The sequence below is a fragment of the Clostridium transplantifaecale genome, assembly GCF_900626075.1.
Taxonomy (GTDB): Bacteria; Bacillota; Clostridia; order Lachnospirales; family Lachnospiraceae; genus Otoolea; species Otoolea transplantifaecalis.
The window spans coordinates 173,015-230,685 of record NZ_UYZY01000008.1 but is presented as its reverse complement, the minus strand read 5'-3'; the positions used below and the strand labels follow the sequence as shown (position 1 = coordinate 230,685).

Here is a 57,671-nt window from a genome sequence, read left to right as displayed (position 1 = left end):
GAATTTAAAGATGTCTTTTCATTCAGTATATATGGCAGGGGTGGGGGTGTCAAATAGAATTGTTGCGGGGAAGGAGGCCGGTTTTTGATGAATGCACTGCTGGAAGTAAGAGAACTTAAAAAGTATTTTAAAACACCGAAGGGGATGCTGCGTGCAGTGTAACAGTGTAATTTGCAGTGCAAATTACAGAAACAGCTTCTTGACAGATGCCGATAAAAAGGATAAAATAAATATTATCATTTATTATTTTGAAAAATAACTAGTAATATTTTTTAAATTTCCAAATAACAATACTATGCTAATCAAGCAGCAATGAAAGGAGTCAATTACCATGTTTGGAATCGAAGAAATCCAGGCGGCAAGGGAGCGTCTTGCTCCCTATATTTACCAGACGCCGGTGATTCATCTGCAGAATCTGGATGAAACATTGGGATGTCAGGTGTATATCAAGCCGGAGTGCATGCAGCGCACGAACTCATTTAAAATCAGGGGCGCCCTGAATAAGATGCTGACGCTGCCGAAGGAGGAGCTGAAAAACGGAGTGGTAGCCGCATCCTCGGGAAACCACGGCAAAGGGGTGGCGTTTGCGGCAAAACTTCTGGGAGTGAAGGCAACCATCGTCATACCGGACAATGCACCGCAGGTGAAGGTTGACGGAATCAGGAATCTGGGAGCCGAGGTGGTCCAGTGCAAACTGAGCGAACGCCATGTCATCGCCGGACAGCTCAGTGAAAAGTACGGTTATACGATCATCCATCCCTATGATGATTATCAGATTATTGCAGGCCAGGGAACCCTGGGACTCGAGATTGCCGAGCAGCTTCCCGACGCCGATTTTGTGGTTGTACCAATCGGAGGCGGAGGCCTGATTGGAGGCGTGAGCACTGCGGTTAAGTCAGAGATTCCGGGAGCCAGGGTAATCGGCGCAGAGCCTGCCGCCCTCCGCAGATATGCGAAAAGCGTGGAGGCAGGTGAGCGGGTAAACCTGGAGGAGCAGAGATCGGTTGCCGATGCGCTGCTGACCCAGAAACCGGGCGAGAAAAATTATCCGATTGTCACTGCTAATGTAGAAGGTTTTGTGGGAGTAAAAGATGAATTCATGTTAAAGGCAATGAAGCTTCTTCTCATGGAAGGGAAAATTCTGGCCGAGCCGTCCTCTTGTATTGGGATTGGCGCGGCGCTCCAGGGTGAACTGAAAAAGTGGAATGTGAAAGAGTCGGACAGGGTCTGCTTTGTTGTTTCAGGCGGCAATGTAGGACTGGATCAGATAAAGAAGCTTGAATCAATCTGCTAAATACTTATAATTAAGGAGGTAATATCAAAATGAAACAGGTATTTAATGAGAACAGCCCATCGGGACACTATACACCGGGAATGATCAGCAACGGAACGCTATACATATCGGGTCAGACATCCGCCGATCCGGCGACGGGGCTGCCGGCAGAAGGCGGTATTGAGGCAGAGACGAGGATGGCGCTCGGAAAGATGGAGAGCGTGCTGAACGCAGCCGGGTGTACAAAAGAAGACGTGGTAATGTGCCGTATTTATGTCAGTTCCATGGATTACTGGGGTGACGTAAACAAGGTTTACAGCGAATTTTTCGGAGCGCACAAACCGGCCAGAATTGTGCTTCCGGTTGGAAGACTGAACAAAGGCTGCCTCCTGGAGCTGGAGGCTACCGCAGAAGTGAAAGCGGAGTAGACCGGTGCGGCTTGAAGAAATTGCCGGGACGGTAAAACTGTCCAAAAAAGAACAGCTTGTTTTTGATTATCTCCTGGCCCACAGGAATGAGGCAGCCGTCATGACTTCCATGGAGCTGGCCGCTGCGTCGGGAGTAGGGGACACCTCGGTAATCCGTCTGGCTAAAACACTGGGGTTTGAAAACTTCAGGAGCTTCCGCCGTTTCCTTCAGGAAGACGCCCTGACGGTAAAACAGGCCATCAGCCGTTCCAGACTTCCCTATGAGAAGATTAAGAACGCTGACCGTCTTACGCCGGAGGAAATTCCCGACGCGGTCAGGAGGCAGCACGCCAGCCGCGCTGCCTGCGATCAGGTGGAAAACGGGAATGAAAAGTATTTAAAAATCGCCGGGATGCTTTTAAAAGCCGAAAAAAAATATATTGCCGGATTCAGAAATACGGCCGGCCTTGCCGATTACTTTACAACGGTGCTGTCCCATATCCTGAAGGATGTCAGAAACGTCAATCGCAGGGATGGGTTTGAAGATGAGGCAATGGATATGGGGGAGAAAGACGTCCTGATCCTGTTCAGCCTCCCGCGTTATTCGGGCCATGCCCTGACGGTAGCGGAGATGGCGCACAGAGCGGGCTGTCCTGTGATTGTATTTACGGACAGTGTGACGTCCCCGGTGGCGGAGAACGCCGAAGTTACGGTCGTAAACCAGGTGGATTCATTCAGCTTCGCCAACTCGATATCCTCACTGGCGCTGTCGATGGAAATCATCGTGACACTGACGGGGAAGATGAGTGGGAAAGAAGGCAGAAAGCGGCTGGAAAAACTGGATGAATATATGACAAAGACAGGATTGTATTAAAAATCCGTAACGGAAAAAACATAACAAAAAGGACTGCATGCGGGGGCAGTCCTTTTTGTTATAGTAGAGGGATTTTCTGTTTATGGGGGCATTAGAGCTTTTTGCATGATATGGCCGGGGTGTTATTAATGCCAATATCCCGGCCTCAGAATATGCCGATTTTTATTTTGCCTTTTCAATGTTTGTAACAATACAGTCGGTATCATGGTCGGCCGGGTCTCCGCCTTCATAGGAGACAGTGATTTTATCACCTTCCTTAAAACCGGCCAGGGCACTTTCATCATCAATGCTGAATGCATAGGATTCTTTGTCTTCATCGGAAATGATAAGGAACATAAACCCTTTATTTTCTTCCAGCGTGCCGGTCATCTGTCCGCTTTCTTTGGAATCGGATGAGATGATTGTATCATCTGCATCATTTTCCTCAACCGCTTCTGTTTCTTCATTAGCCGTAGATGCTGCTGTTTCGGCAGACGTAGTTACCGGCGGCTTAGAAATTTCGTTTTTTTTACCCCCACATGCGGTTGCGGTTGCCATAACAGCAACGGCCAGTAGGGATAAGATAATTAATTTACTTTTCTTCATAGGTAATTTCCTCCTCTTGTGTTATTCAGAGATTAGACGGGCGGGGAGGGGGAAAAGTTTCAGGGAAAAAAATTAATTGAGATGTGAGGACGCCTCTGAAAGACGGCGGACGGGGTGGTGGGAGGATGTGTATGAGTCTTCAGTCCCGGTTTGTAGGTTGTGGTGAGGGGGAATCCAGGAGAAAAAATTCCTGCGGGGACTCGCTTTCGCTTGTGGAATGCGCAGCGGATGCTAGCTTCGTGAGAAACCTGCCACCGCACGCTTTTGCACTAAGCTCGATAGGACCTCGCTAAGTGCTCAATGTGTCAGCAAGCACCGGCGGATTCCAAGGTCTCCCTTCGGAAAGTTTTCTCCTTCCTTCCCCGGGCAGGTTGTCGGCGGGACTGAAGACTCAGCGAAGGGTATTGCCCCGTCCGCCGGCTTCAGGGGCTGATTGTCTCTTTCGTCAAGTGGGGGAGAGATATTGTCGCGGCCACTATATAGCCGTGATTCTTTTACATTTTAACGGCATCGTGGGCTGCATAAAAAGAAGAGCAGAATAAACACTCTAAGATTATAAGACTATAAGTATATAAGTTTACATAGTGTCATAGTGAACAGGAGGCAGGTTTCAAGCATCCTGAGAAACGTAGTGGCAGCGACAAGCGCCTCCCCCATTGAAGGAATAGGACAAATCAGCCGCCGCAGGCCGGGGCCGGGCAGACGTCTGGGCTGAGTCTTTCGTCCTGGCCATAACCTTCCTGCGGGGAAGCAGGGAGAAAAAGATTCCGGAGGGAACCTGGAGTTCATTGGTACTTACCGAGGTTTTTTCGAGGTTAGTACCATTATGTACTCCAACGAGCGCGAGCGTTTCCTGCAGGAACTTTTTCTGCCCGGATTCCCCGCCCGCGACACCCTGACGCCCGGGACGAAAGACTCATCGATCCCCCTCACCACCCCGGCCCCTGGCCTGACGGCGGCGTCCCCATTTCTCAATCAAATCCCCATTTGAAAAGAGCGCAGATTAGTGATAAAATAAATTATATTTTGCACATGAAAAAACTGGAAATAACATGGATTCTTATAAAAACTCACGGAGGTATTCAAATGTTAAACATTAAGTACGACATCGTAGGCTCATTTTTAAGACCCGCGCAGATTAAGACGGCGAGAAAACAGTTTTCAGAAGGAGAAATAACGCTGGCGGAGCTGCGGAAGATTGAGGATGCGGCTATTTCTGAGCTGGTCGAAAAAGAGGTTTCCCATGGTCTTAAGTTTGTGACCGACGGTGAGTACCGACGCAGATGGTGGCACCTGGACTGGCTCAAGGAGTTTGACGGTTTTACGACAAAGCATCTGGATAAGGAACGCAACGGCGTGGTAAACCATATTGAGCTGGGATATATCAGCGGAAAAATTTCCTATAACCCCGAACGTACCCATGCGGAAATCGAGGCCTTTGATTTTCTTCTCAAAGAGGCTGGGAAGTACCCGGGTATTACTGCCAAGAAGTGCATTTCAGGACCGAATATGATTCTGGTGGACAACTATCTGCAGATGGGAATCAAGGAAGTTCCGTATTATGGAAGCGATATCGAAGCGCTGATCGAGGATATTGCCCTTGCATATCAGGGTGCGATTCAGGATTTGTATGCACATGGATGCAGATACCTCCAGATTGATGATACATCCTGGACTTATATGATTGATGAGGATTTCTTAAAGAAGGTGAATTCCCTGGGATATGAGAAAGACGAAGTTTTGGAATGGTTTAAGCGCGTGTCCATAAAAGCTCTTGAAAACAGACCGGCCGATATGGTAATTGCCACACATTTCTGTAAGGGTAATTTCAAGGGGAACCCGCTTTTTTCCGGTTTCTATGATTCCGTGGCTCCGATTATCAGCCAGATTCCTTATGATGGCTTCTTTGTAGAGTATGACGACGAACGGTCCGGTTCTTTTGAGCCGTGGACGGTTTTAAAGGAGACGGACGCCACATTTGTGGCCGGCCTGATTTCTACCAAAAACCCGGTTTTGGAGAGCCATGACGATATTAAGAGAAGATATATGGAGGCAAAAGCCATTGTAGGTGACAACATTGCCCTGTCTCCGCAGTGTGGGTTTGCATCTGTGGAAGAGGGAAACTGTATCGACGAGGAAACCCAGTGGAAAAAGATTGATTTGCTTGTATCATGTAAAGATTTCTTATAGGCGGCATAGATTAAAAAACAAAAGGCGAAAAGCAAAAGGTACCCTGGGGGCAAAACACAGCAGGATTGACTGTGAATTACCGCCGGGGTACCTCTTTTAATGCTCTTTTAATTCTGCAGGTTCTTATATGCTTCTTCTAAAACTGCGATATCGCCGCTTTTCACAGCAGGCAGGAGCAGTTTTATCTGCTCATAGGGCAAATCCCACCATCTGAGTTCTTCCAGTTTTAATATTGTATCCTGGTCATAACGTTTTCTGATTGGCTTTGCCGGCAGCCCTCCTACAATCGTATAGGGCTCGACATCTTTTGTAACAACGGCCCTCGTTCCGATAATCGCTCCGTCGCCGATGTGGACGCCGGACATGATTACGGCTTCGTATCCAATCCAGACGTCATTGCCGATTACAATATCACCCTTGTTGTCCCAGGATGTCCGCACCTCTGAAATGGGAGTATCCCATTCTTCAAAGAACAGAGGAAACGGATAGGTTGAAAGGGAAGCCATCGTATGATTGGCGCTCGTAAATATGAATTTGGCTCCGCAGGCAATGGAACAAAACTTTCCGATTATCAGGCGATCCTGATTAATGGGATAGTGATAGAGTACGTTATTTTTTTCAAAATCAACCGGATCATTTACAAAATCATTGTACATTGTATATGCGCCGACCGATATGCCGGGTTCATTGACAACAGCGTTTAAATAAACGGTTTGCCTGTCACCTGAGCGTGGATATATTTTCTTTGCCGGAATAGACATCATTCATCCTCCTGAATCTGATTATTGTGTTTATGGGTGCTATTCCGGCAGTTGCAATGCATCGTTTCACCTGTGTATCACCAACCTTTTCTATAGGATTCAGTTCATATTACTCTGGTATTATTCTGGTAATATTATACCATATTCACTTCGTGAATACGGTGTCTCCGACGGAATTCAGCGCCCTGAATTTCTGCGGTGGACGCAGAAATCAGCATGCACAGGTATAATGTCCACTTTGTGGACATTATACCATGTTCACTTCGTGAACACGTGTCTCCGACGGAATTCAGCGCCCGGTTTTCTGCGGCGGACGCAGAAACCGGCATGCGCAGGTATAATGTCCACTTTGTGAATATTATACCATATTTCATTCCTTTTGGATATTTGTATATTTTTGGAAATATTTTTATACGGTACACAGCCTGATTTTTGCTTTCTCTATTTCTCTTCTTTTTCTGCCCTGATATGTTCCTCTAACATCGCGCACAGCTTTGGAATCTGGGATTCAAATTCTACGGCGTACCAGCGGGCATTCTCAGCGGTGCTGGTGGCTTCAATACACGTAACTACAAAATCAGCCGCCAGGGAGAGGGCGCTTCCAAGGCTCAGGCCGCGCATCAGTCCTCCGAGAACCGTGGAGGAATATAAATCTCCTGTGCCGTGATAGCTCTGCGGGCAGTGGCGGGTGAAATAGGAGAAGGAGCTGCCGTCCTGATCAAGGTATACGACGCCTAATTTACCCTCCTCGAAGCTGACTCCGGTCAGGACCGCGGTTTTGCAGCCCAGCGCCAGCAGCTTCTCCAGTAGTTCACGGATATAAGCTTCGTCATAAGAGGTCCTATAAGGCATGCCGGTAAGCAGGCAGGCCTCTGTTATGTTCGGCATAATTACGTCGGCTTTTGCACAGACCTTTGCCATCTCCGCCGGAAATCCGCTGTCAAAAGCCGGATAGAGCAGGCCGTTGTCGGCCATGGCCGGATCGACCAGTACGAGGTTGCCGGGTGTGGTAAAACGGTCCAAAAAGCCACATACCTGGGCACACTGTTCGGCTGAGGCAAGATAGCCCGTGTAGATGGCGTCAAATGTAATCTTCTCCTGTTCCCACGCATCTGCGATAGGAGTGATTTGATCCGACAAATCCTTACATGTAAACGTATGGAACATTGTATGGGTAGATAAAACCGCAGTTGGCAGTATTCCGCATTCCACACCCATGGCCGATATAACCGGCAGGGCCACCGTGATGGAACAGCGTCCGACACAGGATATATCCTGAAGAGTTACGATTCTTTTCATTGGCTGACCTCCTGATTTTTTCTTTGATGTTCTTAAACGCACTATAACAAAAACTGGACTGATTTAGAATAACCAGAATTGTAAAAAATAATCAGGTCAGTTTTAGAACAGTCTATTTCACAAATATTAAAAACAAAGCCGAGAAGGATAAATTGATAAAAAGTTGGATAAATCGTCACCTAATTATACGGTAAAATGAAAAAAAATATAAAATTTTGAGATAAAACACGGAAAAACGCCCCGCGGGGTGACGGAAAAAACACGGCCGAGTGGTAATATAATATCACAACAAAGGAACACAGGCCTGTAAATGACTAATTTTCGGAGAAATGCGCATTTCCGGAAAATATGAGGGTAAGGGATAAGGAGGATATTTCATATGGAAAAGACGGCCACAACGGGGAAATCAACAAATGGTGCTCTGATTAAATTTTTGGTATTCAGCATTTTCGGAGTGATTTTTTTCTTCATTAATGTGGACATTGGTGGGGTTAGCAAGGTTCCTCTAATTCATCTGATTGATAATGCAAAAGCCGTGCTGGGGCTGCCGGCAGGATACGTTATTGTAATGATAATTTCGCTGCTTGTTCTGGGATGCAGCATTTGGGGAAGATTTCCCAGGGTTCCGGCGCTTATCGGAGAATATTTTTCTAATATCGGAGTGTTCAACTCGATATGCTACGTGTTGGCGGCAATATTCGGAGTGATGGTAGTTTTTGGAATTGGACCTGCCTGCATCCTGGATCCGGTTGTCGGAGCCAGTTCTTTGAAGATTGCCAGAGATGTTTTTTTTGCAATTGTGGTTTCCGGCTTCTTTGTGACTGCACTTCTGGAATATGGACTTTTAGAATTTCTGGGAACTATTCTGGAACCGATTATGAGAGTGGTATTTAAGCTGCCGGGCAAAGCGTCGGTAGATGCGCTCACGTCTTTTGTCTGCTCACCAGCAGTAGGAGTAATGGTCACAAGTAATCTGTATAAAGGTAATGTCTATACGGCGAAAGAGTCTGTTTCCATTACAACGGGGTTTAGTTTCGTCAGCCTGGGGGCATACGCCTTTTTAAGCGGCCTGGCCGGTTGTGAGGATTATTATTCGGTTATCATTCTCTGCAGTCTGCTGTTGGCGTTTGTCGTTGCCGCAATCATGGTACGGATTCCGCCGATTTCTAAAAAAGGCGATACATTCTACGATGGGACAACTCAGACGGCAGAACAGAGAAAGCCTCAGAAGTTCAGTGGGGAGATTTTTGTCCAGGCTTACCATACGGCTCTGGAAAAGGCAGGTTCTACAAAACCGCAGGCTTTTGTAACTGCACTGACGTCATCCGTTATTTTCGGTTGCAAAGTAGTATCTTATGTGATATCACTGTCCATCATCTGTCTGGTATTGGCCAATTATACGCCGGTTATTACATGGTTCGGGATTCCGATCCGACCGATTCTTGAACTGCTCCGCATTCCGGATGCACAGGTGATAGCTCCGTCCGCTATTGCGGCATTTGTGGCAATGTCACTACCGTCCACACTAATCAGCGGCGCGGGTGTGTCTGTCATGGCGGGATTTTATATCGTAGTCCTTTCTACCTGCCAGGTAATCTTCTTTACAGAAAGCGCCAATGCGATGCTGGATTCCGCGATACCCGTTAACTTTGGAGACCTAGTGGTGATTTTCCTGGAGAGAACGGTTCTTTTGATACCGCTGGTTGCGATAGTGACGCATCTGGTATTTGGAATGTAGGAAAATAGGCGGAGATAACTGTAAAAGAACGGATGAAGCGGTGAGAAAGAGAAAAGGTGAAAAAGCCAAGAAGTACAGGTGAGGTCCACAAAATCCGCTCTTATTATATAGAAACAGGAGTAAAGCAAAATGACAAATAGGGAAATAGAAGAATATATGAAAATTAGGCTGGATGATGAACTGCCGGAGCCGGAGATTCTGGATCCAAAGGTCCGCAGAGCTCCGAAGAGAGAGTCCAGACTTTCGCAAACCGACAAGAAACTGGCTGTAAAAAATGCCTTGCGGTATATCCCGGAGAAATATCATGTAGAACTGGCAAAGGAGTTTTATGAGGAACTGGAGACGAGAGGCAGAATATATGGCTACCGTTTCCGCCCCCATGGCCTGATAAAAGCAAGACCGATTAAAGAGTATAAAGGAAAATGTCTGGCAGGGAAGGCCATTCAGGTAATGATTGAGAATAATCTCGATTTTGACGTGGCGCTGTATCCCTACGAGCTTGTTACATATGGTGAGACTGGACAGGTGTGCCAGAACTGGATGCAGTACCGCCTCATTAAAAGATATCTGGAAGAGATGGAGGAGGATCAGACCCTGATTGTAAGCTCAGGTCATCCGCTGGGACTCTTTCCAACGTCGAAAAGCGCTCCCCGGGTGATTCTGACCAACGCACTGATGGTTGGGAAATATAATGACAACGACAACTGGAACAGGGCGGCGGCCATCGGTGTTTCCAACTACGGCCAGTTTACGGCAGGCGGCTGGTTCTACATCGGTTCCCAGGGGATTGTTCACGGAACCTTTTCCACACTCCTGTCGGTGGCGAGGGAAATTCTCCACCACAGCAGCGAGGCGATGCTGGAAGGCAGCCTGTTTGTTTCGTCCGGTTTGGGAGGAATGAGCGGGGCTCAGGGAAAAGCTGTGGAAATGTGCAACGGAGTTGGAATTATAGCCGAGGTAGATGAATCTAAAATCGAACTGAGACAGCGGCTGGGCTGGGTCAGCTTAAGAGCGGAGAGCTGTAGTGAAGCTTTCGGACTGGCAAGGGAATGGATCGGGAAAAAGAAACCGGTCTCCATTGCCTATCACGGCAATGTGGTAGATTTACTGGAGTATGCCGTGGAGCAAAAAGTCCATATAGATTTTATGACGGACCAGACTTCATGCCATGTTGCATTTGACGGCGGTTATTGCCCTCAGGGACTGACATTTGCGGAGCGCAGTAAAATGCTTTCGGAGAATCCGGATGAGTTTGTGAGACAGGTCAAAAAGACGATAAGAAAACATCATGATCTGATTGAGATACTGCGGGCCAGAGGAACTTTTTTCTTCGATTACGGTAACAGCCTGACAACCACAATGTATGAGATTGGAATAACGGAGGTATGTAACAACGGTGAGAATTCACTTGACGGTTTTATCTACCCGTCGTTTGTGGAGGCATTTCTGGGACCGAATCTCTTTGATTTGGGATATGGTCCGTTCCGCTGGGTATGTCTTTCGGGGCAGCCGGAGGATTTACATAAAACGGATCAGGCGGCCATGAATTGTATTGACAAAGACCGGCGATACCAGGATTATGACAATTATGTCTGGATCCGCGATGCAGAGAAGAATAATCTTGTAATCGGTTCTCAGGCCAGAATCCTTTATCAGGATGCGGACACCAGAATGAAGATTGCCCTCAGATTTAACGAGATGGTCAGGGAGGGAGAGATAGGCCCCGTGATGATTGGACGCGACCATATGGATACCGGGGGAGCCGATGCCCCTTCCAGGGAAACTTCCAATATAAAGGACGGAAGTAACATTACGGCCGATATGTCCTCCCTAGTCTATGCAGGCGATGCGGCTCTGGGAATGACGATGATATCCATGCATAACGGCGGAGGGACCGGAATCGGTAACTCCCAAAGCTGTGGGTATGGCCTGCTTCTGGATGGCAGCCGGGAGACGGACAAGATTATCAGAGAGGCGGTAAATTACGATGTCATGTGCGGCGTTGCAAGGAGAGCATGGGCGAGAAATAAGAATTCCATGGAGACCGTCCGCATCCACAGCCGGGAAAAAGAAATCATCACGCTGCCTTATCTCTGTGACGAGAATTTAATTGACAGGATTGTAAAATAAAAGCCGACAGGAGGAAAAAATGAGCCGGAATCAGAAACCCTTAGAGGGAATTACCGTTGTGGAGCTGGCACTGTTTGTTGCCGCCCCCAGCGCGGCCAGAATGCTGGCGGACTGGGGGGCTACGGTCATAAAAATCGAGTCTCCGAAAGGAGATCCCATGCGGTTTATGGGAAAACTTGTATCTATGCCCATAGACGATGAGAAAGAAAACCCCGCCTATGATCAGCAAAATGCCGGTAAAAAGGGCATTGTCCTGAACCTGAAATCGGAAAAAGGGCGGGAGGCAATGCACAGACTTCTTAAAAAGGCAGATGTGTTTATCACGAATAACCGCCAGGATGCACTGGAGCGGCTGGGACTCTCCTATGAACAGCTTTCGGGAGAATATCCGGCATTGGTTTACGGGCAGGTATCTGGATATGGTGAGACGGGTCCGGATAAGGATAAGCCGGGATATGATTTTACAGCTTACTATGCCAGAGGAGGAATCAGCGGAACACTGTATGAGAAAGGAACTTCCCCGCTGCTTACGGTTGCAGGATTTGGAGATACACAGGTAGGGCTCTGCCTGGCTTCGGGAGTTTGCGCTGCGCTTGTAAAGGCGAAAATGACGGGACAGGGGGAAAAGGTAAGCGTCAGCATTTATCAGACCGCCGTTTTCTGTATGGGGCATCTGATTGCCTCTGCTCAGTATGGTAAAAACCCTTATCCCAGAAGCCGCATGGATATTGCCAATCCGCTTCAAAATGCTTATGAGACAAAAGACGGAAGATGGTTGCAGGGCGCGGTGAACGATTTTGATAACCGTATCAGGGAAGTGCTTCACCTGATAGGCAGGGATGATTTGGCGCAAAATGAGGAATTCTGCCACTTTGAGAGAATCAGCACCCACTCCAAAGACTTGATTGCAGAACTTGATAAGACATTTAAGGAAAAAGATATTGATGACTGGCTTGATATTTTCAGGGAAGCAGATCTGCCTTTTGATAAGGAGGTCCTCTGGGAAGAAATTCTCACCGATCCCCAGGCCTGGGCGGATAATATACTCTGTCATGTGGATGGCTATCCGGAGCGGGAAGGAATGGGGACGGAGAGAACGTTAGTCCGGACCCCCGTCAAGTTCCGTGAAGCCGGACTGCCGGAATACAGAAAAGGGCCCAGAATAGGAGAACATACAGAAGAGGTACTTAAGGAACTTGGTTATTCCAGGGAAGAGATTGATAGTATGGAGAGTAAAAATGAGTGCAAAACAGCGTTTAAATGAATTGCTGGATCAGCATTATGCCGAGGCGTGGAAGGCGAAGGAAGAAGGCCATCCGGTGGGGTGGGCGTCTTCTAATTTTCCGCAGGAATTTCTGGAGGCGATGGGACTCACTGTCTGCTATCCGGAGAATCATTCCACATCCCTGTCGGCAAAGCATGAGTCCATGAAAATGATTGAAAAAACGGAAAAGCTGGGGTACAGCAACGACATCTGCGGTTATGCCCGTGTAAATCTGGGTTATCTGGAGAATGGGATTTGTGAGAGCCTGAATATGCCGCTGCCCGATTTTGTGGTATGTACCAATAACATTTGTACGGAAATGATCAAATGGTTTGAAAATATAGCGGCAAAACGTGGGATTCCGATGATTGTATATGACATCCCCTACAATACTGAGTACGAAGTCAGCCAGTCGCGTCTGGATTACATGAAAGAACAGATTCCCATGCTGATCCACAGCCTGGAGCAAATCTCGGGAAAAAGCTGGGATGAAAAACGGTTTGAGGAGGTAATGGCGATCTCGAATCAATGCGGCCGCCAGTGGAGAAGAGCTTCCAGATATTTCGAAGCAAAACCGAGTCCGATGAACGGATTCGAAATGTTTAATTATATGGCTCTGATGGTTTGCGCCAGGGGCAGAAAAGAGACGGTAGAAGCAATTAAGATGCTGGCCGATGAACTGGAAGAGCGGTATGAAAAGGGGGAAACCACCTTTAAGGGCGAGCCGAGACACCGGATTATGATGGAAGGGATTGCCTGCTGGCCATACCTGCAGCATAATTACCAGACATTGAAAGGACAGGGCTGCAACCTCTGCGGCACTGTTTATACGGAGACATGGGGCAGGGTTTACAACAACCTGGATGAGATGCTTAAATCATACAGTGTCGTCCTCGACAACACAAATCTTGAACGCTCCTGCGACAGAAGGGTGGAGCTGGCAAAAAGGGCACAATGTGACGGCGTGGTTATGCACCTGAACAGAAGCTGCAAAGCCTGGGACGGCATTCTCTTTGAAATGGAGAGGAGGATCCGACAGGAAACTGGACTTCCGACCATAATGTACGACGGAGATCAGTCAGATCCAAGGTGTTATGCAATGCAGCAGTATGAGACGCGCGTGGAAGGACTGCGGGAAATTATGGATGAGAAGAGTCCAAAAGAGGGGAGGCATACGGATGAATGAACTCGAGCTGCTGGTATCAGGGCTTCTAAAGGCTGCCGAAAACCCGATTGAAACTATAAAAAGAGAGGTGGAGATAACCGGCAGGGAGGCGGCAGGCTGCTTCCTGGGATTCGGGCCGGAGGAGTTAATCGATGCCGCCGGTTTCCTGCCGGTTGGTATCTGGGGAGAAGAGCGTGAGATAGAAAAGGCAAAGCAGTATTACCCGGCTTTTTTCTGCGCGCCCATTCAGAGAGTGCTTGAGCAGGGCATGCGAGGAGAATACGATGGGCTCCTGAAAGCGATGGTGATGCCGGTTTACTGTGATGCCCTCCGCTCAGCCGGACAAAATTTTAAGACGGCTGTGCCGTATATACCAGTTATTTCCGTGGTTTTTCCGGCAAACAGAAAACTTGACTCCGGGAAACGCTTTTTAGCCGGTGAATACCGGAATGCCGGGAGACAGCTTTCGGAAATAGGGGAGGAAAAGATTACAGAAGAAAAGCTGAAAGAATCCATAGCGGTATACAACCGGTACAGACAAGCGATGAGGGTATTCGCGGAGGAGGCATCGCTTCACCCGGAACTTATGACTCCGTACCGGAGACATATGATCATCAAGGCCGCCTGTTTTATGGATAAGCGAAGATATACTGAAAAAATCATACACCTGACGGATCTGATGCGGCAGAGGGAGAAAAAGGCCTGGGAAGGGAAGAACGTCATTCTGACCGGAATCTTCCTGGAATCGGAGCTGCTTCTGAAGAAGATGGAGAGCCTTAAGCTGACCGTAGTTTCCGATTTTCTGCTGCAGGAATCCCTTCAGTTTCAGACTGATGTGCGGGAAGGCGAAGATTTGTTTTACAGTCTGGCCGGCCGATTTGGAGATATGAGTTTCTGTCCGGTAGCTCTGGACCCGGAAAAGACCAGGATTGGCAGGTTGTGCAGTGAGGCGAAAGAGAAGCAGGCAGGGATTATCGTGTGCATTCCCTCCTTCTGTGACCCGGAGGAATATGATTATCCGCTGCTGAAACGGGAGTTTGAGCGGCAGGGAATACACCATATCTGCCTGGAACTCAATACGTCCTCCGCCAGCTCACAGGCAGAGACACTTTTGCAGACATTTGCAGAGCTTTAAAGGGGGAATGTAAGTTGATAGAATCCGAAAAATACCGTCTGATTAGAAGAACGGTTAAAGAATTCGCAAAGCACGAGGTTGCGCCTCTGGCGGACAAGATAGAAGAGACAGGAAAAATACCGGAAGAACTTTACAGAAAGATGGCGGACAACCAGTATTTCGGTGTGACAATCCCGAAACAGTACGGCGGATGCGGCGCGGGATATGTGGCAATGGCAATTGTCATGGAAGAGCTGGCTAAAGCCAGCGTATCGGCAACGCTCTATGTGACGTCACCTAATACTCTGCTGGGACTTCCCATTTTAAATTACGGGACCGAGGAACAAAGGCAGAAATATCTCGTGCCGGTTATGAGGGGAGAGAAGGAGGGAACTTTTGCGCTCACAGAACCATCGGCAGGTTCCGACGCGGCCACCCAGAACACGATTGCCAGGAAAGACGGAGATTATTATATTATCAGCGGAAGAAAATCCTTCATTACGGCGGCTCCGCTCTGTGATTTCGCAGTTATTTTCGCAGCCACGGATACAGCGGCCGGAGCAAGGGGGATTACAGCTTTTATTGTTGAAAGGGATACTCCCGGGTATTCCGTAGGGCAGCCGGAACGCAAAATGGGAGTGAATGGTTCTCCCACAGCCGATATTATACTGGAAAATGTGCGGGTTCATAAGAGTCAGATACTGGGCGAAGAGGGAAATGCATTTCAGATGGCGATGCGGACGTTGGATTCGGGCCGGCTGGTTGTCGCTTCCCAATGTCTTGGAATTGCAGAGGCTGCTATGGAAGAGGCGGTGAAATATGTCAAACAGCGCCGCCAGTTTGGCCAGGCGCTGGCCAAATTCCAGGGGATTCAGTTTATGCTGGCTGATATGGAGACAAAGCTATGCTGTGCGAGGGCTTTAATCTATGACGCGGCAGAAAAGAAGGATGCGGGGATGAGCATAACAAAAGAAGCGGCGGCGGCCAAGTACTTCGCTTCTGAGATGTGCAATGACATTGCGGCTAAAGCGCTTCAGCTGCACGGAGCCTACGGATATGTGAAAGATTATCCGATTGAAAGGATATTCAGGGACGCAAGGGTCACAACCATTTATGAGGGAACGTCCCAAATCTTGCAGACCGTGATCGCAAAGCAGGTATTAAAAGGACAGTAGGGGCAGGAGGTACTGATATATGAAAATAGCAGTCTGCATCAAGCAGGTTCCTGATACGGATAATGTGAAGATTGATCGGAAAACTGGGACACTGAGAAGAAGTGAGGTACCGGGAATACTTAATCCCGCAGATCTCACGGCAATCAGAATGGCAGCAAGGCTAAAGAAAGAGGCAGAGGAAAAAGGGGAAGAAACTTCCTTGACTGCAATTACAATGGGTCCCCCGGCAGCATGCGAGGTTCTCAGGGAGGCTATGGCCCGCGGGGCGGACAAAGGAATTCTCCTGTGCGACCGCGCTTTTGCAGGAGGAGATACATGGGCGACTTCGCTTGTTCTTTCAGAAGCGGTCAAAAAGGCCGGAGGTTTTTCCGTGATTTTTGCTGGTAAACAAACTACGGACGGTGAGACAGGCCACGTAGGTCCGCAGCTGGCGGAACATCTTAAAATGGCACAGGTTACTGGTACATTTCAGGTAAGCCTGGATAGCGGGCTTACCGTGAAAAGAATATTTGACGGCAGTCTGGAAACCATAGAATGCAGGACTCCGGCAGTAATTGTCTGTACAGGGATAGATGGCGGGTTTCAAAGCCTTCCAATAGGACGGATATGTGATGCATATGAAAAGCCGCTTACTGTTTGGGGGCTCAGAGAACTGGGAATGACAGAACGGGAGACGGGCCGGAATGGTTCAAAAACGGAAGTGAGACGGACATTTATGCCGGAGAGTTCGGCGAAAGGCATAATGCTTCAGGGAAATCTTGATGAGATGGCTCGAACTCTTGCTGAGAAACTTGTAAAAGGGAAGGGAAGTGAATATTAGATGGAGACAGAAGCTAAGACAGGAGGAATTTGGATTTATGCCCAGACGCAGGGCGAAAAGCTGCACCCTGTCGTATATGAACTTCTCGGCGTGGGAAGGAGGCTGGCCGACGAACTTTCATGTCCTTTGGGAGCTATGCTTGCAGACTGCCGCGAGGCACTCGTCGAAGAGCTTTTTGAATACGGGGCGGATGAGGTCTGCATATTTGAACACAGTCTTCTTTCACAATATTCCACAGACGGTTATACGAAAGCGGTGGAGCAGCTGGTTCGTGAAAGGCAGCCGTTTGCGTTGCTCATTGGAGGCACCGATCAGGGCAGGGATTTGGCTCCCAGGGCTGCCGCCAGAATCAAAACGGGATTGACGGTGGACTGTATAGAATTTAAGATAGAAGGAAAACATACATTGTGTCAAATCCGTCCTGCGTTTGGCAGCCGCCTGATGGCGGAGATTGTGACGGTGGGAAATACCGTGTCCATGTGTACGGTCCGTCCAGGAATGTTTGCTCCGGCCGTTTCTGTGGCGGGAAGGAGAGGGAAACTATGGCATTGCAGTCTGGAACTTCTGCCCTCGGAGATTCGGACCAGGGTGGTGGAGTCTGAACCGGAGGAATATGAGCACAGGGATTTAGCCTGTGCCAGGGTGGTGGTTGCAGGTGGAATGGGAGTCGGTGGGAGAGAAGGGTTTGAGCTTCTTGATAAACTGTCAAAACATCTTGGCGGAGTGACGGGAGGGACAAGACCGGCCGCGGCAAATGGATGGATTTCCCATGAAAAGATGATAGGACAGACAGGCAGGATTATTGCTCCGGAGCTTTACATTGCCTGTGGCATTTCGGGAGCTGTCCAGCATATGCTGGGAGTCGGCGGTGCAAAATGTGTTGTTGCCATTAACAGTAATCCGGATGCACCGATTTTTGAGACTGCAGATTACGGGATTGTTGCAGACTACAGGCAGTTTATACCTAAACTGATTGAAGAACTGGAGTAAACAGGCAAAGGGCGTGGATAAAATGAAAGTTGAAGTGCATTTTCTGGGGCAGCCGGAGATATTGATTAATCATACAAGGATTACGATTACCCAGAAAAAGATAGAGGCGATGCTCCTTTATATTCTGTTTAACGGAACCTGCACGAGAGACGAACTTGTAGCAATATTCTGGTGCGACTGTGATGAGGAGGGCGCAAGAGGAAATCTGCGCAACAGCTTATATAAGATAAGAAATCTGATTGGAAAAGACTTTCTGCTGACAGGCGGAAAGTCTTATATCAGTTTAAATCCCGATGTGGAGATTATAAGGGACACCGATTTATTTATTATGGAAAACAGTGAACCAAGGCTTCTGGAATTAAACAGTTTCTGTTTTCTGGATAAATATTATCTGAAGAACTGCCCCGGCTTCGAAGAATGGGTATGCAGTATGCAAAATACATACGAGCGCCTTTTGGGGGAAAAACTTTTGCCCGCGATGCGCAGCAGTTTTAAGAAGGGTGATCACGTGATGGCGGAGAAGTATGCCGAATATATTCTGCGTTTTGACATCCACAATGAGGAAGCTGTTTATACTCTGATGAAGATCTGCGGGCAAAATGGGGAATATAACCGGGTTGTGTATATCTATACCCAATTTACCGAGCGTTTGTATCAGGATATGCATCTGGAACCCGGTGCCGCGATTAAAAAGGAATATGAAGATGTGATGCGGATCAAAAATGAGCTGAGGAGAAACACTTCTAAAGGGCCATTTTATCTGGGACACATCAGAGCACTTGCTGCGCTGCAGGAAGAGTATTCCAAATATGGACAGGGATTTCCATATGATAACTGTATTCTGTGCGGAGCAGAGGGAATGGATAAGGAGGAGGTTTGGTGGCGGTTTTCGAAAGAATGCAGCACCAGGGACGCGATAAAAATACAACTGGTGAGCACCAGTGCCTCTGTGGAATATTACGCTGTCCGGGAGATATTGGTAGCAATTTCCCGATGGCTCAAAATGCCTCTGGAAGAAATGTTTTCGGAAGGTGGTGGTGAGAGTGCTGATTTATACTTCATGAATGCCATAGAGAGAATTGCCCGCCGGCTCCAGACTGCCAAAACCCGATGTTTGATGATGATTTACAACTTGGAATTTGCAGACAGCAAGAGCATTGGACTGATTCTCGGCTGCCTGTTTAAGCGCCTGGGCCATGAAATTTTTATTGCGGCCAGTTTCTGCATGAATTTGAGAATGAACTTTAACAGTTTTTTACGAGAGACTCCGGAAGAGGGAATTCGCCCTGTCTTTCTGGAACCTTTAAAGGAAGGGGAATGCTCCCGGTATTTGAAGGAATGTTTTTCCGATAGCCGGACATTCGGTCAGGAAGAAAAAGAACTGTATCACTATACGGCCGGTAATCTTCTGATGCTGAGGGAAGTGGCGGCGAATATTATAAGGGGCGAGGAAGACGTATATGTGATAAATTCCAAAGCACAGAAACAGTTTTTGAGCCTCCTTGAAAATTTTAGCAATATTGAGTACGAGTATCTGGAATATCTGGCGGTCATGGAAAACGGTGTAGAGGTAGCTGTCCTGTGCGAGTTGCTTCATGAGCCTTTAAATATGGTGCTCCGTCATCTGCTCCGGCTTCTGGAAAGCGGCCTGCTGGAGGAGATCGATCAGAAGGGGCATGAACGGCTGAGAATCAAATCAAAAATGATGAGAGATATGATATACAGTCGGATAGCAGTGTTTAAAAAGAATGAACTGCATCGGGCAGCGCAGAAATATTATGAAACAATCGAGGCCGGAAGAAAGGGGAAATGCGATCTCTTCATTCTTTCAGAACTGAAATATCATGCCACACAGGCTGGAAAAGTGGATGATGCCCTGTATTACAGTATCTACTATCTGAGGTACGTTCTGGACTATTATGACGAATTTTTCCCTGCCGTTCCCCATGATGTGGAGTTCCTTCAGACATTTACCGTTTCACGGAAGGAGATTTACCAGACTCTGGATACATTCCAGGCATGTTATGACATGCTGGAGGATGAGATGGATGCTAAACGCTGCTATGAGCTGCAAATGGAAATTTATTACCTCAAAGGCAGAACGCTTAACAGAGACGGAAAAAGGGAAAAGGGACTCGTCTATGCGGAAAAGCTGATCGAGCTGGCTAAAAAAGCACAAAATGAGAGGATGCTGATATACGGCTATACTGAGGCTCTCTGCTATGGCGTAAAGGCGGAGGATTCGGAGCTTATGAAACATTATCTTGAAAAGATGAAGAAGATAGAAAATGTCCCATCTTATCAGCCGGAATATGGCTCGATTCTTCGTCTGGAGGGCTACTGCCGTATCCTGGATGGAGAATACGAAGTGGCGGAAGAACTTTTAAAGCGTTCAATTGAGATATTCAGCAGTCCTGGCCTCAGAAATACTTACTATTACCGGGCGGCCGGCGCATACGATTATCTGGCTATCACATATCGGTGCAGAAAACAGTATGATAAAGCGCTGGATGCTGTCGGCGAGGCTCTACGGCTCTGTAAAATGAGGGGGAGCCGCAAGGGACTGGATTTGTTTTATGAAGATTATGCGTATATTCTTTTTCTTCAGGGAAAAAGCGAAGAGGCTGAAAAATATTTTTCACTCAGCGCCCAGATATATGACGAGTTCGGAACTTACTGGCTCCGTTCCATTGGGGAGAGCTGCATGGCCATGATCCATCTTGAAAAAAAGGAAGAAAAGGAGGCTCTTGAACATTTCAGAAGAGCTGAAATTTTCAGTAAAAAAGAAAAGACGAGAGAGGAACTGGAAGTCCTTGAGATTGCAAGGGGAAAACTGAAGGAAGCCAAAGTGCTGGCATAGCAGAATACAGCCGGTATAAAATGAGAAGCAGAACAAATAAAAAAACACCGCCTTACCCAATATAGGACCATTACTTTGTAATGATATTGGGTAAGGCTTTTTTGAATCTGAATTTTCCCGTACGATCCTTTTCCCATCTGTATTTTTTTGCAGTGCCGCATTTTTTGGCTTGTCATATTTTCCCCGCCTGTACATATATTGAGGTAAAAGGAGGCGGACAGGATGGAGAGCAAAGACAGGCTGTTTCAGATTTTTTCTAAAAAACTCAGGGGAGTGCTGGGAACGCTTAATGTGGAGCCGGAGGGTATAGAGGAAATCCGCATGCGGATCGGCGCTCCGCTTTTTATCATTTACAGGAACAAAGAATATACGGTGGATGAGGAGGGAAAGCTTGGCGGGCTTTCCGGGGGCTTGGGAAAAGAGGAAGGGAAAGGCTGCTTTTGCGTGTCTAAGGAAGATGTGGAGGAGACGCTCCAATGTGCGGTCCGTTATTCCCTGTATGCGTATGAGGAGGAGCTGAAACAGGGATTTATCACGGTGTCCGGAGGCCACAGAATCGGAGTGGCAGGCCGGGTAATCCTGGAAAAAGGCAGCGTGAAAACCATACAGCCGGTCACGTTCCTGAATATCCGATTTTCCCATCAGGTAAAGGGGTGTGCGGACCGGGTCCTTTCCTATCTGTATGACAGGACAAATGGGGATTTTTTACATACCCTGCTCATCTCTCCTCCCCGGTGTGGGAAAACAACGCTGCTGCGTGACATTGTCCGCCAGGTTTCTAATGGGAAAAACGGTAAGACGGTGGGAGTGGTCGACGAACGGTCGGAGATCGGGGCCTGTTTTCAGGGTATTCCCCAGAACGATGTGGGACAGCGCACGGATATCCTGGACTGCTGTCCGAAGGCGGCGGGGATGATGATGTTAATCCGGTCTATGGCTCCCGATGTGGTGGCGGTGGACGAGATTGGAGGAGAGCAGGACCTGGAGGCCATGCGTTATGTGATGAACTGCGGCTGCCGAATTCTTGCCACAATTCATGGAACATCAATGGAGGACATCAGGAAAAAACCGGGGCTCAGCCGGTTTATCGAGGAGTCGGTCTTTGACCGGTATGTAATTCTGGGGAACCGAAACGGGCCGGGAACAATCCGGGAAATCTGTGATGGAAACGGGAGGAATCTTTTATGTGGATGAAAACGGCGGGACTGATACTGGTGATAGCCTCCTGCACGGGAATCGGAGCCGAGGCGGTGCACAGGCTGAGGGAGCGGTTAAGGCTTTTAGAGACGCTGCGGCGGATGGCATCCCACATGAAGGGGGAAATCCTGTATGCTAATGTCCCGCTGGCCGAGGCTTTGTTCAGAACGGGAAAACGCAATCCCGGACCGGCGGGAAAGATGTTTATCGAGGTGGCCGAAACACTGGAACAGGAGTCGGGCGAGAGCTTTGAGACGGTCTGGAAAGAGAAAGCCGGAAGGTTTGCCGCCGAAAGTGCATTAAATAAGAAGGAACAGGAGCAGCTCCTGCGGTTTGGCGAGAGCTTGGGATATCTGGACCGCGACATGCAGGAAAAGGCAATTCTATTCTATCTGGAGGATTTGGAGCATTCCATTGAGAAGTTACGGAAGGAAGAACCGGAAAAGAGCCGGCTGTTCTTTGGAATGGGAATCTTGTCCGGTTTATTTCTTGTCGTAATACTAATTTGATAGGGTATAAGATGGAAAGCTGAGAGTGCGGGAACGGCACGAGTTAATAGATGCAGGAGGATTTTTTATATGGGGGTAAGTTTGATTTTCAGGATTGCGGCAGTGGGAATTCTGGTGTCGGTCATCTGCCAGATACTTAAACACAGCGGCAGGGAAGAACAGGCCTTTCTCACCAGCCTGGCGGGACTGGTGCTGGTGTTGTTCTGGATGATACCGTACATATACCAGCTTTTTGAGACGATGAAAGAGCTGTTTGCATTGTAACAGAGGGTCAGGAAGGAGGCGGGTTCATGTCTATCATTACGGCGTCCGTGCTGGGACTTGCCGCCGTGCTTCTGGCGGTGCAGTTTAAAAGCAAGAGCGGAGAGTATGGAACTTATCTGATTATGGCGGCCGGATTAATCCTGTTTTTCTATGGGACAGGCAAGATGAAAATTATCATCGACACGGCTCACCAGATTCAGAGCTATATCAATATTAACAGCGTATATCTGACCACACTTCTAAAAATGGCGGGAATTACTTATATTGCCGAATTTGCCTCCGGTATCTGTAAAGACGCCGGATACGGAGCCATCGGAACGCAGATTGAGATATTTGCCAAACTGTCCATTCTCGCTGTCAGTATGCCGGTGCTGCTGGCGCTTCTGGAGACACTTCAGGGCTTTTTGGCCTGAGGCGGAAGAATGAAAAGGGAAGGCTGGTGGATGTATTTCATATGAAAGACAGGATAAGAATGCGGTCAATAAAACGTATCATGAAACAGTTGAAAATCCAATTAAGGGAAGCGGTAAGAACCGGAAAGCGCAGCGCCGTCCTGTTTCTGCTCACCGCCGCAATGGTATTTCCGGGATTTTGCTTCCGGGCCGAGGCAGCACAAACGCCGGGGCAGACAGACGGCGGAGGCTATGAGACAGGCGGCGGATATGGAACCGGAGACAGCTATGAAACAAGCGGCGGTTACGAAGCGGAGACCGGGAATCTTCTGGATGATTTTGATCTGGCAAAGATAGAAAATTTTATGAGTGAGGAGAGCGGAAACGGAACTTTTTCCTTCACATTTAAGGAATTAATTTTGGAGCTGATGAAGGGAAACTTCTCCGGCGTTTTTCACGAGTGTCTGCTTACGCTGCGGGACAGCCTCTTTGGGGAGATAGCGAAAAACGGAAAATGGATGGGACAGGTCCTGATCCTGGGGCTGACCGGGGCGATATTTGCCAATTTTTCAAGTATCTTTTCCAACAGCCAGATTGCGGAGACGGGATTTTATGTAACCTATCTTTTAATGTTTACATTCTTAGCATCCAGTTTCCTGACCGGGATTGCCATCACAAAGGAAATCCTGTCCCATATCATTGAGTTTATGCGGGCTCTGGTTCCCACCTATTTCCTGGCGGTTTCCTTCTCGGGAGGCAGCCTGACTTCGGCAGCGGGTTATGGATGGATGCTCTTTTCCATCAGCGCTGTGGAATGGCTGGTTTTAAGGCTCCTGCTTCCGGTCCTGCGGATTTATATTCTTTTTGTCCTGGCTGGGCATATGGTGAAAGAGGACATCTTCTCCAGAATGACCGAACTGCTGGACAGTTCGATCCGCTGGGGACTTAAAACCATGACAGGAGTGATACTGGGGTTTCATTTACTGCAGAATCTGGTTACCCCTTATGCCGATTCACTCAAAAATACGTCGCTTCAGCGTTTTGTCAGCGTCATACCGGGGCTGGGACAGGGGGCGGCGGCAGTATCCCAGATGGTGATGGGAGCCGGGGTACTGATCAAAAACAGCATCGGCGCAGGGGCAGTTATCATTCTCATCCTGATAACCGTCATTCCGTTACTCAAGCTTGTGATTCTCTGCCTGTTTTATCAGGGGGCTGCAGCGCTTTTACAGCCGGTCTGTGATAAGAGGATGGTAGCATGCATCAGCGAGGTGGGAAACGGCTGCCGCCTTCTGCTTTCCATGGCGGCGACGGCGCTCCTGCTTTTTTGCGTCTCGCTGGCAATTGTATGTACGGCTGCCAATGCCACCTACTTTGCTGGTTAAGGAGGGAGAGAATGGACGGAATATATGACTGGGTCAGGAATATTGTATATTATCTGATTTTCATGACTATCATTACAAATCTTCTCCCGGCAGGAAAATATGAAAAGTATCTCAGGCTCTTTGCGGGCTGCATCCTGATTCTTCTGGTGCTGAAGCCGCTGACCGGGAGCCTCAGGCTGGAGGAAAAAATTAATGCTATTTTCCGCTCTGTTTCCTTTGAAAATGAGGCCGGGGAACTTAAGGGAGAACTCGATGGGATGGAACAGAAGAGGCTCGACCACCTGATCGGCCAGTATGAGGCATCGGCTGAGGAGGAGTTAATCCGTATGGCCGGGGAAGAAGGGATTGAGGCAGTTGCCGCTTCTGTGGTAATAGAGGGAGACAGTAGAAATCCTGATTTTGGAAAGGTGAAAAAGATTGCCCTGAGATTAAAAAAGACAGAGGATACGGCGGACGCACAGGAAAATGCGGATGGTGGGCGGACGGAGACAAAGATGGCCAAAGAGGACAGGATTACCCTGGAAAAGGTCGAAAAAGTGTCGGTCAGGCTGGACGGCTCCGGGCCGGACGGGAATGGAGAAGCCTCACAGGACAGTCAGAGCGGAGGCCGGGAACAGGAGAAAAGCGATGTCGAGGCGGCCAGAAAAGTGATTGTTGCGGCGCAGGAAAATGAAACGATCAGGCAGTTCAGGCGGACGATAGCCGGGTATTATCAGATGGAGGAAGAAAATGTGGAAATCGGGCTGGAAGATTAACAAAGACTGGGTGAAGGGAAAAGAAAAATGGATGCTTCTGCTGGTGTGCGGACTGATTCTGCTGATTCTGTCATTTCCGGTGGGACCGAAAAAGGAAAAGGGGGAGGAGGCCGGTTCCCCGGTTGTAAAAGGGCAGCTGATGCCGGAGAATGGGGAGGAGGACTCCGATACACAGACCGCGGCCGGGAAAATATCGGGTACAGTGGAGGACGATGAACGCAAATATGAAAAAGAGATGGAACAGCGGGTTAAAGATATCCTGAAAAACGTGGATGGAGTGGGGGAAGTAGATGTAATGCTCACTCTCAAATCCTCAAAAGAAAAGGTCCTCCATGTGGATCGCGATAAAAGCCGCTCTGCGACAGAAGAAAAGGACAGCGCCGGAGGGACGAGAAAATCACAGACCGAGGAGATTAAAGAGACAGCTTTGACCGCAGGAGCCACAGGTTCCCAGGAGCCGGTGATAGAGAAAGAGCTGCAGCCTCAGATAGAAGGTATCATCATCAGCGCCCAGGGCGGCGGAAGTCCTCAGGTAAAAGCGGAAATTTCCGAGGCAATGGAAGCTTTATTCGGGCTGCCGGCACATAAGATTAAGGTGTTGAAACGGGTGGGATAAATAATAAACCGGGCTTTCCGCTCCGGCTGATAAATCAGAGTGCGGAATAACATAGTTACACAAAGTGCAGACAAAATGCTTAAGACAGGCATAAAACCGCTGCGCTGTCATAAAATAAAAGTATTAAAGCGGGTGGAATAAAGGAGCATAATATTATGAAGATGAAAAGAATCTTTAGGAGAAACCAGATAATCATTACCACACTTGCCATTATGATTGCAGCAGCAGGATACTTAAACTACTCCGGCAAGAAGGAAGTGGCTGGCGGAGAAGTTTACGAGGCCGGAGTTACAGAGATTTCTGATGAGGATATATTGGCAGAAAACCAGGCTGTTTCAGGCGGAGCCGCCGGCCAGACTGCGGAAAATGTCTCATCGGGTAATGCAACGGGCGAAGATGGCCAATACCAGGAGATAGCAAGCCTCGATGATCCGGACGAGGGCGGAAGCGCTCTGACAGGCTCCGATCAGGCAGACGGAAGTTCTTCAATTGATAACCCGGGCGAAGCAGTTCTGACCGGCGGAACAAGCGTAACAGACTACATAGCTAATGTGCAGCTGAACAGAGAACAGGTCCGTGCCAAGAGTAAAGAGACACTGATGAGCATTATCAACAATGAGAGCGTAGACGCAGCTTCCAAAGAAGCGGCCACCCAGAGCCTGATGGCCCTGTCTGCTATCGCAGAAAAAGAAAACGCCGCGGAAACCTTACTGATGGCAAAGGGCTTTGCCGATCCGGTAGTCAGCATTACAGACGGAAAAGTTGATGTTGTCGTAAACGCAACCAGCATCACGGATCCGCAGCGTGCCCAGATTGAGGACATCGTAAAGAGAAAAACGGAAACAGGCGCTGAGAATATCGTTATTACGCTAATGAATCTCCAGGAATAAACACTTGATGATACGATCAGCTTCTGAAGATGACGGCCGGGACCGGAGACTCATTTACAGCCTCCAACTCCCCGGTCCGCCATCTTACAGAAGCATCCCTGCATCTCAGCTTAAAAGCTGGCCTATTGTATAATTTGCGCCAATAAGGGGAAAACTCCTTTGCAAACCACAGCCTTTTTGTTATAATGGGAATATCACGAGGATACAGGAGGTAACAAAGGTGTCGAAAGAGATTGCAGATAGAAATACACATATATTATACGAAAAAGACAAAATCGGTGAAGTGCAGATTGCGGACGAGGTTGTTGCAATCATCGCCGGACTGGCAGCTACAGAGGTGGAGGGCGTGGATTCCATGGCCGGCAATATCACGAATGAGCTGGTAGGAAAGCTCGGCATGAAGAACCTGAGCAAGGGAGTCAAAGTTACGGTGACGGAGGAGCATGTAAGTGTTGATCTGTCCCTTAATATGAAATATGGCTACAGCATCCCTGATGTCAGTGAAAAAGTGCAGGATAAAGTCAAGACTGCAATAGAGAATATGACAGGCCTTATGGTTCTGGAAGTGAACATTAAAATTGCAGGCGTTAATATGGACGAGAATAAGTAGGCAGTACCTGTTTGCACCGGCAGTAAAGACTCTGTAAAGAATGCCGGATTCTCAGTTTATTCTTCTTTTTATTCTTGACGGCTGTGGAAACATGTGGTAAGATGAAGCCGTTAAAAGGGAGTAGTTGCAACATGTAATCAACATACCCTGGGCCGGGTTTACAGGTCCATGGTTACATGCCTGTATGAAATGTAGAGGAACAAGACTTTTAGCATATGAAAATATGCTGAAAGTCTTTTTTTATTCTATCGGAAAGTTCTGCGAACGCTCCGATAGAATAAAAAGCGCTCCGGACAGGATCGCACTGCGGCGGAGAGAATTATGCCGCTAAAGCGGCCCGCCGCAGGCGGAGAATCCCGCTTACATAAGAAAAATTCATAAAAGGTATGTTTTCCGGATTCTGTGTGAAGAATCTAAGTGGTTGACGGGAACTCCGCGGGTCCCCGAAAATCGCAGACCGGACCGGGTATTGAACGTGCAGAAGGCTGCTCAACAATTAAGGAAAAGAATGCTGAGAAAGCAAATTTAAGGAGGAAAGTTCATGGATTTTTTACTGGAAGGTATTATGGCGATAACGCCCCAACAGCTTATAATGTATGTTGTAGGAATTCTGCTTATCTGGTTGGCCGTGAAAAAAGAGTATGAGCCGGCGCTGCTTTTGCCGATGGGCTTTGGCGCTATATTAGTAAACTTGCCGTTATCCGGTGTCATCGACCAGATTATGCCTGGTATCGGAGAGACACACGGTGTTATACAGTGGCTGTTTCAGACGACGATTGAGGCGTCTGAGGCGCTTCCGATTCTCTTATTCATTGGTATCGGAGCCATGATTGATTTTGGCCCGCTTCTGTCACAGCCAATTATGTTTTTATTCGGTGCGGCAGCACAGTTTGGTATTTTCTTTGCTATCTGTGTAGCGACACTGATGGGATTTGATTTAAAAGATGCCGCTTCCATCGGTATCATCGGTGCGGCGGACGGTCCGACGTCTATCCTTGTATCACAGATTATGCGTTCCGACTATGTCGGCGCCATCGCGGTTGCGGCGTATTCCTACATGGCTCTTGTGCCGATTATCCAGCCGTTTGCCATCAGGCTCGTAACTACGAAAAAAGAACGTCAGATTCATATGACATACAGCCCGAAGGCAGTTTCCAAATCGACGAAAATTGCATTCCCAATTATCGTGACAATTATCGTAGGCCTTATTTCACCGGCATCCGTAGCCCTGGTCGGTTTCCTGATGTTTGGTAACTTAATCAGAGAATGTGGTGTTTTACAGTCACTTTCCGATACTGCGCAGAATGAGCTTGCCAACCTTATCACACTGCTTTTAGGTATTACCATTTCCTTCAGTATGAGAGCGGACGCTTTCGTGCGTACGGATACACTGTTAATTATGGGTATCGGACTCGTTGCGTTTGTATTCGACTCCATCGGCGGCGTACTTTTTGCAAAATTTATCAACCTTTTCCTGAAAAACAAAATCAACCCGATGATTGGCGCAGCTGGAATTTCCGCGTTCCCGATGTCGGCCAGAGTGGTTCAGAAAATGGCTTCAGAGGAAGAAAAGGGTAATATTATCCTGATGCACGCCGTTGGCGCCAATGTATCCGGACAGATTGCCTCTGTTATCGCGGGCGGACTTGTCATCAAGCTCGTCAGCCAGTATCTTTAATCAGCCAAAGCATGAAGCAGGCAGAAATGAGGAGGTTCATTTATGTGGAATAATTTATTAATTTCTCTGGAAATCATGGGAAAAGGAATGGCCGGAATTTTCGTAGTTGTCCTTATAATCACCCTGGTAGTAGTTCTCCTGGGCAAATTGAAATAATAACCCGACATATTTTGCGCAGGTTATTTAGTAATATTTAATAATATAAAGAAGGAGTGCTTTTAGTTCCGGCCGGTATCGTGCGGCTGAATCTGAAAGCGCTCCTTCTTTATATTATGTCTCCTTCTGTCGGAAATCCGGACTCAGAGCAGATAAACTTATTTCTTTACATCGTAAGGTTTTACTTCCACTTCTTTTTTATCAAAATCAATAAAAATCTGGTAGGCATACTGATCCTCGCTGGTATCCCAGACCTCCACGTATTTCGGCGACACTTCAATCAGGATCTCCGTATCCTCATGGCTGTAGGCATTATAACTGTTCCAGAGAAACTCTTTATATCCCTTCTCAAAACGTCTTCCCGGTTCATCTACGACCAGCCCCTTGTTTTTTGCGATTCCCTCCACCTGGATACCGCTCCAGCACAAAGCCACCTGGGGATTCTCAAAAAGCTGTTTTGTTTTTCTGAAATTTTTGTCTGTTTTAAAATAAATCTTGTCGTCGTAAAAAAGACAGCTTACATTTCTTACCATAACATAATCGTTGACACTGGAGGCCAGAGCCATAATCTTCCAGTCGCCCAGCTGATGGAACATGATTTCTACCGCTTCCTCAAAGCTTAAATGTTTTTCTTTGCTGAATTTCATTGTGTTTTCCCTCTTTTTTTCTTTGTTTTATATTCTCAGGCACATCAATAATCAGTGTCCCCGTACAAACTGCTTAATTTGGCGGCTCATTTTCTTATAGATGAGGAAAGTGAGCAGCGACAGCGATCCGTTTTTAATCAGGTTAAATGGAATGATGCCGAGAAGCGCCAGACTCCATTTACTGGAAAGCAGAGGATTCACCGCCATGCACATGGAAAGAATTTTATCCAGTGTCAATCCGGAAAATGATGCATAAAACGGGATGATTAAGTACAAGTTAGTAAATACGGATACAATTGCACATATCACGGTTCCTGTGACCATGCCGATGAGTGCGGATTTTTTTGATTTATTTCTGTCGTAAATTAAAACTGCCGGCAGAACGTAGGCGCAGCTCAGGATTATATTCTGGATTTCGCCCGTCCAGGCAGACGAGGTACCCTGAGTCAGGGCCTTTAAAAGCATTTTAACTACAATAATTGCAATGGCCGCAACGGGGCCCATTGTAAAGCCTCCGATCATCTCCACGAGCCCGGTAAAATCATAGCTCATGAACGGCGGCATAAACGGCAGCGGAAAGCGGAACATCATCAGTACCGCGCTTAAACCTCCCATCAGGCTGCAGAGCGTCAATTCCCTCGTATTGAGGCCGGTGCGGGCATGAGTGATTGGCTTTGCCAGATCCAGATCCCTGCCGGAACCTGTTTTTGTGCCTCTTCCAGTGTTCAGATTCATGTTGCCAGTGTTTGGGTTACCTTCCATTACTTTCTGTCCTCCTTGAAATTTTTCTGGTAAATAAAAAATGCCTGAAAACAAACAGTCTTCAGGTAGGCTACAGAAAACGTCTTTTCTCATCCGGACTGTTACCGTCGGTTCTGGAATTACACCAGATCAGCCGCAGGAAGGTGCCTGCGGGTCATGGACTTTACCATCGGTAGGGAATTACACCCTGCCACAAAGACTTAAGTATTAAGTTGTGTCAATGAGTTTATGTTTAAACGTCATCTATGTGTGAAAGTATATACCTGTACAATAAAAAAGTAAAGAGCTTATTTTGAAAAAATATGAAAGACTGGACGAAAAATAGCAGACTGATTTTCGGTCATCGTCACATACTAACAGCGTGAATGAGAAACAGATGATTTAAAAGCCGAAAAGGCGGTAACAATTGTGTAAGGAGGAAGGAAAGGTGACCAGGAAAGAAAAGCTTAGAAAGTCTCTTATAGTCCTGTTTTGGGCCGGTCTTGTGGCAGTAGCCGGCCTGTCGTATTTTTATATGCAGTGGTCCATACCGGACCGTCTGAATGTGGTGGTGGACCAGGAAGAGAATTTCCATTTTTCCCTTCCCGTAAAAGTATCTTTAAAGAGTGAAAGTGAAGAGGTGGTTTTAAACAACGGCTCCAACATCCCCTCAGATGAAATACATCTGCAGTTGGATCAGCCATTTTCCCTTTATTCGGAAAATGAAGGAACATACCATCTGAACATGAAGCTGTTTGGTCTGTTCAGCCTGAAAGACATCGAGGTGGATGTCTCCGATACGAAGTATGCGGTTCCTTGCGGACTGCCCATCGGAATTTATATGAAATCCGACGGCCTGATGGTCATAGGTACAGGTGAAGTGACAACGAAAAACGGAGAAATTATTGACCCGGCCGACGGAGTTTTAAAATCCGGCGACTACATTGAGGCCATCAACGGCGTTCCGGCCGTGAATAAGAAAGACATGATACAGGCCGTCAACAGCTCAGGAGGTGGTGCACTGATCCTCGCGGTGAGAAGAGACGGAGAAGAGATGCCTGTGGAAATGACGCCTATAGAAACGGCGGACGGTGACTACAAACTGGGTCTGTGGATCCGCGACGACACCCAGGGAATCGGAACCATGACCTATATGAGCGCCAATGGCGAATTCGGAGCCTTAGGCCACGGAATCAGCGACAGTGATACCGGAATGCTGGTGCAGACCTCCGGGGGCGAACTTTACGATACGGAGATTATGGGAATCGAAAAAGGCACATTCGGCAAACCCGGCGTCATGTCGGGCGTAATATACTATGGCAACCAGTCCAGGCTGGGCACCATAGAAGCCAACACAAATGAGGGAATTTTCGGAACGGTAAACGAGAAATTCAGAAACCGGGTAAAAAGTGAAGCGATTCCGATCGGATACCGGCAGGATGTAAAAAAGGGAAAAGCGTATGTGAGAAGCAACGTGTCGGGAGAATTAAAAGATTATGAGATAGAGATACAAAAAGTCGATTACTCCACGGCGAGGAAAAGTAAAGACATGATAATCAAAGTCACCGATCCGGAACTGCTAGAGCTGACAGGAGGCATAGTGCAGGGAATGTCAGGATCACCGATCATACAGGACGGAAAGCTGATTGGGGCGGTGACGCATGTGTTTATACAGGATTCAACCAGAGGGTATGGGATATTTATTGAAAACATGCTCGAACATTGAGTCCGGGCAGCAGACGGAAAGAGAGGATAGAGATGGGAGCTAGCTCACAGCTCTATCCTCTCTTGGAGTATGCTATGCGGCGAAAGCCGCCAACCGATGGAGCGCGTTAGCGTGCCAGCGGTTGCCGCCCGGGCGGAGTAGTGGGACGGAAGAGGAGGAGATGGGAGCTAGCTCACAGATCCATCCTCTCTTGTTATGCTATGCGGCGAAGGCAATGTGTTCCACACCATAACCTAACCCGGCATTAATTCTTTCTTCATAACAACCATCGGCTTTACCCCAGCCAACCGCATTAAAAAGCTTTTTTTCTTACACACCATCCTGTAATCAAGTTTTTCATAAAGGCGGACCGCCGGCTGGTTATCAATCAGAACATCAAGAAATAATTCCGTAAAATCACAATGCGATTCAACGAAAGTAAGGAGGCGTTCGGCCACCCTTTGCCGCCTGAATTCGGGCGCTGTTGCAATAAAGTCAATATAACCGCTTTGGGCTCCTGTTACCGCGGGTACACTCAAAATTTTGTGAAGCTGCCAGGCAATCATTTTACCCTTTACCGGACCGAATATCGAAATGCAGACATCTTCACGTATTATAATTGCTCTTTTCCGGCTGTCGGATACAGCAATAAATCCCGCCACCTGATCCTCTTTCAAAAGAACATAAGTCGAATCCAATTGCATACAGGGCAGAAAAAGCCTGCATAAAATTTCAGGATCTTTTGAAATTCCCTTAAACATAGAGAAGAAGCTGTCAACCAAAAGCCTGGCAGTCTTTTCTATAAGCTGGGTATCCAACATATCGAGCCTTACAAATTTTTCATCATTCATACAATTCAGTTCCTTTCGGAGACGATTTATATACCTGCAAATTTCCACACCGTTCATATTCATGAAGCCACAATTTATTATAACATATGTCCCGGGTAAATTCGACCAGTATAATTCCGTTCTACAAATCTCGCCAGTCTGATTTCCGCCATGCAGAAAACATGTTCCCAATAACTGAAGGGTACCTTAGCCCTGCGGCAGGGGAGCGTTTTCTTCTATATTAAAGAAGAAAGCCGAAATATAAATCCAACGCTGTACAGCAAGATATCAGCATTAAAAATTATGGAAGCACAGGATATAGTGAACAGACATGCCGGCCTCGCTTGTCTGTGGCGGCGGCAGGAACCAACCGGAGAAAGAAAATTTCACGTTCCTGTTTCGTACTTACTGAAGATATTCCAAGGACCTTACTGATAAGTCAGATTCATCACAATCCCCTGCGGGTAATCGCCATATTTCTCACCAAAAATATTAATCCCCCCGATATGTTTCGCATTATCCTTAATCTGTATCTTCAGGGAAATATACGGTTTTTCATTAATCGCTATGTCATCCAGCCCGACGCCCGGATAAATGAGCTGCCCGTCGATATAGCTCCCAAATTCTTTTACTGAAAAAGTTTTGAGCATTCCGTACTGGGTGCTGCCGTTCGGCCAGGCAGGAGGGGTCAGTTTTCCCCTGCGTGCGCCGTAATCGCCTGGAGAACGATATGTACCGACTTCTATGTCATTAATATAAATAGTTATATCAGACGGCCAGTTCTCAAGATAACCGGGCGCTTCGGAGCAGATTTCCAACCGGAACGACACCTCGTTGAGTTTCAGAAGAGGATTATGGATATTGGGAAACCTGTATTCGATAAACCCTTTATTGAACCAGATGAGCTGCGCCTTGTTCCTGAGCGGGGAATAGAAGGAACGTATCGTATCGTAAGCGTCAATCGGACCGTTCTCATCCGCGAGGCCGCAGGTAGGCTGCACATCGCATGCATAATAATTCCCGATCGGCATATCCATGGACAGGCTCTTATTGACGGAATCGATGGAGGCGTCGAAGGTCTCCAGATGAAACGACTGCAGGCTGCAGGTACACACCCTCATGGAACCGTGGACGCCCGGCTGGCTTTCCGTCACGATAAGCTGGGCCTCCTCCAGGGTTTTGACATGAAGCGCCGCAGAGGACAGGGGGATATTCATGATTTCAGCGATTTCCTGCAGTGACCTGGCATTGTTCCTGAGCATATCCAGGATTTTGAGGCGGACGGGGGAGGAAAGAGCTTTCCCGATTTTAGTAATGGATTCATGATGAGCCGGATTGCCCAGATGGAGGCAGATGTTTCTTTCGCCAATAATTCTGACAGTACGCTTTTCTCTTGCTGACATGACAGACTCCTTTCTTTCATTTTTTATATTCATCGTCTTTTAATTATAACTCTTTGTTACATAAAAAGTAAAGTAAAAATACAAAACTTACAATTAAATGATGATAAATATGTTAAAAAGTTACAAATAATAAACGGATTATTAAAACTATATTGTAAAAATAGACCAAATGATATAAAATAAATTATGTAATAAAAACACGTTTTAATCAAGGGAGGAAATTATTATGAGAAAAATGGTCGCAATGGTTATGGCAGCAACGATGGCATTGTCACTGACTGCCTGCGGAAGTTCCAGCAAACCGGCAGAAACTGAGGCACCGGCAACTGAGGCGGCGGCTCCTGCGGAAGGAAAGACGGAAGCAGCGGCGCCGGAAGAGAAAACAGAAGCTCCTGAGGGAGCAAAGGTACTGGAGGGTAAGAAAGTAGGATTTGCCCAGACAGACAGCATGTCCGCATGGAGAACGACAGAGACGGACAGCATCAAGGAATACGTGGAAAACGCCGGAGGCGAATTTATCGTTAAGGATGCCGGCGGAGATATCGCGACTCAGGAATCCGATATCCGCGATCTGGTAGCGGCTGGCGTTGACTACCTGGTAGTTGCCCCGCTTGAGAATAACGGACTTCAGGGCGCGCTTCAGGAGGCCATGGAAAGCAACATCCCCGTTATCCTGGTAGACCGTGCAATCGACGGAGACGCAGGAACCCACTACACAACGGCAATCATGTCCGATTTCGTCTGGGAAGGCGAGCAGTGTGCAAAAGCCCTGACCGAAGCATTACCGGACGGCGGCAACGTAGTAATCATTAACGGCGGTTACGATTCTTCCACATCCACAGACAGACAGGACGGATTCGTGAAGGGTCTTGACAGCTCCAAGTTTAAAGTAGTGGCTGAACAGGATGGAGAATGGCTGATGGATAAGGCTCAGGCCGTTATGGAAAACATTATCCAGGCTCAGGGCGGCGAGAATATTGACGCCGTATTCTGTGTAACAGACGATATGGTTCAGGGCGCTATGAACGCAATTGAGGCGGCAGGCCTGAAACCGGGAGAAGATATCCTGACACTGGGAATCGACGGAACGAGAGCGGCATTTGAAGCAGTGGAAGACGGAAGACAGCTTGCTTCCTGTACCTGCTCCCCATACTTCGGAGAAATCGTCGTAGATACAATTTCCAAAATTATCGGCGGAGAAGAAGTGCCAGCCCACATTACAAACGAGGATACTCTTTATACAAAAGATAACGTGAAAGTAGAGTTAGGATTCTAGAAACTGTTAAAAAAGTGTTCCGCAGGATGTTGGCTGAGAAAATACTGATTGTTTCAAACGATTTTACAAACGATATATCCGGGCACACAAAAAAGACTGCCGCAGAAATTGTTTATTTTTGCGGCAGCCTTTTTGAAAGGAGAAGTTTATGGCAGAAGTTTTGCTGGAAATAAAAGGTCTGGAAAAGACGTTTCCGGGAGTCCGCGCGCTGAAGGGCGTCAATTTAACGGTGAATAAAGGGGAAATCCATGCTCTGATGGGAGAAAACGGCGCCGGCAAATCGACCCTGATCAAGGTGCTGACCGGAATTTACCAGAAGAATGGAGGAACGATACGTTTTGACGGCCAGGAGATTAATGCAAAGACTCCGATTGAGGCGAACGGGAAAGGAATATCCACTATCTACCAGGAACTGAACCTGGTTTTATTTCAGACGGTATATGAAAATCTGTTTCTGGGGCGCGAACCCAGAACAAAATTCGGGAGCATTGACAGAAAGTCGATGATTGCCGAGGCAAAGAGGATTTTGGAGGAATTGGGAATTGAGATAGATGTGACAAGGCCATTAAAAAACTATTCGACGGCAATCCAGCAGATGGTGGCTATTGCCAGGGCGGTCAGCATCAATGCAAAACTTGTTATTATGGATGAACCCACCTCCTCGCTGGATACCCATGAGGTGCAGGTGTTGTTTGGAATTATCAGACAACTGAAGGCAAGAGGAATAAGTGTGATTTTTATCAGCCATAAACTGGATGAGATATTTGAAATCTGTGACCGTCTGACTGTTTTTAAGGACGGAGAATATGTGGGTGAATATAATGTCGGTGATTTGGATCAGCTTAAGCTGATATCGCTGATGGTGGGAAGGGATACAGTAGAACTTGAAAGGAATAAGCAGGGCTACGCATTTACTAAAGCCCCGGTGATAGCTGGGATGAAACGGATCCGTCAGGGGATGAGGCTGAACGGAATTGATATAGAGATCAGGCAGGGAGAGGTGGTAGGCCTTGCCGGCCTTCTCGGTTCAGGCAGAAGCGAGCTGGCCCAGGTGCTATTTGGGAGCAGTGTACCGGACGAGGGCGAGATTTTCTGGTGGGGTGAACCCGCCGCTATCCATTCACCGTCCGATGCGATCAAAAAGGGAATGGGTTTCTGTACGGAAGACAGAAAGACAGAAGGAATTATTCCCCATCTGTCGGTAAAAGAAAACATCACGATTGCCCTGCTTCCGAAGCTGAACTCGTTCGGCTTTGTCAAGACGAAGGAGCAGGAGGAGATTGTAAATACATATATTGAGCGCCTGAAGATTAAGACGCCGTCCCCGGAGCAGGCAATCTGCAACCTGAGCGGCGGCAACCAGCAGAAGGTGCTTCTGGCCAGATGGATGTGCATGAACCCGAAACTGATGATCCTGGATGAGCCTACAAGAGGAATTGACGTGGGGGCCAAGGCCGAGATTGAGCAGCTGATCCAGGAGTTTTCAAAAAGCGGAATCTCCGTTCTGATGATCTCATCAGAGATTGCGGAGCTTGAGCGGAACTGTGACAGAATCATCGTCATGCGGGAGGGAAAAGTCATAGATGAACTGGTCGGAGACAATATCAGCCAGGACAGGGTGATGGAAACCATCGCAAGAGGCAGCGAAAGTGAGGGAAAAGTGCATGAATAAGACAAAACAGGATTATTTCCAGCTTGTAAAAAAATACAGTGCAATTACGCTGCTCCTGTTCTTTATCCTGCTGAATTCTCTGTTTACCCCCAACTTTTTCAGGATAGGCAATCTGAACAACGTAATTACGCAGCTCTGTCCCACAATTCTCTGCGGAATGGGAATGACGCTTGTCATCTCCACGGGAGGAATCGATATTTCCGTCGGTTCCGTCATGGCTCTGGCGGGAGTCCTGACAGCCAGGCTGATGCCGGATACGGGCCTAATCCCTGCCGTATTGGCCGCAGTTGCCGTATCGGTCCTGGTGGGCTGTTTTACCGGCATTATGGTCGGAAAACTGAAGCTGCAGGCCATGGTCATCACACTGGGCCTGATGCTGGGCCTGAGGGGAGTGGCCCAGGTTCTGTGCGGAGGAAGAGATATTTATTTTAATAAACTAGGCGCCGTGGGAAAACAGCTTTCCCTGTGGGGAACGTATAAGTTTGGAGGCGTGATTCCGGTGCAGATTGTGCCCATTGTCATTTCTGTGGCGGCCGTCTTTATCATGATTGAAAAAACTGTGCTTGGCAGGCAGATCCAGGCCGTCGGAGACAATATGAAATCCAGTTCCCTGGCGGGAATCAACACGGCCAGGACGCTGATGATTGTATACGGCCTCAGCACATTCTTTGCGGCTTTTGCCGGGATTTTCCAGGCGGCCAAGGTATCTGTGGCTGCGGGCAGTTCTCTGGGACAGCTGGCGGAGTTAGACGCGATCGCGGCCGTTGTAATCGGAGGCACGCCGATGACAGGAGGAAAAGCCCATGTTCTCGGAACCGTTGTGGGAGCCTTAATCATGCAGATGATTACCCTCACCTGCGTTATGAACGATATACCGGATCAGTACGCCCAGGTGTTCAAGGCGGCGATTATCGTGTTTGCAGTATTTATCCAGAGAGAACAAGCGAAGTAGGAGGTTAAGAAGTATGAAATCAATAAAAAAAATATATAATTCATTTTATTCAAAAAGTACTATCTTAGCATTCCTGCTTTTAGTGATTGCGACAAGTATTATTTTCAAAGATAAAAACTTTTTGACGACGGCCAATGTATTTAATATTCTTCTAAAGGCGGCGAAAAACGGCGGTTTTCTGGCACTGGGCATGACATTTGTCATTTTGTGCGCCGAGATCGATCTTTCCGTCGGCGCCGTGTTTGCCCTCAGTGGAGTGGTAATGGGAATTACCGCTCAGGTTAACCCTGTTTTCGGAATCTTCTGCGGCCTCATGGTCGGTGTGGCATCCGGGCTTTTAATCGGTCTGATGGTCACCAAAATGAGGATCTCGTCCTGGATTGCTTCCCTGGCGATGCTGTTTGCCCTCCGCGGAGTAATTCTGATTGCGGCCAAAAAGTCGGTTGCAATCACGGGAGGGGTGCTCACATTTGCTAATACAAAGATTCTAAAAGGGATGATACCGGGGATGAACAGCGGTATCTCAATCCTGATTCCGCTTCTTTTTGTTATCACTTTCATCTGCATGTATATTTCCAGGCATACGAAGTTCGGTATGGGAATGTATGCAGTGGGGGGAAACTGCGAGGCGGCCAGGATGATGGGAATCGACGTGGACCGGATTAAAATCAAGGCATTCGTCTGCTCCGGCTTTATTGCGGCGCTCTCCGGCGTACTCCTGGCATCCAGCAGCGGCAGCGCGACTCTGAGCGCGGGTAATGTGTATGAGACGTATGCGATTGCAATGTGCGCGATCGGCGGCGTGAAGCTGTCCGGCGGGGAAGGGAAATTTTCCGGCGCATTCTTCGGCATTTTGATTTATTTTATTATCAACACAATATTTACATATCTTCCGACCAGTATTTCCGTTCACTGGCAGTCAATCATCATGGGCATGCTGGTGCTGATTTCCGTCGGAGTCCAGTCTGAAGTGTTTCAGACAATTAAAATCAAAAAGAAACAGGTGGGTGAATCATGATTCAACTAGTCAGCAGGTGGGGAAAAGAACTCGATACAGAACATATTTTGCCGGAATACCCCCGTCCGAACCTTGTGAGGGACAGTTATCTCAACCTGAACGGGGAGTGGGAATACTGTATCAGTGAGTCGGAAACGGCGGAATCTTACGATGGTACGATCCTGGTGCCATTTTCGCCGGAGACAATGTTGTCCGGTGTGGGGAAAATTCTGATGCCCCATCAGTATCTGCATTACAGAAAAAAAATTACCGTCCCGTCCGGTTTCAGGAAGAACAGGATCCTTCTCCATTTCGGGGCCGTCGATCAGGAGTGTATCCTGTATGTCAATGGTGCGGAGACGGGGGGACATAAGGGAGGCTACCTGCCGTTCTCTTTCGACATAACGGATAAACTCCGCGAGGGGGAGAACGAGATTGCACTCCGCGTCACCGACAGGACGGAACTTTCGCCTCATGCGCGGGGAAAACAGAAACTTGAGAAAAAAGGAAAATATGGCTCACTTTTTTATACCCCCCAGAGCGGAATCTGGAAAACCGTCTGGATGGAGAGCGTGGCGGAGGATTATATCACGGAGGTAAAGATTACTCCCTTGTTTGATGAAAGCGCCGTGAAGATCACGGTACACTCCAACAGGGATGTTTCGGGCGGTGGGAAGGTAAAACTGGAAATTTACGACGGAGGAACGCCGGTTGGGGAGGCCGTGACGGACACAGGCCGGGAGATTGTGATAAAACTTTACGGTTTCAGGGCCTGGACTCCCGACGATCCCCACCTCTACGATCTGAAAATCAAACTGGGGGAGGATGAGGTGTCCTCTTACTTCGGAATGCGTAAAATATCGTCCGGCAGGGACAAAAAAGGCATTTTAAGATTCTTTTTAAACAATAAACCGTACTTTTTTAACGGCATTCTGGATCAGGGCTACTGGCCGGAGAGTCTTCTTACCGCGCCCAGCGACGAAGCGCTGATATACGACATTGTCAAACTGAAGGAGATGGGGTACAACACAATCCGCAAGCATGTCAAGATTGAGCCGGAGCGGTTTTACTATCACTGTGACAGACTCGGCATGATTGTCTGGCAGGATATGCCGAACGGCGGAGGAGAATATAACATGGTTTTCGTGACCCATCTGCCGAACGCATCCGATCGGTTTGCCAGAGGCGTGAGCGATCACCACTATGGCATGTTCAGGAGGAAAGACAGGGAGGGGCGCGAGCAGTATTATACTGATCTGGATGGAATGGTGCGCACCCTGTACAATTATCCCAGCATTGCAGTGTGGGTTCCTTTCAACGAGGGCTGGGGGCAGTTTGACGCCCCGAAAGCGACGGAGAGAATCCGGAGAATCGATAACACCAGGCTGATCAACGAGGCATGCGGCTGGTTTGACCAGAGGGGCGGGGATATGTACAGCATCCACAATTATGTCCACAAGCTGAAAGTAAAACCTCAGGAAGACCGGGCGGTCGCTCTGACCGAATACGGGGGGTATGCCTATCCGGTGGAAGGTCATCTGCCGTGTGAAAAAGAATTCGGCTACCAGCACTACCATTCCTCTGAGGAGCTTACGGAGAACTATAAACGGCTGTGGGAGGAAGAAATATACCCGAACCTGGAGCACGGCCTGTGCAGCGCCATCTATACGCAGACCAGCGATATCGAAGAGGAGATCAACGGTGTCATGACATATGACCGGGAGGTTGACAAACTGCAGGTAGAGAAAGTCCGGAAGCTGAATAAAAAGCTTTATGAGATGTTTGACAGGGTTACGAAAGGTGAAGCGGCAGCGTGGTAAACTGCCGCTTTTTCTCTCAGCAGAAACCTGCTAACGTCCTGAAAAAAATTCCGACAACATTTTGCACAAAAGGCAAGTATCCGTTATAATAGGAATTGCCGTAAAAGGGAAATGTGACAGGAGTCTCCCGATTTTTACCCGGGAGAACACCTATTCTGTATCAGCTTTTTTGTGACATTTCGTGTCGAATTATGCGGTGAGATCGAGTTGAAAGAAAAACGGGGTCGAGTCTATAATCATCATTACCATTTAAATTTTAGGAGGAGAGTATATCATGGCAGAACTTAATATTGCGATTGCGGATGACAACAGGCAGACTTTGGAGATGCTTGGCGAAATACTGGAGAGTGAAAAAGATTATCATGTCGTTGGAAAGGCGGATAATGGTAATGAGGCGTACAATATGATACTGAGAACAAAGCCGGATGTTGTCTTACTGGACATAGTTATGCCGGGTATGGACGGAATCTCGGTTATGGAGAAGGTAAAAAACAACGAAGAATTCAAAGAAAATACATCTTTCATCATGGTAACGGCGGCCAGCAGTGAGAATCTGACAGCAGATGCCTTTAAACTCGGCGCCAGCTATTACATCATGAAGCCTTTTACCAGGGACAGCGTCCTCGACAAACTGAGAAGACTGTCGGGTTATAAAAATAAAACAACCATGCTTGCGGGAAGCAGAAAAGTGAAACCTTATGTAAATAAATCGGATTATATGGAGCAGAATCTGGAAAATGATGTAACTCAGATGCTTCATGAGATTGGCATCCCGGCCCATATCAAAGGTTACCAGTATCTGCGGGATGCTATTATTATGTCCGTCAGTGATAAAGAGATGCTTGCATCGGTGACAAAAATCCTGTATCCGACTATTGCAAAGAAACACCAGACAACGCCAAGCCGTGTGGAACGCGCGATCCGCCATGCGATTGAAGTGGCATGGAGCAGGGGAAAGATGGATACAATCAACGAACTGTTCGGTTACACGGTGAGCACGGGAAAAGGCAAGCCGACCAACTCGGAATTCATCGCCCTGATTGTGGATAAGATTCGCCTGGATTACCGCAGAATGAACTAAGCGGACTGAAAAAATTCTGATACTACTTTCTAAATTCATAATTATATTGTATAATGATTATAATCATCGTGTGAGGTATGACGTGAAACGTTTTCAATATAATGTAGCCGGGGAGGTAGTATTATGAAGAACATTCTCTTTATAGCATCAGAAGCAGTTCCGTTTATAAAGACGGGAGGATTGGCGGACGTTGTAGGTTCACTTCCAAAATGTTTTGATAAAGAATATTTTGATGTGAGGGTTATGATACCAAAGTATCTCTGCATCAAGGAGAACTTTCGCAACGAAATGAAGTATGTCAGCCATTTCTACATGGACTACCTGGGACAGAACCGGTATGTGGGTATACTGCAGTATGAGTATGAGGGAATTACCTTTTATTTTATTGACAATGAAAGCTACTTCTGGGGCAGTAAACCTTATGGGGACTGGTATTTTGACCTGGAGAAGTTCTCCTTTTTCTGCAAGGCGGCCTTGTCGTCTCTGCCTGTGATCGGGTTCAAGCCCGATGTCATTCACTGTCATGACTGGCAGACCGGTCTCATACCGGTACACTTGAAAGATAAATTCCGCGGCGGCGAATTCTTCCGCGATATTAAATCGGTTATGACAATCCATAATCTGAAGTTCCAGGGCGTATGGGATGTAAAGACCATCCAGCGATTTTCCGAACTTCCTGATTACTACTTCACACCTGATAAACTGGAAGCATACAAAGACGGCAATATGTTAAAGGGCGGCCTTGTTTTTGCCGACGCTGTCACGACCGTCAGCAATGCGTATGCGGAAGAGATAAAAACCCCGTTTTACGGCGAGGGTCTGGACGGCCTGATGAGAGCCAGAAGCAACAGCCTGCGGGGCATTTTAAACGGTATTGATTATGATGAATTCAATCCTGAGACGGATAAGCTGATCGCGCAGAATTATAACGCGAGGACATTCCGTAAGGAGAAGGCGAAGAACAAGAAGGACCTTCAGGCCCAGCTTGGCCTCGTACAGGATGAGAAGAAATTCATGATTGGTATTGTTTCGCGTCTCACGGATCAGAAGGGATTCGATTTGATCCAGAGTGTGATGGACGAAATCTGTGCGGAGGACGTTCAGCTCGTGATTCTGGGCACCGGTGATGAAAAGTATGAGAATATGTTCCGTCACTATGACTGGAAGTATAACGACAGGGTTTCCGCTAATATTTACTATTCCGAGGAACTGTCGCACAAGGTATATGCAGCCTGTGACGCTTTCCTGATGCCGTCCCTGTTTGAACCCTGCGGACTGAGCCAGCTTATGGCCCTGCGTTACGGAACCGTACCGATTGTCCGGGAGACCGGCGGTTTAAAAGATACGGTTTGGCCGTATAATGAGTATGAGGGCACCGGCACCGGTTTTTCGTTTGCCAATTACAACTCGCATGAGATGTTGGACTGTATTTATTACGCCAAATATGTTTTCTACAACAAAAAACGTGAATGGAATAAGATTGTAGACCGGGGCATGGCGGCAGATTTCTCCTGGCATGCATCGGCTATGAAGTATCAGGAACTTTATGACTGGCTGATTGGATAGTAAGGAGTGCGATTAGAGCATGGAACAGATAAAGTTAAGCCGGCAGGAGAAGGAAGCGGTCAGAAGATGGGCGGAAGACGACAACTGGGCCGTACGGGGGGAGTATAAAAAGGACAGCGGTTATATGGACTGCGTCGCTGATATTCTGGAAACCCCTGTGTTCCAGTCCATGGATAATTACTTCCAGCACGGGAATACTACCTGTAAAGAGCATTGCATCCGCGTTTCCTACATGAGCTATAAGATGTGCAGGAAATATGGGTGGGATTACCGCCAGGCGGCAAGAGCGGCTCTCCTCCATGATTTGTTTCTCTACGATTGGCATACCCACGCAAAGGAGACAGGAGAATATTTCCACGGATTTACGCATCCGAAGACGGCGATGAAGAATGCCGAGAAGTATTTTCAGGTGACAGAGAAGGAGAAGAACATGATTCTCCGCCATATGTGGCCGCTGACACCGGTTCCTCCGAAATATAAGGAAGGATATACCATCATTTATGCCGACAAATACTGCGGTCTTGCAGAGGTAGGCGCAAGGATGAAAGACTGGTTCCTATATAATCTGCGTCCGGCCTGGGCCAGACGCTGACGATAATCTGCAGGCAATGCGTGCAGGTCACTATCATGAGTATAAAGAGCCCGGCTCGCCGGGCTTTTATGATTCATAGGAAATTACGTCCTATGAATCATAAAAGCTCCGCGAGGATGCACATGCCGCGCAGAGGTAAATGGTTGCAGAAGCAACCGCGCGGCAGCGCAAGAGTTCCACAAGCGGAACTCTTTGATCACGTGTAAGGGAAGATATGGCCCTGGTGCCGATAAAAGAAAAGTACAGGAGATAAACATGACATTTTTTCAGCAAGTAACCGGAAACCAGACGTTGATGAGCGGCGTGGCAGGCTGGGTAATCGCCCAGGTACTGAAAACACTGCTTGATATTGCGCTGAACCGTTCCTTTAATCCCGAGCGGCTGGTGGGCTCAGGCGGCATGCCGAGCTCCCATTCGTCCACAATGTGTGCGCTGACAACGGCGGCGGGGATGAGATACGGCGGAGGCAGTTTTGAATTTGCAGTCTGTTTTATTGTATCCATGGTTGTAATGTACGACGCAATCGGCGTGCGGCAGGAAACGGGGAAACAGGCGAAGGTACTTAACAGTCTGCTGTTCGACGATTTTCTCAAACTGGACGGCGTGGTACTGCAGGAGAAATTAAAAGAGTATGTGGGACATACACCTATCCAGGTTGCGGCGGGAGCAATCCTGGGGGTAATTATTGCCCTGGTGATGGATCCGATGTTTATTTAAATTTTATAAAGGTCAGGGGGGAAAAGCTCACGGTGTGGGCTTTTTGCCATTATGGAGGGAAAATCCGGTTACTGTTCACACCGCATTGCGCTGTGGACAATAACACACTTCGCGATGCACAGAAAACAGTAACAAAATCCGCACTCAAGTTATAAAATCGCTACAATTTTCTTGCTTTATGTATTATTTCATATTATACTGGAAAAAATTATTAGGAAGTTTCCGGCAGGGGACAGAGAAGAGAGACTGAAAGGACGGGAATTTGCGAATGAAGATAACGGCAGACATTTATTTTTGGATTAATTGTTTTTTTACATTCAGCCTGATTGGCTATATCCTCGAATGCATTGTTCTGACTGTGGAAAACAGAAAACCAGTTTATAACCGCGGCTTTGGCCATGGACCGTTCTGTATTATCTACGGTTTTGGGGCTATCGGCGCCGCCATACTCCTCAGACCGGTTTCCGACAACATGGTAAAGCTCTATTTTGCAAGTATGCTGATGGCAACGACGATGGAGCTTATCACCGCCAGAATTATGATACGGCTTTTTGGAGCTTTCTGGTGGGATTACAGTAAAAAGAAATGTAATTATAAGGGGATTATCTGCCTGGAGAGCAGTCTGGGCTGGGGACTTCTGGGAATTATCTTTTTCAGGATCCTCAATGTACAGGTGCAGAACACGGTGAGAAGGATCCCGAACCACGTTGGGAAATATGTGGCTCTGGCGTTGATTTTCTTCTACGTGTTTGACTTTTTCTACAGCTTCAGGACTGAGATCAGGGAAAAAGACTGTGAAGAAGATACAGAGGTTATCGGCAGGATGAAGGTTAATTCATAGGTGGTTTAAACCGGAGGACCGATTAAAGCGCCGTCACGGCGGCATGAATATGGATTTACAGATAAGGAAGCGGGCGGCAGAACGGAATACGGACTGCCGCCTGCTTTTCGTTGCGCCGCCCTTGTGCATACAGGGGAGTTTGTGGTATAAATAAAAGGGTGGCGGTGTACTTTCCGCTATTATGCTATACACAAAAATTATAGTTACTGTTCAAAGTAATATCCCGCGAGGTGTCATCGCGCATATTTTGCGTGAAAATCCCGAGCTGCACGGAGTGAATTGCAATAAATTATAAAACAGAGACAGGATGTAAAGATGGAAAATATAAGAGTGATACTGGCCTCCGCTTCTCCTAGGAGAGAGGAGCTGCTGAGGCAGATTGGAATTATCCCGGAAGTGATTCCCAGCCGGGTTGAGGAGAAGGTGACGAAAAAAGAACCGGATCAGGTGGTGATGGAACTTTCCGGGCAGAAGGCCGAAGAGGTGGCGGCGAGGCTTGAAAAGACGAGGAAAGGGATTTGGACTGAGGCCAGTGCGGATAAGGATAAGAAGACAGGAGCGGAAGAGGATGCATCCATCACACAGATGGTGATCGGTTCAGACACGGTAGTTTATGCAGACGGCAGAATCCTCGGCAAACCGGCGGATTATGAAGAGGCGGCAAATATGCTCAGAACTCTTCAGGGAGGAACGCACCACGTTTACACCGGCGTGACCCTGATTGCAGGTGAACGGAAGAAGACCTTTGCCGTTAAAACAGAGGTCGATGTATATCCGATGTCGGAGCGGGAGATAGAGGCTTATCTGGCCTGCGGGGAATCCATGGATAAGGCGGGAGCTTATGGAATCCAGGGCAGATTTGCCGCGCATATCAGAGGAATCCGCGGTTCCTATACAAATGTAATGGGACTTCCGGCAGGAAGAGTCTATCAGGAAATGAAACGCCTATTGGAGGGACAGGATGATTAAATTAATCGTATCGGATATTGACGGCACCCTTGTAAAAGACGGAGAGAATCAGATCAATCCGGAGATTTTTGATGTAATTATGGAACTGAAAAAGAAAAAGAAGATCCATTTTGCTGCCGCCAGCGGACGTCAGGCGGCCAGCATCGAGTGTACCTTTGCCCCTATTAAAAAGGAGATTTTTTATGTGGCGGAGAACGGTTCTTATCTGGGCTGCTACGGAAGAAATCTTTTTCTCTACCCAATCGACCGGGAAACCGCGGATCAGCTTGCGGTGGATATTAGAAAAGATCCGGATCTGGAGGTCATGGTAAGCGGGGCCAAGGGAACCTATCTGGAGACGAAAGACAGGGAGTTCATTGACTGGATGGCAAATGGATACCATTTTAATATTATCGAGGTGGATGACGTCACCAAAGTGGATGATGAAATTATCAAGGTGGCTGCGTACCGGAGGGATGGAATCCAGCATGCCACAGAACCGTTTTTTAACAAATACGGCAGCAGGCTTAAGATGACGATATCAGGAGAAATGTGGATGGACTGCATGGCCCTGGGCGTCAACAAGGGAGAAGCTGTTAAGACACTGCAGGAAAGCCTGGGCATTACCCAGGAGGAGACGATGGTTTTCGGTGATCAGCTCAATGATATAGAGATGCTGAACCGGGCTTATTACAGCTTTGCCGTGGAAAATGCAAGGGAAGAGGTCAAAAAAGCGGCCAGATTCCAGGCGGATCGCAATGTGAATGACGGTGTTATGAAAATACTGAAGCTTCTTTTATAGAAAACAGGAACCAATCATCACGACAGGAGTGGAAATTTGAATAGAACGATACGTCTTAATAAGAAAAAGAAGAGCCGGTTATGGATGGAGCTGTCGGCGGCGATGCTGGCGTTCAGCCTGCTTGTTTTGACCGGATGCGGTAAGGGAGCTTCGCTGCCTGCCGGCAAAAAGAGCGAGAAGGGGTATTCCCTTCCGGAGATCATGGTAATTGCGATGACGGAGAAAAACCGATATGAGGAAATCTGTACGGATCAGATTTGGAATGTCACGGTTTCCGATGAGCAGGAAGATTTTGCATCTTATTTGACAGGGCAGATTAAGAATTTCATGGAGGAACTGAAGATCATGAATCTTCTGGCAGAGGATAAAAAAATGACCCTGTCTCCTGAAGAACGCTCCCAGATGGCGGCGGCCGCTTCGGAATATTATGGGAATCTTACATCGGAGGATATCGCGCATATGGGAGTCTCCGAGGAGGATGTGAGGACGGTATTTGAGGATTACTGCATGGCTGAAAAGCTGGTGGAGGCCTTGACGGAGGGAATTGCCCTGGAGGTCAGTGACAGTGAGGCTAAGGTGATTACGCTGATGCAGGCCGAGACTGCCGACAGACAGGCGGCTGAGATTCTGAGCGCCGCTGCGTCACAGGAGAATGCAGACTTTGAAAAATCCGCCGGGGAGGCCGGATTATCCGTCACTACAAGGCAATTGGGCAGAAAAGAGGAGCCGCAGGGATTTGAGAATGCGGCCTTTGAGCTGACGAGTGGGCAGGTGAGCCAGGTGATTGAGTCGGAGGGCTTATATTATGTACTGAAATGTGTAAGCGATTACGATGAGGAGGCTACGGCAGCTAGGAAGAAAGTTATTTTTGAGGAGCGCAAACGCAAGGCGTTCCGGGAAATCTACGACAGGTTCAAGGAGGAAGTCAATCTGACTTACTCAGGCGATCCATGGAATAAACTGGACCTCGGTTCGGGCAGGTATGCGGCGGATGCGGATTTCTTTGAAATCTACAGAAAGCATTCGGGACAATAACAGGCGAAAGGCTGGACATGGAATGGAAGAACGGCAACGTGGACAAAGCAGAAGAAATCCCAGGAGCCGGAGAAGGCGCGGGGGAAATGCTGCAGGATGGCTTATTCTGTTTTTAATCGCAGCGGCAGCTGTTATTGCGGCTGTTTTAATTCACCGCCACACGGTGAAGAAAGATCAGGAACTGGCGGCAGCGAGGGAATCCTCGGCAGCGGTCGGGACGGAAGTGTTTCCGGGCGATGAGAAAAACGGAACCGGCGATGGAAACGGAGACTCTGCCGACGGCACGGAAGAACAGCCGCCGACGGTTGAGGAGATAATGGGACGGATGACTCTGGAGGAGAAGGTCCTGCAGCTCTTTATGGTGACGCCTGAGGCGCTCACGGAAGTGGATGAGGTATATGCGGCTGGCGCTAAGACGGAGGAATCCATAAACAGGTATCCGGTCGGGGGAATTGTTTATTTTAAGCAGAATCTTCGTTCTCCGGATCAGGTAAAGGATATGCTCACCAGGACACAAAAATATTTCAGAGACCGCATCGGAGTGGAGGCGTTTCTGGCTGTGGACGAAGAGGGCGGGCAGGTTGCCAGAATCAGCGGCAGGGAAGAGTTCGGAATTGCCTCATTTCCCGATATGAGTGAAATAGGAGCCTCAGGAGATCCGAAAAAGGCATACGAGGTGGGCGATAAGATAGGAATTTACCTTGCGGATTTAGGGTTTAATATGGATTTTGCCCCGGTGGCGGACGTTCTGACCAATCCTGAAAATACGGTAGTGGCGCGCCGTTCCTTTGGAACGGACGGAGCCGTAACGGCGGCCTTTTCAAACGAGGTAGTTAAAGGTCTGCAGACCCACGGCGTAAGCGCCGTGCTGAAGCATTTCCCGGGCCATGGCGGTACGACGGCGGACAGCCATGAAGGATATGCGGCGACGGAGCGGACGCTTGAGGAACTGACAGCGGAAGATTTTGTCCCGTTTAAAGAGGGGGCAGATGCCGGAGCGCGTTTTATCATGTCGGGGCACATTGCCGCACCGGCCGTGACCGGTGACAATACGCCGGCCTCCATGTCTGAGAAGATGCTGACGGAAATCCTGAGAGGGACGCTGGGATATAAAGGAATTATAATTACGGACGCCCTGAATATGGGAGCGGTCACATCCTCCTACAGTTCCGCTGAAGCCGCCGTGAAAGCGCTGCAGGCGGGAAACGATATGCTGCTGATGCCTGAGAATTTTAAAGAGGCGTACCAGGGCGTGCTGGATGCGGTTCACGACGGCAGACTTTCGGAGGAGAGGATTGATCAGTCGGTGGAGAGGATTTTAAGGTGGAAAGTTAATTGAGATGCGTGGACGCCTTTGTAAAACGGCGCAGGGGTGGATGGTCGGATGAGTCTTCAGTCCCGATTTTACGGTGCGATGAGGGGGAATCCGGGCATGGTGTCGGCGGGACTGAAGACCGGAAAGGCTCAGCCCCATCCCCTGCCCATCCGTCGCCGTTCTCACGTTTAACCTAAAAATCTCCTTGTAAGCTCTGCCAGCGCCCACTGATCTTTTATACCCATTAACTCACGCGACGAATGCATTGCAAGGATCGGTACACCTGCATCGACCGTGGGCATGGTCAACAGGCAGGAAGAAATGCTTCCCAGCGTGGAACCGCCGCGGATATCGGAACGGTTGGAAAATTTACGGTATGGTATGCTGTTCCTTCGGCAGATATCCTCAATGACGCTGACATAGGAGGCGTCTGTGGCATAGGCCTGGGAAACGGCAAGTTTGAGTGCGACGCCCTCGTTCAGACAGATGCGGTCCTTGGGATCGTATTTCTCGGCCTGGTTGGGATGCAGGGCATGGGCTACGTCGAGGGAGAGCAGGAAACCTCCAAAGAGAGCATTGAGAAAATCACTGCGGCCATAACCCAGGCTGAGATAGACTTTTTCCATAATCCGTTCCAGCAGAGGGGAGGCGGCTCCCTGTTTGGTGCTGCTGCCGATCTCCTCGTTATCATAGAGAACGGCGGCATTAATCCCGTTTTTCCGGCGGCTGTTCATGATTCCGCTCAGGCAGGCATGGACGGAGGTCAGATTGTCGAGGCGCGGGGATGAGAGCATCTCATCATTGATTCCAAGAAAACAGGGCTCGTCGCAGTTATAGATATAAAATTCATAATCCAAAATATCCTCCTTGTTCCGTCCCGTTTCCTTCGCCAGGAGATCGAGGAAAAAGGTGTCCTTATTCAGCGTTTCATCCAGTACGGCCAATATCGGCTGCATGTCTTTCTGAGGATTTAATTCCACTCCCTTATTCACATCACGGTTAAAATGGATCGCAAGATTTGGCACGGTCAGAAGCGGGCGTGCAAAGTCCACCAGCAGAACTTCAGGGTGGAAGGGATCCGTGCCGCGCACGCAGACTTTTCCGGCCAGAGAAAGGGTCCGATCCAACCAGGTGTTCAGTATGGGGCCTCCGTAGACGGATACATTCAGCTTTGCATAAGGTCCGCATGTCAGTTCGGGAGACGGTTTGACCATCAGACAAGGCCAGTCGGTATGGGAAGCGGCAACCCGCAGGCCGGGAACCCCGCCGTCGGAGACTGTGTCTTTGCCAACGGAAAAAGCGGCCAGGGAGGTGTCAAAAATGTTAACGTAATAAGACTTACCTGCCTGAATAGACCAGGGGGAGTCCAGCTTCAATTCCTCGAAGCCCTGCGCTTCCAAAATTCCTGCGGAATACCGGATCGTGTGAAACGGAGAAACTCCTGCCCTGAGATGGCCGATCAGTTCGGCGGTGTCGTTTTGATACGAAATTGAATTCATGTTAAAAATCCTCCTTTTGCAAAATAGTGATGAAAAATCCGGTGTGTCCGGTTTTGTATTATTTCCTTACAAATGACAGGTCCCTATGTGCAGAGCATGGGAGCATTATCATAATGATACAAGTATAATGAATGTGGACGCAATATGCAAGGAGTAGGGATTTAGTTGAGATGCGAGGACGCCTCTGTAAGACGGCGGACGGGGGAGTGGGAGGGTGTGTATGAGTCTTCAGTCCCGGTTTGTAGGGTGTGGTGAGGGGGAATCCAGGAGAAAAAATTCCTACGGGGACTCGCTCCCGCTTGTGGAATGCGCAGCGGATGCTAGCTTCGTGTAAGACCTCAGCAAGCACCGGCGGATTCCAAGGTCTCCCTTCGGAAAGTTAGTTACCGCGTACTTCGTACCCGGTAACCCGCTTCGCGATGCACAGAAACGGTATAAAAACCGTTTCGCGCCGCTACCCTCGGGTTTTCTGTGACTTACGCCGCGCTTCACTCACAAAAAACACCTCGCGGAATACATCCTGTATCTAGCAGCAGGCATGCCCACCGTTCTTCATTCTAGTTGTCGACGGGACTGAAGACTCAGCGAAGGGTATTGCCCCGTCCGCCGGCTTCAGGGGCTGATTGTCTCTTTCGTCAAGTGGGGAGGAGGTATTGTCGCGGCCACGATATAGTAGAACTAGTTTATATTCTGACGACATCCTAGGCTGCATAAAAAGAATACCAGAATAACCTCCCTAAGATTATAAGGTTATAATTTTACATAGTCTCATAGTGAACAGGATGTAGTTTTCAGGCATTCTGAGAAACGTAGTGGCAGCGACAAGCGCCTCCCCTATTGAAGAAAAAGGACAAATCAGCTGCCGCAGGCCGGGGGCCGGGCCGCTATCTTGGCTGAGTCTTTCGTCCCGGTCATAACCTTCCTGCGGGGAGGAGGGAGAAAAAGATTCCGGAGGGAACCTGGGAGTTCATCGGCACTTACCGAGGTATTTTCGAGGTTAGTGTCCGTTATGTACTCCAACGAGCGCAAGCGTTTCCCGCAGGAACTTTTTCTGCCCGGATTCCCCGCCCACGATAACCTGACGTCCGGGACGAAAGACGCATCGCTTCCCCTCACCACCCCGGCCCCTGGCCTGACGGCGGCGTCCTCATTTCTCAATCAAATCCCCATTATTCAGGTTGCACGAACTCCCGCCGTGAGGTAAAATGGGAGAAGACGGAGGAACATTATGGTTGCATTACGGATTGCCGATTTGAAGGCATTTACAAAGAAATTATTTATCGGGGAGACTTTCGACCGTTTTCTGGTGCGTGAGGCCACGATTGTTACGTTTAACAGCTTTTCGATCGACGGGAAGGTCAGGCAGGGATTTTATTCCGATGAAGAGCTGGAAGAGGGAAAGATTGAGGCATATTCGTCCTGGAAGGCGCTTCGGCCATTTTGCTTTTCCCTGATTAAGGGCAGCAGGCTGCCGGAAAGTTTTGCGATAGTGTTTAAACTGCCCCCCGGAAATGTGGAGCGTTTCCTGAAGGACAGGGGGTCCTCCTGGCTGCCGGAGCAGGTGGGCGGGCTTTTTGTCAACGTCAGATATGAGGAACAGGTATTATCCTGCATTACCGGACTGTCCATGAACCAGTTTACAATGGATCGGACTCTGGAACGGGAGTGGGATGATTCCATAAAGGCATTTTTGAAAAAAGAAGAGATTGCTTTTGAGGAAGTGTAGAAAAATAAATGTTTAGACGTACAGAGAAGCCAACGTTAAGAAATACAGAGACGTAAACATGAATAACAATAGAGCAGCAAGCGTTAAAAAGTATGGAGAAACATAGAGAAGTAAAGAGAAGTAAAGAGAAGTAAAGAGAAGTAAAGAGAAGTAAAGAGATGTAAAGGACCCCGAATAGAAACAGTAATTATTCAAAAAGCCCCCGATATCCCAGTTCGCACCACACAGGGATATCGGGGGTTCTTACTATTTTACTTTATAATCTGTTTGTTAGTGGCTTAAAATATATTTGCTGAAAAGGACCGGAATTTGTTTGTTCTGATCCCAGATTGACTGGTACTCGGAGAAGGCGACCGGACAGGTGGAACGTCCCACCTCAATCGTGATGCCTGCCACCGGATTGCTTTTTCTCTGGAGCCAGTCTTTAAATCCGCCGACGCCTTTGCTGGCCAGGACCTGGTATCCGGTTACACCGGCGGCGGTGAGGGCCATGTCGCTGGATTCCGCCATCTTCTGGTTATTGTCGGTATCCCAGTAGAGGACTCTTCCCATTGCGTGATAGTTGATCACGGCGGAAAATGCCTGCTGCTGTACCAGGTTAGCCAGAGCCTGTGATTCCGGCTCGGACAGAGGAGAGGCTCCTTTGTAGTCGGTAAACGAGTTGTGAGCCAGGGTTGGATTCAGGGATTCCCAGCCTGCGTCGAAGTTATGGTTCAAATCGACTCCGCGGGCGTTGCTCTTCCAGCGGATCAGATACTGGTCATAACTAAGCGAGGTGCGGGCATCCGCCACGTCCATGGTGTAGCAGTTCTGAATGTTCTGGCGCAGCTCTTCGGAGCGGATGGCTCCTTCGCCGAACTGGCTGATGGCAACTCCGTCAGGGTTTGCCATCGGGACAAAATGGATGGAAACATTATTCAGTATGGAGGAAAGCGGCTGATTGTTATATGTTCCTGAATCGTAGAAAGCAAGCATATATTCCAGCTGCTGCATCATCAGGGGCACTACAATATATTCCCTTGCATGGATTGCTCCCTGGAAAAGGATCTTTTTCGGCGCGCCCGGGTTTCCGATGACAACGTCGTAAATATTTCTCCCGTCGAGAGATTGGCCGATGACATTGACCGCCATATGGTTTCCATAGCGTCCGGCCAGTGCGGCGATATCCTGTTCCATCTGCTCATAAGAGTACTTATCGACCGGTTTTACCACCGGATCGGAGAGATTCTGGTTATAAAAGCTGTTATCCACGGGGACAGAGGCGCCAGGGCCGCTTCCGGGGCCAGGGGAAGGGGTTGACAGGGATGCATCATCAGCCGGACCGGCAAAAGCAACCCCGGTAAATACGCTGGAAAATGCCAGCGACAGGGAAATATATCCGACAGCAGCGCTTTTTTTCAGGAAGCGCCGTAAGTTTGTTCTACGATTCATTTAGAGTATCCTCCTTATATTGTGTGGCTCAATGTGACTGTTCAGTACCCTCATTATTGCCGGTTTACGGTTTATATAAAACGCTCCCTGAACAATTACGACTCACTCATTATAAAAGTTCTGGTATAGATTGTCAACGAACTGGAAAAAACTGAAAGAAAAACGCAAGGATTGGTAATAGTTAAGTGACCGGCCCGCGTTTGCCGCCGGCCGGAAAATGGAGCCGCAGAAAAACAGATAAAAATTACTAGCACTCAATGTAAATGAGTGCTAATTTTCTATTGACATCTGGAAGAAGAGGTATTAGAATAATAAATGCACGGCAGGGACAATGCCGCAGCACAGCAAAGCATCTTAATAGAATAAATATAAAAAATAAGGCAGTAAAGGAGTGTTTATTATGGCAGCTAAAACAGGCAGCTTATCAATCAACAGCGAGAATATCTTCCCTATTATAAAAAAATGGCTTTATTCCGACCACGACATTTTCTACAGGGAATTGATTTCCAACGGCTGTGATGCAATCACAAAGCTTAAAAAACTGGAGCTTATGGGTGAATTTGTCAAACCGGAAGATCTGGAATATAAGATTCAGGTGACGGTAGACTCTAATGCAAAAACGATCACAGTGGAAGATAACGGTATTGGTATGACCGCGGAGGAAGTGGAAGAGTACATCAACCAGATCGCATTTTCGGGCGCACAGGACTTCCTGGAGAAGTATAAGGACAAGGCTAATGAGGATCAGATTATCGGTCACTTCGGACTTGGCTTCTATTCTGCATTCATGGTAGCGGACCGCGTTGTCATCGACACCCTGTCCTATCGGGAAGGGGCTAAGCCGGTTCACTGGGAATCCGAAGGCGGTACGGAATTTACGATGGATGAAGGAGACAAGGAAAACATTGGTACGAGAATTGTCCTCTACTTAAATGACGACAGCGCTGAGTTCAGCAATGAGTACAGGGCGCGCGAAGTAATCCAGAAATACTGTGCTTTCATGCCGGTGGAGATTTTCCTGGACAACAGCGCGGCAGAGCCTCAGTATGAGACAATCGAAAAGGACGAGCTGACAGAGAAGGATACGGTTGTAGAGACGGTAATCGAGGAGGCGAAGACAGAGGAGAAAGAGAACGAGGATGGTACAAAAGAGACAGTTGAAGTATCACCGAGAACCGAAAAATACAAGATCCTCAAACGTCCGGTTGCCCTCAACGACATCCATCCGCTCTGGAATAAGCATCCGAATGAGTGCACCGAGGAAGAATATAAGGAATTTTACCGCAAGGTATTTATGGATTTTAAGGAGCCTCTGTTCTGGATCCATCTGAACATGGACTATCCATTTAACCTGAAGGGAATTCTCTATTTCCCGAAGATCAACATGGAGTACGAGAGCCTCGAAGGAACCATTAAGCTTTATAACAACCAGGTATTTATTGCCGACAACATTAAGGAAGTCATTCCGGAATTCCTGATGCTCTTAAAGGGCGTGATTGACTGTCCGGATCTGCCTCTTAACGTATCCAGAAGCGCTCTTCAGAACGACGGTTTTGTTAAGAAGATTTCCGATTACATCACAAAGAAAGTGGCGGACAAACTTTCAGGAATGTGCAAGACAGACCGGGAAAATTACGAGAAATACTGGGATGACATTTCTCCATTTATCAAATTCGGCTGCCTGAAAGACGACAAATTTGCCGAGAAGATGGATGACTATATCATTTTCAAAAACCTGGAAGGCAAATATCTGACACTGAAGGACTGCGAGGAGAGGGCTAAAGAAGAAAACCATGAGAATAAGCTTTTCTATGTGACGGACGAAAAGGAGCAGGGCCAGTACATCAACATGTTCAAGGAGTCCGGACAGGACGCCCTCATTCTGCCTCACAACATCGACAATCCGTTTATCGGACGTCTGGAGCAGAAACATGAGAATCTGAAGTTCCTCCGTATCGACGCGGATGTCAATGAGACGATGAAGGAAGAAGTAGCCGAGGAGGACAAGGAAGCGTTCGGCAAATCGGAGGAGACTCTGACAGAACTTTTCCGCAAAACACTGGGTGACGACAAGCTCCAGGTTAAGGTTGAGAAACTTAAAAACGAGTCCATTTCCTCCATGATTACCGTATCTGAGGAATCACGCCGTATGCAGGAAATGATGAAGATGTACAATATGTATGGAATGGATCCTTCCATGTTCGGCGGAAGCGGCCAGGTATTAATCCTGAATGCGAACAACAATCTGGTTCAGTATGTGCTGGAAAACGGCGAAGGCGAGAACACAGGAAAGATTTGCGAACAGCTCTATGATTTGGCGCTGCTGAGCCATGGCTCCCTGACACCGGAGAGAATGACTAAATTTATTGCAAGAAGCAACGAGATTATGGGAATGCTGGCTAAATAAGATTCCCCGACGTTCAAAATATTGAGAAGACGCAGGGCACCCTGTGCGCAGAAGAAACTGTTGCCGAAAACAGATTTCCGCGCACGGTGTCCTGCGTCTTTTTGGTGAGGGAGGCAATTTTGCAGGAAGGTTCATTTTGACAGAAGAACGCAGTTCGAATATAATTTTAACCAGTGGATCAGGCATCGGCGTCAGAATTTAGATATAACAAAATTTCGTTGTTGGGAACGACAAAATACATTGTTGGATTTTGTGGATTGGATGTCATACAATAAGGACAGACGATGAAAGAAAAGACCGGCCATGGCATCTTTGATCGTAACCATACAAATGAAATGAGGGGGAAAACATGGAACCATCCACACTAACGATTATTATTCTGATACTTGCAGTTATTTCTTTTCTTCTTGAGAAAATACCTGTCAATATGACAGTAATGCTGACGCTGTGTGCTCTGGTGCTGACGGGACTGGTTACGCCGAAGGAGGCGGTCAGTGGATTTGCCAGCACTACAATCCTGATGTTGATAGGCGTTGTAATTGTAGGAAGCGCTCTGTTTGAAACGGGAGTA

General features: G+C 48.0%; 53 protein-coding genes and 1 riboswitch (1 of these 54 cut by a window edge). Of the genes, 44 read left to right on the top strand and 9 right to left on the bottom strand.

Translation table 11 applies throughout. The features are described 5' to 3' along the window. Positions 1–331 precede the first annotated feature (331 nt). The 3 genes from EJL91_RS23330 to EJL91_RS23320 are packed head-to-tail and all read left to right on the top strand — an operon-like array spanning position 332 to position 2,554. A complete protein-coding gene (locus EJL91_RS23330; RefSeq protein WP_125144372.1) occupies positions 332–1,294 on the top strand; it encodes a threonine ammonia-lyase in 963 nt (320 codons plus the stop codon). A gap of 29 nt (positions 1,295–1,323) precedes the next feature. After that, positions 1,324–1,701 (top strand): RidA family protein, encoded by a 378-nt coding sequence (locus tag EJL91_RS23325; RefSeq protein WP_125144371.1) that lies wholly within the window; start codon positions 1,324–1,326, stop codon positions 1,699–1,701. A gap of 4 nt (positions 1,702–1,705) precedes the next feature. Beyond that, complete coding sequence (locus tag EJL91_RS23320; RefSeq protein ID WP_125144370.1) at positions 1,706–2,554, top strand: MurR/RpiR family transcriptional regulator; 849 nt, start codon at positions 1,706–1,708, stop codon at positions 2,552–2,554. A 162-nt stretch (positions 2,555–2,716) separates the two neighbouring features. Here EJL91_RS23320 and EJL91_RS23315 read toward each other — a convergent pair whose 3' ends face one another. Next, positions 2,717–3,139, bottom strand: a complete 423-nt coding sequence (locus EJL91_RS23315; RefSeq protein ID WP_125144369.1) for a hypothetical protein — start codon at positions 3,137–3,139, stop codon at positions 2,717–2,719. An 826-nt stretch (positions 3,140–3,965) separates the two neighbouring features. Between EJL91_RS23315 and EJL91_RS24730 the strand changes: the two genes are divergently transcribed. Continuing rightward, on the top strand, positions 3,966–4,130 hold the full coding sequence (locus EJL91_RS24730; protein ID WP_164516932.1) for a hypothetical protein: 165 nt from the start codon (positions 3,966–3,968) through the stop codon (positions 4,128–4,130). Positions 4,131–4,225: 95 nt separating this feature from the next. Continuing rightward, positions 4,226–5,329 carry a 5-methyltetrahydropteroyltriglutamate--homocysteine S-methyltransferase gene (locus tag EJL91_RS23310; protein ID WP_125144368.1) on the top strand — a complete coding sequence of 368 codons (1,104 nt, stop codon included), beginning with the start codon at positions 4,226–4,228 and terminating at the stop codon, positions 5,327–5,329. Positions 5,330–5,436: 107 nt separating this feature from the next. On the opposite strand, the gene EJL91_RS23305 is transcribed toward EJL91_RS23310, so the two are convergent. Further along, entirely contained in the window at positions 5,437–6,090 is a 654-nt protein-coding gene (locus tag EJL91_RS23305; protein WP_125144417.1) for a CatB-related O-acetyltransferase, read from the bottom strand. A 441-nt stretch (positions 6,091–6,531) separates the two neighbouring features. Then, entirely contained in the window at positions 6,532–7,389 is an 858-nt protein-coding gene (locus EJL91_RS23300; RefSeq protein WP_125144367.1) for a pyridoxamine kinase, read from the bottom strand. A 379-nt stretch (positions 7,390–7,768) separates the two neighbouring features. Here EJL91_RS23300 and EJL91_RS23295 point away from each other — a divergent pair, with 379 nt between their 5' ends. The 20 genes from EJL91_RS23295 (at position 7,769) to EJL91_RS25210 (ending at position 29,097) form a co-directional block, all read left to right on the top strand. Continuing rightward, positions 7,769–9,127 carry a YjiH family protein gene (locus EJL91_RS23295; RefSeq protein WP_125144366.1) on the top strand — a complete coding sequence of 453 codons (1,359 nt, stop codon included), beginning with the start codon at positions 7,769–7,771 and terminating at the stop codon, positions 9,125–9,127. 129 nt (positions 9,128–9,256) lie between these two features. Further along, positions 9,257–11,257 carry a urocanate hydratase gene (locus tag EJL91_RS23290; protein ID WP_125144365.1) on the top strand — a complete coding sequence of 667 codons (2,001 nt, stop codon included), beginning with the start codon at positions 9,257–9,259 and terminating at the stop codon, positions 11,255–11,257. A gap of 19 nt (positions 11,258–11,276) precedes the next feature. Next, the gene (locus EJL91_RS23285; protein ID WP_125144364.1) at positions 11,277–12,521 is read left to right on the top strand and encodes a CaiB/BaiF CoA transferase family protein; all 1,245 of its coding nucleotides are present in this window, start codon (positions 11,277–11,279) and stop codon (positions 12,519–12,521) included. Beyond that, positions 12,496–13,707: a 2-hydroxyacyl-CoA dehydratase subunit D gene (locus EJL91_RS23280; protein WP_125144363.1), complete on the top strand. Its 1,212-nt coding sequence runs from the start codon at positions 12,496–12,498 to the stop codon at positions 13,705–13,707. Before EJL91_RS23285 ends, EJL91_RS23280 begins: the two co-directional genes overlap by 26 nt. Continuing rightward, positions 13,700–14,821: a 2-hydroxyacyl-CoA dehydratase subunit D gene (locus EJL91_RS23275; protein ID WP_125144362.1), complete on the top strand. Its 1,122-nt coding sequence runs from the start codon at positions 13,700–13,702 to the stop codon at positions 14,819–14,821. Before EJL91_RS23280 ends, EJL91_RS23275 begins: the two co-directional genes overlap by 8 nt. Positions 14,822–14,835: 14 nt before the next feature. Next, entirely contained in the window at positions 14,836–15,975 is a 1,140-nt protein-coding gene (locus EJL91_RS23270; protein WP_125144361.1) for an acyl-CoA dehydrogenase family protein, read from the top strand. 19 nt (positions 15,976–15,994) lie between these two features. Continuing rightward, entirely contained in the window at positions 15,995–16,795 is an 801-nt protein-coding gene (locus EJL91_RS23265; RefSeq protein ID WP_125144360.1) for an electron transfer flavoprotein subunit beta/FixA family protein, read from the top strand. Continuing rightward, positions 16,796–17,785 carry an electron transfer flavoprotein subunit alpha/FixB family protein gene (locus tag EJL91_RS23260; protein ID WP_125144359.1) on the top strand — a complete coding sequence of 330 codons (990 nt, stop codon included), beginning with the start codon at positions 16,796–16,798 and terminating at the stop codon, positions 17,783–17,785. Between the two features lie 22 nt (positions 17,786–17,807). Continuing rightward, entirely contained in the window at positions 17,808–20,645 is a 2,838-nt protein-coding gene (locus EJL91_RS23255) for an ATP-binding protein (protein ID WP_125144358.1), read from the top strand. 222 nt (positions 20,646–20,867) lie between these two features. Beyond that, positions 20,868–21,839, top strand: coding sequence for a stage III sporulation protein AA (gene spoIIIAA / locus EJL91_RS23250; protein WP_125144357.1), 972 nt, complete (start codon positions 20,868–20,870; stop codon positions 21,837–21,839). After that, positions 21,830–22,351, top strand: coding sequence for a stage III sporulation protein AB (locus EJL91_RS23245; protein WP_125144356.1), 522 nt, complete (start codon positions 21,830–21,832; stop codon positions 22,349–22,351). The genes spoIIIAA and EJL91_RS23245 overlap by 10 nt, the downstream gene beginning before the upstream one ends. A gap of 69 nt (positions 22,352–22,420) precedes the next feature. Then, positions 22,421–22,615, top strand: coding sequence for a stage III sporulation protein AC (gene spoIIIAC, locus EJL91_RS23240; RefSeq protein WP_003501123.1), 195 nt, complete (start codon positions 22,421–22,423; stop codon positions 22,613–22,615). Between the two features lie 26 nt (positions 22,616–22,641). Next, positions 22,642–23,028: a SpoIIIAC/SpoIIIAD family protein gene (locus tag EJL91_RS23235; protein WP_125144355.1), complete on the top strand. Its 387-nt coding sequence runs from the start codon at positions 22,642–22,644 to the stop codon at positions 23,026–23,028. Between the two features lie 41 nt (positions 23,029–23,069). Further along, complete coding sequence (locus tag EJL91_RS23230) at positions 23,070–24,392, top strand: stage III sporulation protein AE (RefSeq protein WP_243125542.1); 1,323 nt, start codon at positions 23,070–23,072, stop codon at positions 24,390–24,392. 11 nt (positions 24,393–24,403) lie between these two features. Beyond that, positions 24,404–25,147: a stage III sporulation protein AF gene (locus EJL91_RS23225; protein WP_125144354.1), complete on the top strand. Its 744-nt coding sequence runs from the start codon at positions 24,404–24,406 to the stop codon at positions 25,145–25,147. Then, positions 25,122–25,763 carry a stage III sporulation protein AG gene (locus EJL91_RS23220; protein WP_125144353.1) on the top strand — a complete coding sequence of 214 codons (642 nt, stop codon included), beginning with the start codon at positions 25,122–25,124 and terminating at the stop codon, positions 25,761–25,763. The genes EJL91_RS23225 and EJL91_RS23220 overlap by 26 nt, the downstream gene beginning before the upstream one ends. A gap of 155 nt (positions 25,764–25,918) precedes the next feature. Then, positions 25,919–26,653: a SpoIIIAH-like family protein gene (locus EJL91_RS23215; protein WP_125144352.1), complete on the top strand. Its 735-nt coding sequence runs from the start codon at positions 25,919–25,921 to the stop codon at positions 26,651–26,653. A gap of 220 nt (positions 26,654–26,873) precedes the next feature. After that, positions 26,874–27,263 carry an Asp23/Gls24 family envelope stress response protein gene (locus EJL91_RS23210; protein ID WP_125144351.1) on the top strand — a complete coding sequence of 130 codons (390 nt, stop codon included), beginning with the start codon at positions 26,874–26,876 and terminating at the stop codon, positions 27,261–27,263. Positions 27,264–27,804: 541 nt separating this feature from the next. Beyond that, on the top strand, positions 27,805–28,941 hold the full coding sequence (locus EJL91_RS23205; RefSeq protein WP_125144350.1) for a sodium ion-translocating decarboxylase subunit beta: 1,137 nt from the start codon (positions 27,805–27,807) through the stop codon (positions 28,939–28,941). A gap of 42 nt (positions 28,942–28,983) precedes the next feature. Then, entirely contained in the window at positions 28,984–29,097 is a 114-nt protein-coding gene (locus tag EJL91_RS25210; protein ID WP_279230063.1) for an OadG-related small transporter subunit, read from the top strand. Between the two features lie 158 nt (positions 29,098–29,255). Here the strand turns inward: EJL91_RS25210 and EJL91_RS23200 are convergent, their stop codons facing one another. Then, complete coding sequence (locus tag EJL91_RS23200; protein ID WP_125144349.1) at positions 29,256–29,744, bottom strand: pyridoxamine 5'-phosphate oxidase family protein; 489 nt, start codon at positions 29,742–29,744, stop codon at positions 29,256–29,258. Positions 29,745–29,795: 51 nt separating this feature from the next. Further along, positions 29,796–30,506, bottom strand: coding sequence for an ECF transporter S component (locus tag EJL91_RS23195; RefSeq protein WP_243125541.1), 711 nt, complete (start codon positions 30,504–30,506; stop codon positions 29,796–29,798). 77 nt (positions 30,507–30,583) lie between these two features. Then, a riboswitch (FMN riboswitch) is annotated at positions 30,584–30,710 on the bottom strand. Between the two features lie 223 nt (positions 30,711–30,933). On the opposite strand from EJL91_RS23195, the gene spoIVB reads away from it, so the two are divergent. Beyond that, positions 30,934–32,211 (top strand): SpoIVB peptidase, encoded by a 1,278-nt coding sequence (gene spoIVB, locus EJL91_RS23190; RefSeq protein ID WP_125144348.1) that lies wholly within the window; start codon positions 30,934–30,936, stop codon positions 32,209–32,211. 233 nt (positions 32,212–32,444) lie between these two features. Here spoIVB and EJL91_RS23185 read toward each other — a convergent pair whose 3' ends face one another. Together EJL91_RS23185 and EJL91_RS23180 are read right to left on the bottom strand one after the other, a co-directional pair. Then, positions 32,445–33,041, bottom strand: a complete 597-nt coding sequence (locus EJL91_RS23185) for a GNAT family N-acetyltransferase (RefSeq protein WP_164516931.1) — start codon at positions 33,039–33,041, stop codon at positions 32,445–32,447. Between the two features lie 407 nt (positions 33,042–33,448). Next, complete coding sequence (locus EJL91_RS23180) at positions 33,449–34,423, bottom strand: ArsR/SmtB family transcription factor (protein WP_125144346.1); 975 nt, start codon at positions 34,421–34,423, stop codon at positions 33,449–33,451. Positions 34,424–34,649: 226 nt separating this feature from the next. Between EJL91_RS23180 and EJL91_RS23175 the strand changes: the two genes are divergently transcribed. From EJL91_RS23175 to EJL91_RS23110, 14 genes are all read left to right on the top strand, one after another. Beyond that, positions 34,650–35,699 (top strand): ABC transporter substrate-binding protein, encoded by a 1,050-nt coding sequence (locus EJL91_RS23175; RefSeq protein ID WP_125144345.1) that lies wholly within the window; start codon positions 34,650–34,652, stop codon positions 35,697–35,699. 148 nt (positions 35,700–35,847) lie between these two features. Then, positions 35,848–37,371: a sugar ABC transporter ATP-binding protein gene (locus EJL91_RS23170; RefSeq protein WP_125144344.1), complete on the top strand. Its 1,524-nt coding sequence runs from the start codon at positions 35,848–35,850 to the stop codon at positions 37,369–37,371. Continuing rightward, complete coding sequence (locus EJL91_RS23165) at positions 37,364–38,323, top strand: ABC transporter permease (RefSeq protein ID WP_125144343.1); 960 nt, start codon at positions 37,364–37,366, stop codon at positions 38,321–38,323. The genes EJL91_RS23170 and EJL91_RS23165 overlap by 8 nt, the downstream gene beginning before the upstream one ends. A gap of 13 nt (positions 38,324–38,336) precedes the next feature. After that, the gene (locus EJL91_RS23160) at positions 38,337–39,341 is read left to right on the top strand and encodes an ABC transporter permease (protein WP_125144342.1); all 1,005 of its coding nucleotides are present in this window, start codon (positions 38,337–38,339) and stop codon (positions 39,339–39,341) included. Beyond that, complete coding sequence (locus tag EJL91_RS23155; RefSeq protein ID WP_125144341.1) at positions 39,338–41,140, top strand: glycoside hydrolase family 2 protein; 1,803 nt, start codon at positions 39,338–39,340, stop codon at positions 41,138–41,140. Before EJL91_RS23160 ends, EJL91_RS23155 begins: the two co-directional genes overlap by 4 nt. Positions 41,141–41,414: 274 nt before the next feature. Continuing rightward, the gene (spo0A, locus tag EJL91_RS23150) at positions 41,415–42,221 is read left to right on the top strand and encodes a sporulation transcription factor Spo0A (RefSeq protein ID WP_125144340.1); all 807 of its coding nucleotides are present in this window, start codon (positions 41,415–41,417) and stop codon (positions 42,219–42,221) included. Between the two features lie 123 nt (positions 42,222–42,344). Next, a complete protein-coding gene (glgA, locus tag EJL91_RS23145) occupies positions 42,345–43,787 on the top strand; it encodes a glycogen synthase GlgA (RefSeq protein WP_125144339.1) in 1,443 nt (480 codons plus the stop codon). 19 nt (positions 43,788–43,806) lie between these two features. Next, the gene (locus EJL91_RS23140; protein ID WP_125144338.1) at positions 43,807–44,379 is read left to right on the top strand and encodes an HDIG domain-containing metalloprotein; all 573 of its coding nucleotides are present in this window, start codon (positions 43,807–43,809) and stop codon (positions 44,377–44,379) included. 255 nt (positions 44,380–44,634) lie between these two features. Further along, on the top strand, positions 44,635–45,096 hold the full coding sequence (locus tag EJL91_RS23135; protein ID WP_125144337.1) for a divergent PAP2 family protein: 462 nt from the start codon (positions 44,635–44,637) through the stop codon (positions 45,094–45,096). A 268-nt stretch (positions 45,097–45,364) separates the two neighbouring features. Further along, positions 45,365–45,937: a putative ABC transporter permease gene (locus tag EJL91_RS23130; protein ID WP_125144336.1), complete on the top strand. Its 573-nt coding sequence runs from the start codon at positions 45,365–45,367 to the stop codon at positions 45,935–45,937. Between the two features lie 315 nt (positions 45,938–46,252). Then, on the top strand, positions 46,253–46,906 hold the full coding sequence (locus tag EJL91_RS23125; protein ID WP_125144335.1) for a Maf family protein: 654 nt from the start codon (positions 46,253–46,255) through the stop codon (positions 46,904–46,906). Continuing rightward, on the top strand, positions 46,899–47,687 hold the full coding sequence (locus EJL91_RS23120; RefSeq protein ID WP_125144334.1) for a Cof-type HAD-IIB family hydrolase: 789 nt from the start codon (positions 46,899–46,901) through the stop codon (positions 47,685–47,687). The genes EJL91_RS23125 and EJL91_RS23120 overlap by 8 nt, the downstream gene beginning before the upstream one ends. A gap of 36 nt (positions 47,688–47,723) precedes the next feature. Beyond that, positions 47,724–48,722, top strand: a complete 999-nt coding sequence (locus EJL91_RS23115; RefSeq protein ID WP_243125540.1) for a peptidyl-prolyl cis-trans isomerase — start codon at positions 47,724–47,726, stop codon at positions 48,720–48,722. A gap of 22 nt (positions 48,723–48,744) precedes the next feature. Next, entirely contained in the window at positions 48,745–50,061 is a 1,317-nt protein-coding gene (locus EJL91_RS23110) for a glycoside hydrolase family 3 protein (protein WP_125144333.1), read from the top strand. A gap of 164 nt (positions 50,062–50,225) precedes the next feature. Here EJL91_RS23110 and EJL91_RS23105 read toward each other — a convergent pair whose 3' ends face one another. Next, positions 50,226–51,536 carry a M18 family aminopeptidase gene (locus EJL91_RS23105; protein ID WP_125144332.1) on the bottom strand — a complete coding sequence of 437 codons (1,311 nt, stop codon included), beginning with the start codon at positions 51,534–51,536 and terminating at the stop codon, positions 50,226–50,228. 1,009 nt (positions 51,537–52,545) lie between these two features. On the opposite strand from EJL91_RS23105, the gene EJL91_RS23100 reads away from it, so the two are divergent. Both EJL91_RS23100 and EJL91_RS23095 read left to right on the top strand, forming a co-directional pair. After that, positions 52,546–52,740, top strand: a complete 195-nt coding sequence (locus tag EJL91_RS23100; RefSeq protein WP_125144331.1) for a hypothetical protein — start codon at positions 52,546–52,548, stop codon at positions 52,738–52,740. 24 nt (positions 52,741–52,764) lie between these two features. Beyond that, complete coding sequence (locus EJL91_RS23095; RefSeq protein ID WP_125144330.1) at positions 52,765–53,262, top strand: DUF5721 family protein; 498 nt, start codon at positions 52,765–52,767, stop codon at positions 53,260–53,262. A gap of 270 nt (positions 53,263–53,532) precedes the next feature. On the opposite strand, the gene EJL91_RS23090 is transcribed toward EJL91_RS23095, so the two are convergent. Beyond that, complete coding sequence (locus EJL91_RS23090; protein WP_125144329.1) at positions 53,533–54,693, bottom strand: M14 family zinc carboxypeptidase; 1,161 nt, start codon at positions 54,691–54,693, stop codon at positions 53,533–53,535. A gap of 400 nt (positions 54,694–55,093) precedes the next feature. Here EJL91_RS23090 and htpG point away from each other — a divergent pair, with 400 nt between their 5' ends. After that, on the top strand, positions 55,094–57,100 hold the full coding sequence (htpG, locus tag EJL91_RS23085; protein WP_125144328.1) for a molecular chaperone HtpG: 2,007 nt from the start codon (positions 55,094–55,096) through the stop codon (positions 57,098–57,100). A gap of 349 nt (positions 57,101–57,449) precedes the next feature. Further along, positions 57,450–57,671, top strand: partial view of an SLC13 family permease gene (locus EJL91_RS23080; RefSeq protein WP_125144327.1) — the 5' portion only. Its footprint extends 1,050 nt past the window's final position; the window shows 222 of its 1,272 coding nt (coding positions 1–222); the start codon lies at positions 57,450–57,452; the stop codon falls past the right edge of the window.

What these genes read in the sequence shown, in the direction of transcription:
- EJL91_RS23330 (WP_125144372.1), top strand. Translation starts at nt 332, where the DNA reads ATGTTTGGAATCGAAGAAATCCAGGCGGCAAGGGAGCGTCTTGCTCCC.
- EJL91_RS23325 (WP_125144371.1), top strand. Translation starts at nt 1,324, where the DNA reads ATGAAACAGGTATTTAATGAGAACAGCCCATCGGGACACTATACACCG.
- EJL91_RS23315 (WP_125144369.1), bottom strand. Translation starts at nt 3,139, where the DNA reads ATGAAGAAAAGTAAATTAATTATCTTATCCCTACTGGCCGTTGCTGTT.
- EJL91_RS24730 (WP_164516932.1), top strand. Translation starts at nt 3,966, where the DNA reads ATGTACTCCAACGAGCGCGAGCGTTTCCTGCAGGAACTTTTTCTGCCC.
- EJL91_RS23310 (WP_125144368.1), top strand. Translation starts at nt 4,226, where the DNA reads ATGTTAAACATTAAGTACGACATCGTAGGCTCATTTTTAAGACCCGCG.
- EJL91_RS23305 (WP_125144417.1), bottom strand. Translation starts at nt 6,090, where the DNA reads ATGTCTATTCCGGCAAAGAAAATATATCCACGCTCAGGTGACAGGCAA.
- EJL91_RS23300 (WP_125144367.1), bottom strand. Translation starts at nt 7,389, where the DNA reads ATGAAAAGAATCGTAACTCTTCAGGATATATCCTGTGTCGGACGCTGT.
- EJL91_RS23295 (WP_125144366.1), top strand. Translation starts at nt 7,769, where the DNA reads ATGGAAAAGACGGCCACAACGGGGAAATCAACAAATGGTGCTCTGATT.
- EJL91_RS23290 (WP_125144365.1), top strand. Translation starts at nt 9,257, where the DNA reads ATGACAAATAGGGAAATAGAAGAATATATGAAAATTAGGCTGGATGAT.
- EJL91_RS23285 (WP_125144364.1), top strand. Translation starts at nt 11,277, where the DNA reads ATGAGCCGGAATCAGAAACCCTTAGAGGGAATTACCGTTGTGGAGCTG.
- EJL91_RS23280 (WP_125144363.1), top strand. Translation starts at nt 12,496, where the DNA reads ATGAGTGCAAAACAGCGTTTAAATGAATTGCTGGATCAGCATTATGCC.
- EJL91_RS23275 (WP_125144362.1), top strand. Translation starts at nt 13,700, where the DNA reads ATGAATGAACTCGAGCTGCTGGTATCAGGGCTTCTAAAGGCTGCCGAA.
- EJL91_RS23265 (WP_125144360.1), top strand. Translation starts at nt 15,995, where the DNA reads ATGAAAATAGCAGTCTGCATCAAGCAGGTTCCTGATACGGATAATGTG.
- EJL91_RS23260 (WP_125144359.1), top strand. Translation starts at nt 16,796, where the DNA reads ATGGAGACAGAAGCTAAGACAGGAGGAATTTGGATTTATGCCCAGACG.
- EJL91_RS23255 (WP_125144358.1), top strand. Translation starts at nt 17,808, where the DNA reads ATGAAAGTTGAAGTGCATTTTCTGGGGCAGCCGGAGATATTGATTAAT.
- spoIIIAA (WP_125144357.1), top strand. Translation starts at nt 20,868, where the DNA reads ATGGAGAGCAAAGACAGGCTGTTTCAGATTTTTTCTAAAAAACTCAGG.
- EJL91_RS23245 (WP_125144356.1), top strand. Translation starts at nt 21,830, where the DNA reads ATGTGGATGAAAACGGCGGGACTGATACTGGTGATAGCCTCCTGCACG.
- spoIIIAC (WP_003501123.1), top strand. Translation starts at nt 22,421, where the DNA reads ATGGGGGTAAGTTTGATTTTCAGGATTGCGGCAGTGGGAATTCTGGTG.
- EJL91_RS23235 (WP_125144355.1), top strand. Translation starts at nt 22,642, where the DNA reads ATGTCTATCATTACGGCGTCCGTGCTGGGACTTGCCGCCGTGCTTCTG.
- EJL91_RS23230 (WP_243125542.1), top strand. Translation starts at nt 23,070, where the DNA reads ATGAAAGACAGGATAAGAATGCGGTCAATAAAACGTATCATGAAACAG.
- EJL91_RS23225 (WP_125144354.1), top strand. Translation starts at nt 24,404, where the DNA reads ATGGACGGAATATATGACTGGGTCAGGAATATTGTATATTATCTGATT.
- EJL91_RS23220 (WP_125144353.1), top strand. Translation starts at nt 25,122, where the DNA reads ATGTGGAAATCGGGCTGGAAGATTAACAAAGACTGGGTGAAGGGAAAA.
- EJL91_RS23215 (WP_125144352.1), top strand. Translation starts at nt 25,919, where the DNA reads ATGAAGATGAAAAGAATCTTTAGGAGAAACCAGATAATCATTACCACA.
- EJL91_RS23205 (WP_125144350.1), top strand. Translation starts at nt 27,805, where the DNA reads ATGGATTTTTTACTGGAAGGTATTATGGCGATAACGCCCCAACAGCTT.
- EJL91_RS25210 (WP_279230063.1), top strand. Translation starts at nt 28,984, where the DNA reads ATGTGGAATAATTTATTAATTTCTCTGGAAATCATGGGAAAAGGAATG.
- EJL91_RS23200 (WP_125144349.1), bottom strand. Translation starts at nt 29,744, where the DNA reads ATGAAATTCAGCAAAGAAAAACATTTAAGCTTTGAGGAAGCGGTAGAA.
- EJL91_RS23195 (WP_243125541.1), bottom strand. Translation starts at nt 30,506, where the DNA reads ATGGAAGGTAACCCAAACACTGGCAACATGAATCTGAACACTGGAAGA.
- EJL91_RS23185 (WP_164516931.1), bottom strand. Translation starts at nt 33,041, where the DNA reads ATGAATGATGAAAAATTTGTAAGGCTCGATATGTTGGATACCCAGCTT.
- EJL91_RS23180 (WP_125144346.1), bottom strand. Translation starts at nt 34,423, where the DNA reads ATGTCAGCAAGAGAAAAGCGTACTGTCAGAATTATTGGCGAAAGAAAC.
- EJL91_RS23175 (WP_125144345.1), top strand. Translation starts at nt 34,650, where the DNA reads ATGAGAAAAATGGTCGCAATGGTTATGGCAGCAACGATGGCATTGTCA.
- EJL91_RS23170 (WP_125144344.1), top strand. Translation starts at nt 35,848, where the DNA reads ATGGCAGAAGTTTTGCTGGAAATAAAAGGTCTGGAAAAGACGTTTCCG.
- EJL91_RS23165 (WP_125144343.1), top strand. Translation starts at nt 37,364, where the DNA reads ATGAATAAGACAAAACAGGATTATTTCCAGCTTGTAAAAAAATACAGT.
- EJL91_RS23160 (WP_125144342.1), top strand. Translation starts at nt 38,337, where the DNA reads ATGAAATCAATAAAAAAAATATATAATTCATTTTATTCAAAAAGTACT.
- EJL91_RS23155 (WP_125144341.1), top strand. Translation starts at nt 39,338, where the DNA reads ATGATTCAACTAGTCAGCAGGTGGGGAAAAGAACTCGATACAGAACAT.
- spo0A (WP_125144340.1), top strand. Translation starts at nt 41,415, where the DNA reads ATGGCAGAACTTAATATTGCGATTGCGGATGACAACAGGCAGACTTTG.
- glgA (WP_125144339.1), top strand. Translation starts at nt 42,345, where the DNA reads ATGAAGAACATTCTCTTTATAGCATCAGAAGCAGTTCCGTTTATAAAG.
- EJL91_RS23140 (WP_125144338.1), top strand. Translation starts at nt 43,807, where the DNA reads ATGGAACAGATAAAGTTAAGCCGGCAGGAGAAGGAAGCGGTCAGAAGA.
- EJL91_RS23135 (WP_125144337.1), top strand. Translation starts at nt 44,635, where the DNA reads ATGACATTTTTTCAGCAAGTAACCGGAAACCAGACGTTGATGAGCGGC.
- EJL91_RS23130 (WP_125144336.1), top strand. Translation starts at nt 45,365, where the DNA reads ATGAAGATAACGGCAGACATTTATTTTTGGATTAATTGTTTTTTTACA.
- EJL91_RS23125 (WP_125144335.1), top strand. Translation starts at nt 46,253, where the DNA reads ATGGAAAATATAAGAGTGATACTGGCCTCCGCTTCTCCTAGGAGAGAG.
- EJL91_RS23120 (WP_125144334.1), top strand. Translation starts at nt 46,899, where the DNA reads ATGATTAAATTAATCGTATCGGATATTGACGGCACCCTTGTAAAAGAC.
- EJL91_RS23110 (WP_125144333.1), top strand. Translation starts at nt 48,745, where the DNA reads ATGGAAGAACGGCAACGTGGACAAAGCAGAAGAAATCCCAGGAGCCGG.
- EJL91_RS23105 (WP_125144332.1), bottom strand. Translation starts at nt 51,536, where the DNA reads ATGAATTCAATTTCGTATCAAAACGACACCGCCGAACTGATCGGCCAT.
- EJL91_RS23100 (WP_125144331.1), top strand. Translation starts at nt 52,546, where the DNA reads ATGTACTCCAACGAGCGCAAGCGTTTCCCGCAGGAACTTTTTCTGCCC.
- EJL91_RS23095 (WP_125144330.1), top strand. Translation starts at nt 52,765, where the DNA reads ATGGTTGCATTACGGATTGCCGATTTGAAGGCATTTACAAAGAAATTA.
- EJL91_RS23090 (WP_125144329.1), bottom strand. Translation starts at nt 54,693, where the DNA reads ATGAATCGTAGAACAAACTTACGGCGCTTCCTGAAAAAAAGCGCTGCT.
- htpG (WP_125144328.1), top strand. Translation starts at nt 55,094, where the DNA reads ATGGCAGCTAAAACAGGCAGCTTATCAATCAACAGCGAGAATATCTTC.